At 58.3% G+C, this 57,671-nt stretch carries 41 protein-coding genes and 3 pseudogenes (2 of these 44 only partly in view); 18 read left to right on the forward strand and 26 right to left on the reverse strand.

The window, feature by feature from the left end; genetic code table 11:
• The 5 genes and pseudogenes from IMW75_RS06660 to IMW75_RS06680 form a co-directional block, all read right to left on the reverse strand.
• On the reverse strand, positions 1-1,970 hold the 5' portion of the coding sequence (locus IMW75_RS06660; protein WP_205892143.1) for an HD domain-containing phosphohydrolase. The gene continues 976 nt to the left of window position 1, outside the view; the window shows 1,970 of its 2,946 coding nt (coding positions 1-1,970); its start codon is at positions 1,968-1,970; the stop codon falls past the left edge of the window.
• 49 nt (positions 1,971-2,019) lie between these two features.
• Entirely contained in the window at positions 2,020-5,664 is a 3,645-nt protein-coding gene (locus IMW75_RS06665; RefSeq protein WP_205892144.1) for a transporter substrate-binding domain-containing protein, read from the reverse strand.
• Between the two features lie 8 nt (positions 5,665-5,672).
• Complete coding sequence (locus tag IMW75_RS06670) at positions 5,673-6,299, reverse strand: response regulator transcription factor (RefSeq protein ID WP_205892145.1); 627 nt, start codon at positions 6,297-6,299, stop codon at positions 5,673-5,675.
• 251 nt (positions 6,300-6,550) lie between these two features.
• Positions 6,551-6,940 (reverse strand): response regulator, encoded by a 390-nt coding sequence (locus IMW75_RS06675; RefSeq protein ID WP_045058092.1) that lies wholly within the window; start codon positions 6,938-6,940, stop codon positions 6,551-6,553.
• A 180-nt stretch (positions 6,941-7,120) separates the two neighbouring features.
• Positions 7,121-7,834: pseudogene (locus IMW75_RS06680) on the reverse strand (deoxyguanosinetriphosphate triphosphohydrolase); the annotation flags it as partial.
• Positions 7,835-8,133: 299 nt separating this feature from the next.
• Between IMW75_RS06680 and IMW75_RS06685 the strand changes: the two are divergent.
• The 5 genes from IMW75_RS06685 to IMW75_RS06705 all read left to right on the forward strand — a co-directional run bounded on the left by IMW75_RS06685 (position 8,134) and on the right by IMW75_RS06705 (position 15,709).
• Complete coding sequence (locus IMW75_RS06685; RefSeq protein ID WP_205892146.1) at positions 8,134-8,457, forward strand: type II toxin-antitoxin system HigB family toxin; 324 nt, start codon at positions 8,134-8,136, stop codon at positions 8,455-8,457.
• Complete coding sequence (locus IMW75_RS06690) at positions 8,454-9,665, forward strand: ImmA/IrrE family metallo-endopeptidase (protein ID WP_205892147.1); 1,212 nt, start codon at positions 8,454-8,456, stop codon at positions 9,663-9,665. The genes IMW75_RS06685 and IMW75_RS06690 overlap by 4 nt, the downstream gene beginning before the upstream one ends.
• A 12-nt stretch (positions 9,666-9,677) precedes the next feature.
• Positions 9,678-10,811 (forward strand): beta family protein, encoded by a 1,134-nt coding sequence (locus IMW75_RS06695; protein WP_205892148.1) that lies wholly within the window; start codon positions 9,678-9,680, stop codon positions 10,809-10,811.
• 394 nt (positions 10,812-11,205) lie between these two features.
• Positions 11,206-14,151, forward strand: coding sequence for a P-loop domain-containing protein (locus IMW75_RS27230; protein WP_205892149.1), 2,946 nt, complete (start codon positions 11,206-11,208; stop codon positions 14,149-14,151).
• 202 nt (positions 14,152-14,353) lie between these two features.
• Complete coding sequence (locus IMW75_RS06705) at positions 14,354-15,709, forward strand: deoxyguanosinetriphosphate triphosphohydrolase (RefSeq protein WP_205892150.1); 1,356 nt, start codon at positions 14,354-14,356, stop codon at positions 15,707-15,709.
• A gap of 156 nt (positions 15,710-15,865) precedes the next feature.
• On the opposite strand, the pseudogene dgt reads toward IMW75_RS06705, so the two are convergent.
• From dgt to IMW75_RS06730, 5 genes and pseudogenes are all read right to left on the reverse strand, one after another.
• Positions 15,866-16,495 (reverse strand): annotated as a pseudogene (dgt, locus tag IMW75_RS06710) (dGTP triphosphohydrolase); the annotation flags it as partial.
• Positions 16,496-16,564: 69 nt separating this feature from the next.
• The gene (locus IMW75_RS06715; RefSeq protein WP_205892151.1) at positions 16,565-17,728 is read right to left on the reverse strand and encodes an EAL domain-containing protein; all 1,164 of its coding nucleotides are present in this window, start codon (positions 17,726-17,728) and stop codon (positions 16,565-16,567) included.
• 135 nt (positions 17,729-17,863) lie between these two features.
• A complete protein-coding gene (locus IMW75_RS06720; RefSeq protein ID WP_045058095.1) occupies positions 17,864-18,205 on the reverse strand; it encodes a hypothetical protein in 342 nt (113 codons plus the stop codon).
• Positions 18,202-18,591 (reverse strand): phage holin family protein, encoded by a 390-nt coding sequence (locus IMW75_RS06725; protein WP_205892152.1) that lies wholly within the window; start codon positions 18,589-18,591, stop codon positions 18,202-18,204. The genes IMW75_RS06720 and IMW75_RS06725 overlap by 4 nt, the downstream gene beginning before the upstream one ends.
• Position 18,592: 1 nt before the next feature.
• Entirely contained in the window at positions 18,593-18,907 is a 315-nt protein-coding gene (locus IMW75_RS06730; RefSeq protein ID WP_045058097.1) for an ElaB/YgaM/YqjD family protein, read from the reverse strand.
• A gap of 305 nt (positions 18,908-19,212) precedes the next feature.
• Here IMW75_RS06730 and IMW75_RS06735 point away from each other — a divergent pair, with 305 nt between their 5' ends.
• On the forward strand, positions 19,213-20,421 hold the full coding sequence (locus IMW75_RS06735; RefSeq protein WP_205892153.1) for an ammonium transporter: 1,209 nt from the start codon (positions 19,213-19,215) through the stop codon (positions 20,419-20,421).
• 1 nt (position 20,422) lies between these two features.
• On the opposite strand, the gene IMW75_RS06740 is transcribed toward IMW75_RS06735, so the two are convergent.
• Positions 20,423-22,135, reverse strand: a complete 1,713-nt coding sequence (locus tag IMW75_RS06740) for a monovalent cation:proton antiporter-2 (CPA2) family protein (protein ID WP_205892154.1) — start codon at positions 22,133-22,135, stop codon at positions 20,423-20,425.
• Between the two features lie 205 nt (positions 22,136-22,340).
• Between IMW75_RS06740 and IMW75_RS06745 the strand changes: the two genes are divergently transcribed.
• The 3 genes from IMW75_RS06745 to IMW75_RS06755 all read left to right on the forward strand — a co-directional run bounded on the left by IMW75_RS06745 (position 22,341) and on the right by IMW75_RS06755 (position 23,986).
• A complete protein-coding gene (locus IMW75_RS06745) occupies positions 22,341-22,577 on the forward strand; it encodes a glutaredoxin family protein (RefSeq protein WP_045058100.1) in 237 nt (78 codons plus the stop codon).
• A 129-nt stretch (positions 22,578-22,706) separates the two neighbouring features.
• Positions 22,707-23,024 carry a transcriptional regulator gene (locus IMW75_RS06750; RefSeq protein ID WP_122841352.1) on the forward strand — a complete coding sequence of 106 codons (318 nt, stop codon included), beginning with the start codon at positions 22,707-22,709 and terminating at the stop codon, positions 23,022-23,024.
• A gap of 71 nt (positions 23,025-23,095) precedes the next feature.
• Positions 23,096-23,986 carry a pseudouridine synthase gene (locus IMW75_RS06755; protein WP_045058102.1) on the forward strand — a complete coding sequence of 297 codons (891 nt, stop codon included), beginning with the start codon at positions 23,096-23,098 and terminating at the stop codon, positions 23,984-23,986.
• A 68-nt stretch (positions 23,987-24,054) separates the two neighbouring features.
• On the opposite strand, the gene IMW75_RS06760 is transcribed toward IMW75_RS06755, so the two are convergent.
• Both IMW75_RS06760 and mobA read right to left on the reverse strand, forming a co-directional pair.
• Positions 24,055-24,276: a YgdI/YgdR family lipoprotein gene (locus IMW75_RS06760; RefSeq protein WP_045058103.1), complete on the reverse strand. Its 222-nt coding sequence runs from the start codon at positions 24,274-24,276 to the stop codon at positions 24,055-24,057.
• A 77-nt stretch (positions 24,277-24,353) separates the two neighbouring features.
• On the reverse strand, positions 24,354-24,956 hold the full coding sequence (gene mobA, locus IMW75_RS06765; protein ID WP_045058104.1) for a molybdenum cofactor guanylyltransferase MobA: 603 nt from the start codon (positions 24,954-24,956) through the stop codon (positions 24,354-24,356).
• 80 nt (positions 24,957-25,036) lie between these two features.
• On the opposite strand from mobA, the gene moaB reads away from it, so the two are divergent.
• From moaB to yegS, 3 genes are all read left to right on the forward strand, one after another.
• Entirely contained in the window at positions 25,037-25,576 is a 540-nt protein-coding gene (gene moaB, locus IMW75_RS06770) for a molybdenum cofactor biosynthesis protein B (protein WP_045058105.1), read from the forward strand.
• A gap of 22 nt (positions 25,577-25,598) precedes the next feature.
• Positions 25,599-26,786: a molybdopterin molybdotransferase MoeA gene (locus IMW75_RS06775; protein ID WP_177328529.1), complete on the forward strand. Its 1,188-nt coding sequence runs from the start codon at positions 25,599-25,601 to the stop codon at positions 26,784-26,786.
• 175 nt (positions 26,787-26,961) lie between these two features.
• Entirely contained in the window at positions 26,962-27,879 is a 918-nt protein-coding gene (gene yegS / locus IMW75_RS06780) for a lipid kinase YegS (RefSeq protein WP_045058107.1), read from the forward strand.
• On the opposite strand, the pseudogene IMW75_RS06785 reads toward yegS, so the two are convergent.
• Positions 27,863-28,069, reverse strand: a pseudogene (locus IMW75_RS06785) (response regulator transcription factor); the annotation flags it as partial. The gene yegS and the pseudogene IMW75_RS06785 sit on opposite strands and share 17 nt — an antisense overlap.
• Before the next feature lie 260 nt (positions 28,070-28,329).
• Here IMW75_RS06785 and IMW75_RS06790 point away from each other — a divergent pair.
• Together IMW75_RS06790 and IMW75_RS06795 are read left to right on the forward strand one after the other, a co-directional pair.
• Positions 28,330-29,265, forward strand: a complete 936-nt coding sequence (locus IMW75_RS06790; protein WP_205892155.1) for a chemotaxis protein CheV — start codon at positions 28,330-28,332, stop codon at positions 29,263-29,265.
• Between the two features lie 77 nt (positions 29,266-29,342).
• Complete coding sequence (locus IMW75_RS06795) at positions 29,343-30,149, forward strand: MOSC domain-containing protein (RefSeq protein WP_205892156.1); 807 nt, start codon at positions 29,343-29,345, stop codon at positions 30,147-30,149.
• 68 nt (positions 30,150-30,217) lie between these two features.
• Here the strand turns inward: IMW75_RS06795 and ppnP are convergent, their stop codons facing one another.
• The 8 genes from ppnP to IMW75_RS06835 form a co-directional block, all read right to left on the reverse strand.
• Entirely contained in the window at positions 30,218-30,502 is a 285-nt protein-coding gene (ppnP, locus tag IMW75_RS06800) for a pyrimidine/purine nucleoside phosphorylase (protein WP_045058110.1), read from the reverse strand.
• A gap of 69 nt (positions 30,503-30,571) precedes the next feature.
• Entirely contained in the window at positions 30,572-31,114 is a 543-nt protein-coding gene (locus tag IMW75_RS06805) for a 3'-5' exonuclease (protein ID WP_045058111.1), read from the reverse strand.
• A 71-nt stretch (positions 31,115-31,185) separates the two neighbouring features.
• The gene (locus IMW75_RS06810; protein WP_205892157.1) at positions 31,186-33,147 is read right to left on the reverse strand and encodes an acetyl/propionyl/methylcrotonyl-CoA carboxylase subunit alpha; all 1,962 of its coding nucleotides are present in this window, start codon (positions 33,145-33,147) and stop codon (positions 31,186-31,188) included.
• 117 nt (positions 33,148-33,264) lie between these two features.
• The gene (locus IMW75_RS06815; protein WP_045058113.1) at positions 33,265-34,062 is read right to left on the reverse strand and encodes an enoyl-CoA hydratase/isomerase family protein; all 798 of its coding nucleotides are present in this window, start codon (positions 34,060-34,062) and stop codon (positions 33,265-33,267) included.
• Complete coding sequence (atuD, locus tag IMW75_RS06820; protein WP_122841338.1) at positions 34,059-35,216, reverse strand: citronellyl-CoA dehydrogenase; 1,158 nt, start codon at positions 35,214-35,216, stop codon at positions 34,059-34,061. Before atuD ends, IMW75_RS06815 begins: the two co-directional genes overlap by 4 nt.
• 24 nt (positions 35,217-35,240) lie before the next feature.
• A complete protein-coding gene (gene atuC, locus IMW75_RS06825; protein WP_045058115.1) occupies positions 35,241-36,857 on the reverse strand; it encodes a geranyl-CoA carboxylase subunit beta in 1,617 nt (538 codons plus the stop codon).
• Between the two features lie 3 nt (positions 36,858-36,860).
• A complete protein-coding gene (locus tag IMW75_RS06830) occupies positions 36,861-37,730 on the reverse strand; it encodes an SDR family oxidoreductase (RefSeq protein ID WP_205892158.1) in 870 nt (289 codons plus the stop codon).
• A gap of 12 nt (positions 37,731-37,742) precedes the next feature.
• Positions 37,743-39,533 carry an acyclic terpene utilization AtuA family protein gene (locus tag IMW75_RS06835; RefSeq protein WP_205892175.1) on the reverse strand — a complete coding sequence of 597 codons (1,791 nt, stop codon included), beginning with the start codon at positions 39,531-39,533 and terminating at the stop codon, positions 37,743-37,745.
• Between the two features lie 257 nt (positions 39,534-39,790).
• On the opposite strand from IMW75_RS06835, the gene IMW75_RS06840 reads away from it, so the two are divergent.
• From IMW75_RS06840 to IMW75_RS06850, 3 genes are all read left to right on the forward strand, one after another.
• Positions 39,791-40,417 carry a TetR/AcrR family transcriptional regulator gene (locus IMW75_RS06840; RefSeq protein ID WP_045058118.1) on the forward strand — a complete coding sequence of 209 codons (627 nt, stop codon included), beginning with the start codon at positions 39,791-39,793 and terminating at the stop codon, positions 40,415-40,417.
• Positions 40,418-40,505: 88 nt separating this feature from the next.
• On the forward strand, positions 40,506-41,300 hold the full coding sequence (locus tag IMW75_RS06845; protein ID WP_177328526.1) for a substrate-binding periplasmic protein: 795 nt from the start codon (positions 40,506-40,508) through the stop codon (positions 41,298-41,300).
• Between the two features lie 99 nt (positions 41,301-41,399).
• Positions 41,400-42,413, forward strand: a complete 1,014-nt coding sequence (locus IMW75_RS06850; RefSeq protein WP_045058119.1) for a GNAT family N-acetyltransferase — start codon at positions 41,400-41,402, stop codon at positions 42,411-42,413.
• A 152-nt stretch (positions 42,414-42,565) separates the two neighbouring features.
• On the opposite strand, the gene IMW75_RS06855 is transcribed toward IMW75_RS06850, so the two are convergent.
• Positions 42,566-43,114, reverse strand: a complete 549-nt coding sequence (locus IMW75_RS06855; protein WP_122841331.1) for an RNA polymerase factor sigma-70 — start codon at positions 43,112-43,114, stop codon at positions 42,566-42,568.
• A 271-nt stretch (positions 43,115-43,385) separates the two neighbouring features.
• Here IMW75_RS06855 and IMW75_RS06860 point away from each other — a divergent pair, with 271 nt between their 5' ends.
• Positions 43,386-56,369: a non-ribosomal peptide synthetase gene (locus tag IMW75_RS06860; protein WP_205892159.1), complete on the forward strand. Its 12,984-nt coding sequence runs from the start codon at positions 43,386-43,388 to the stop codon at positions 56,367-56,369.
• A gap of 164 nt (positions 56,370-56,533) precedes the next feature.
• Here the strand turns inward: IMW75_RS06860 and rimJ are convergent, their stop codons facing one another.
• The 3 genes from rimJ to dsbG form a co-directional block, all read right to left on the reverse strand.
• Positions 56,534-57,100 (reverse strand): ribosomal protein S5-alanine N-acetyltransferase, encoded by a 567-nt coding sequence (gene rimJ / locus IMW75_RS06865; protein WP_045058122.1) that lies wholly within the window; start codon positions 57,098-57,100, stop codon positions 56,534-56,536.
• Positions 57,101-57,177: 77 nt separating this feature from the next.
• The gene (locus IMW75_RS27160) at positions 57,178-57,303 is read right to left on the reverse strand and encodes a hypothetical protein (protein ID WP_272873823.1); all 126 of its coding nucleotides are present in this window, start codon (positions 57,301-57,303) and stop codon (positions 57,178-57,180) included.
• Between the two features lie 147 nt (positions 57,304-57,450).
• A protein-coding gene (dsbG, locus tag IMW75_RS06870) for a thiol:disulfide interchange protein DsbG (protein ID WP_045058123.1) crosses the window boundary here: on the reverse strand, positions 57,451-57,671 show its end. 550 nt of this gene lie beyond the right edge of the window; 221 of the gene's 771 nt are visible here — the last part of the coding sequence; its start codon lies beyond the right edge, outside the window; it ends in the stop codon at positions 57,451-57,453.

Below are 57,671 nucleotides of genomic sequence, written 5' to 3' on the forward strand. Positions count from 1 at the left end.
TCGTGCAGCCAGGCAGCGATGTGCAAGGCTTCCCACTCGTCTTCGGTCGGCTGGTAGCCTTTGAACGCCGGCGCCTGGCTGGCGGCAGCGGCTTGGGCGAGCATCAGGGTCAGCGCCGGCACCCGCTGGCAGTGGCCGCCGGTATAGGGACTTTTCGCGTCGATTGCACCGGCCAGCAGTTGAATGAACGAGTCCAGCAACTGTTTCTGTCTGGTTTGCAGGCGCTGGCTTTCGATGCTCACCGCCGCCGCTCCGGAAACCGCCTGCAGAAAGGCGATGCGATCCGGGCGCAGTTTTTCCAGGTCGCTCGGGTGGCCGCTGTCGGCCAGCAGCAGTACCAGCAGGCCCACCGTCTCGTTATGCCGGTTGCGCAGGCGAATGCCGATCAGGTGAACCCGCGGGCACTCCAACGCCAGCAGCACCTTGCGCCAATCCCCGGCCTCTTCGAACCCCAGACTGGTCACCATGGTGTCGACTTCCACCAGTTGCCCAAGCCAGGCAGGACTCTGCGCAGACTTCGGCTCGTGCGCCTGAACGTCGAATGTGGGCAAATCCTGGGACGCGCCGTCGATCACCAGGCCGAGGGGAGCGAAGCGGTCACCGTCATTTTCCCGCAAGTAGATCAGGCCGGCCTGGGCCTGGCCGATCTTTACCGTTTCAAACAGCACGCGCTCCAGCAGCGGGCCAAAGCGGGTCTCGGCGCTGAGGCTGTCGGTGATCTGGAAGAAACTGGCCAAGGTGTCTTTCATGCGCTCCATCGACACGCCCAACTGGTCCACTTCGAGTACCGGTGAACGCCTGACGGAGGGAAAATTAAAGTCGAAACTGCGAATAGCGTCAGCTTCCTGAACCAGCGCGCGCAGGGGGCGGACCAGTATTCGGGAGGTCAGCCATCCCAGCGGCAGGCACAACAGCAACGTCGCCAAGGTCACCAGCGCACCTTGCCAGCGCAGGCGATACGCATCGACGAGCAGTTCATCCTCGGGCACCAGCAAAGCCAGGTGCAATCCCTTTGGACCACCTTCCTGGATGCTGCTTTGGGCCACAATCCAGCGTCGACCACCGGCCTCCAGCCGATTGCCCGGCGCCTGGTTGTTCAGCAGGGCGCCGAGGCCCGGGCTCAAATCGGCCGCCTTGATCAAGCGGGCGCTCTGGTCGTCAACAATCAGCCTGCTGCTGTCGGGATAGGCAATGGCATTGCCCTGGGCGTCGAACAGCACGATTTCGGTTGCCGGGGTCACGACGTGTTTCGCCAGGGTGGCTGACAGTTCGGCCAATGTCAGATCGGCGCCCATGACTGCCTGTTCGCCACTGCGTCGGGCCAGCGTGGTGCCTACGTTGTGGGTGGAGAAGAACACGTAAGGCTCTGTGGTGATCTGTTCCTGCTCGCTGCGAGCGCTGGAAAACCAGGCGCGAGTCCGCGGATCGTAGTCGTCGTCGGGGTGGTCCAGACGGCCAAGGAGCCTCAGGTTGCGGTCAAAAAACAGTGATTGGGACCTGACCTGGCCGCTGCGGTCGCGCTCGATGCTCCAGACCTGGAATGCGGCGGCGTCCGGCGCCTGGGTGCGCGCTTTCAGGTCCGAGGTGCGCAAGGGCCGCACCATGAAGAAATCACCGTTGCCATAACCCAGATACAGCGATGCCAGGTCTGGATTGTCCGTAAGCGCCTGGCTCAAAGGCTTGAGCAAAGCCAGTCGCTGCTCGAGGTCTGTGGCCTGGGTGGCCGGGTAGTCCGCCAGCAGGCTCAACAGATGACGAATGGGTTGGTAGGTGGCGTGCAGGTCAAGCCGCACGTCCTGCTCGATCCGTTCGAAGAGCTTTTCACTGCTCGACAATATGATCTGGGTGGTCTGTCGATAGTTGAAGATCCCCAGCACTACGCCGGTCAGCAGCAACAGCAAGGTGAACATGACGCTGATATGGATATGCAACGGCAAACGCCGCGGATCCGGGCGCAGTGGGCTGGGCATTGCAGTGTTCTCCATGGGATTTAACTCACTGCTTAGCGCCCAAGCATAGTTAAGGCTCCCCCTTTGTGCTGCGCTCGTGCTCGCTTATTTGCTGCAAAAGAGCCAGTTCCAGTTGCACCATGTCGCGTGCCATCGCCTGGGTGCAGTCGGATACGGCCTCCGCGTCCAACGGACCCTGGCAGGCTGCCTCCAGTGATTCGCAGCTGTCGATGAGGCACGAGGCCTGGATGATCCGCGCTGCGCCCTTGATTTTGTGGGCAATATCCAAAAATGCCTGTGGCTCAGCGGTGCTGGGCACCGCCAGTAACTCCTGGCGGTCCAGACGATTGCTTTTGAGCAGTTCGTTGAGTAATCGTAGATCCAGCGCCGGGTTGCCTCCCGTCAGTTGCTGCAGCCCCTCAAGGTTGAATGCCGGGGACTGCGCCTCGGGATTGAGGTTTTCAATCCAGTGGCTCAATGCGGTCAGGGTGAGCGGCTTGAACAGGCAGTCATCCATGCCGGCTTCTTTGCAGCGGGCGATCTCTTCCGGCTGGGCATTGGCAGTGAAACCCAAAATGACCGTGGGTGCACGTTGCAGGCGTTGCTCCTCGTCGCGAATGGCGCGAACCAGTTCATACCCGCTCATGACCGGCATGTTGCAGTCGGCGATCACCAGGTCGAACGCCTCGGTCTGCCAGAGGCTGAGCGCCACTGCGCCATCCTCCGCAACCCAGGACATATGACCCAGAAATTCCAGTTGCTGGCACATGAGCAGCCGGTTGGCAGGGTGGTCATCGACCACCAGGACTTTCAGGACTGTCCTGGGCGGCTGGGGTGCCTGTTCAATGGTCAATGCCGCCTGTTGCTGCGCCAGAGCTGGCAGGTGCAGTGAGACCTGCACTTGAGTTCCAAGACCTGGGCGACTGCTCAGTTGCAGGCTGCCGCCCATCAACTTGCACAGGCTGCGACTGATCATCAGCCCCAGGCCTGCTCCGCCACGGCCCGCTTTGGCACCGTTGTCTGCCTGGGCGAAAGGGGCGAACAGCCGACTCTGATCGTCTTCGCTGATACCGATGCCGCTGTCCTCAACGCTCAGATGCATCTGCACTTCGTCCGGCCCGGTGGGGCTCAGGTCGACGACGATACGGACATGGCCCTGGGGGGTGAACTTGATGGCGTTACTGATCAGGTTGGACAGCACCTGCTTGAACCGCATAGGGTCCAGCAGCACATCAATAGCGGGGTTGTCGCAGTGAAACTCCAGCAGTAGCTCGAGTTTTTTCTGCCGCGCGAGGCCCTCGAAGATATTGACCACCGACGCGACGACAGCGTGGAGGTTGACCCGTTCCGGGTTCAATTCCAGGCGGCAGGATTCGATCCGCGCAATGTCGAGAATGTCACCAATGAGCTCCAGCAGGTCCCGCGCCGAGTTGTAGGCGACGTCGATTGCGGGCCGCTCCGGGTGATTCTGTTCGATGCGCTTGAGCGTCAACTCCAGCATGCCAATGACGGCGTTCATCGGGGTGCGGATTTCATGGCTCATGGTCGCCAGAAAATTACTTTTGGCTCGGTTGGCTTCATCGGCGCGCTCCTTGGCATGCCGCAGTTCTTCGAACAATTGGCGCCGTTCACTGATGTCGATCCAGCCGCCGATGATGCCCTGGACCATGCCGCGCGAATCACGATAGGGCAGTACCCAGTGATAAATGGTCAGCCGGCGTCCACCGATGTGCAAAGCCCGGTCAAGCACCAGCGGGGTGCCTTCGGCAACCACGCGCTCATAGTCGGCCTGATATTCCCGGGCCTCGAACGCGTTGCTCATGTTGCCCGACATCACGCTTTTGCCGATGACGTCTTCGCGTTTGGCGTTGAATGCTTCGAGATAGCTGTCGTTACAGCTTTGCAGCACCCCCTGGCGGTCGCGGACATACATGGGATGCGGCGTGCCATTGACCAGCGATCGCATGAATTCGTATTGATCACTCAGCGCACGCGCCGCGGCCTGGCGCAGTTTGATCTGCCAGCGCATGTAAGCGTTCCAGGCGGCTAAAATCAGCAGCAGTACGCCGGTAATGATGACGATCTGGAAAAAAATGCGTTGGTAGTCTTGCCAGGAGTCCTGCGCCGATGCCGAGTAGCCGCGCCAGCGACTGTTGATCACCCCCAGTTCGTCCGGTGCGATGCTCAGCAGCGCTTTGTCGAGAATCGAGTTCAGCTCCCTGGAGTCCCGCGCAGTCGCCAGAGAAAACGCGGCCTGCTGAGTGCCGATAGTGGTGCTGATCTGCAGATCGTGCTCGAAAATCCGCGCGGACATGAAGTAGTTGGCGATGACCAGTGAGTTGACCGCAGCGTCGGCGCGACCGTCGGACAGCATTTCCACGGCGCTGAAGGTGTCGGGTGTCTCGATCAGTTTTATTTGCGGGAATTCGCGACGCAGATAATCCACCATCGGATTGCCCTGGGCGATGGTCAGGCGCTTGCCCTGCATCTGTTCGAGATTGGTTGGGCTACCGGCCAGTTTTCGCGTCAGCAGGACAAACGAGTTCTGCAGGTAGGGCCGTGTGAAATTCAGGTTAGCTTCACGTTGGGTGCTGGGGAGCAGGGCGGTGATCATGTCAGCCTGCCTGTCAGCGACGCGCTTGATCATCTCGCCATCATTGCGGCTGCGCTGAATATCGAAGCGCAAGCCGGTGCGCAGCCTGATCAATTCCAGAAGATCGGCCGTGACGCCGCGAAAGTTGCCGTCGCGGTCGAAGAACGTCAGCGGTGCATAGGCTTCGTTCACCACTACACGCACCACCGGATGGGCTGCCATCCAGCGCTTTTCGCGATCGGTGAACTGCAGGCTTTGATCGCTGAGCAGAATGTCACTGCCGGCGCTCCAGCGCTTGCCGATGTTGTCTTTTTCACTGGGTGGGAGTGCGGCCAGCATCGAGTTGATGATGCCCAGCAATTGCTGATTGTCTTTATGCACCGCGAAACTGAAGCCATGCGCTTCATGCTTGCCGAAGCTCGCCATGCGGATGTTGTTCAGGTAGCCCTTGTTTATCATGTAGTGAGTTGAAATCGTGTCGCCGAGAAAAACATCGGCCTGATCGAAGGCCACTGCATTGATCGCATTCTGGTAGGAGGGGTAGGGCGTGATGACCGCGTTGGGGTATAGCCTCTTGACTTCCCTCAACGGCAGATAGTGATAGACCATACTCATTCGTAAACCCCTCAGCCCATCGGACAGGGATCGGGTTTCTTCCTCGCGCGTGACCAGCACCGGTTGATCAACGGCATAGGGTGCGGACAGCAGGATGTCCGGATGTTCGGCTTCGAAGCCGTTGGACGTGCCCAGCAAATCGACTTCGCCATTCTCCAGCGCCTCGATGGCATCGTCCCGGGTGGAGAACCGCCTGACCTTGATCGGTAAACCGGTGGTCGCGCCGAGCAGACCTGCATAGTCGGCGGTCAACCCTTCATAATCCTGGCTGCTGTCGATGGTCATGTCGAAGGGCGGATAATCGGGGGCTGAGGTGCCCAGAACCAGCTCGGACCTGTTCAGCATCCAGAGTCGTTGCGGTCGATCCAGTTGCACCTCATGTTGTGCGGCCGTGGCCCGACTGAGCAAGGAGTAGCTTTGACTTTCGATCGGCGCGGCCTGTACCGAACTGCTCGGGAAAAGAGCTACGGTCATCAGCATCAGGTATTCCTTGGCGCGACTGGGCATGCTGTTTCTCACACGAGTGCGTTGCGTTTTGCCAGTTCAATGAGTTCGACCAGCGATCTGGCCTTCAGCTTTTGCATGAGTCTTTTTTTATAAGTGCTGACGGTCTTGTTGCTCAGGAGCATGGCCTTGGCAATTTCCTTGTTACTGCGGCCCTGGGAAAAAAGTTGTAGCACCATCAGTTCTCGATCATTGACTGATTTGAACAGTTCGATCTCGGCGTGGCGAATGTGGTCGCCACGAATGGGATTGAGCGCCGCACTTGGAAAGTAGTTGTATCCTGATAATACAGCCTTGATTGCGCTCACCAGTTCACTCAAGCCTTCCTGCTTGCACACATATCCGGAGGCGCCCGACTGCATGCATCGTATGCCAAACAGTGTCGGGCATTGCGCCGTCAATACCAAAGTCTTGATGCGGGTATTCATGGCATTGAGTCGGGTGAGAATTTCCAGCCCGTCAAGTTTGGGAATGCTGATGTCGAGAATCACCAGGTCAGGCATGCATTCGCGAATCATCTGCATCGCGTCTACGCCGTTATCCGTTTCACCGACGACTTTGAATTTTTCATGCTCCAGTAACATTCTTACGGCAAGGCGGATAACTGGGTGGTCGTCGACGATAAAAACGGAGTTCATAATCAAATCCCATGCGAATGTAGATAAAGCGCGCACCTTAGCTCAGAAGGTTCCGCTATCGCATGAACAGGTCTACCTCTATCCTTAATATCAGATGATTCCTACAGCAGAGCAGGAAAAGTACCACGTTCCAACTAGTGATTTTCTTGGATAGTTAAAAGTTGCAAGGTTTCTAGCGGGCGACGATAAGTTTTAAAAAAAGCTCCAGAGCGATTTTTACTGAGTTTAAGTCTGCGAGATTTTGGCGTTAATTACTTGGCTGAAGTCAACAGTGTTATAAGTTCCAGATGTTTCAGAGGCTTTATCAGAAAACCTGATAGCGGTAATCCCAGTCTGATCGCCGACTGTGCAAGTTCGTCCAGTTCCACTGATGTCAGGCTACTGAGCAGTATCGCGCGCTTGATCATTCCCATGTGCGTTGCCGCTTCGATCAGTTGCAAGCCGCGCAAGTCGGGCAAACATTGATCACACAACAGGACGTCGTAGGGTATAGGCGTCGAGCGCATCCTTTGCAGGGCGACCTCGGCACTGCCGGCCGTGGTGATGTGTTCGAAACCGTAACTTTGGAGCAGGATTTGAGTTGCTCGAAGTTGGAAGCCGTGATCTTCAACCAACAGGATGCGCAAGTCTGCTTCTTTCATCGGGATACTCACACTGAGCCGTCGAGCTGACGGAGGGTGATTATTTCGCAACAGATGGGAGCAATCGATCAGCCGGCGCGACATGCGCTGTAGGACGATTCGTCAGGCCTTGAGTGTTTCAGGGCTACTGAGGGCTGATCGGCCACACGCAGGGCGTAATGGGCGATCAGCAGGTGTCGGTCAGTGACTGGAACGACCGGTCATTTCAAGGGCCATTTCGCTGGCGTAGCTGTCGGTCATGCCGGCGATGAAGTCGATCATGCGCAAGAATGACGTATGCAACGGGCCGCGAGGGTCGGGTGCATTGTTGCCAAGCAAATCCAGGATGCGCCGGCTCTTGAAGGACGGCGTTCGACCGTCGTGCTGTTCCAGCGCCGCACCGCAGAAGGCATTCAGCAGGATCTCCAGGGTCGTGTAGGCCCCGATCTCATGCAGGGTCTTGCGTTTGTCCTGGAAGATCTTTTTACGCGCCATGTCCTTGGCATTCAGCACGCAGCGTTTTGCCGGACCGTGCATGTGCTCCACCAGATCGCCGGGCAGCATGCCGGCCAGAAGTGCGTCCTGTTGCTCGACAAACGCCCGCGCGGCGGCGTTGGTCAGGTGTTCGATGGCTTTGCCGCGCAGGATCGCCAATTTGCGCCGCCGCGAATCCGCCGGGCCTAGCTGGCGGTAGGTTTCAGGCAGATCGTCACCCACCAGGTCCAGCAACAGCGCCTCGACTTCCGCGTACTCGAGCAGCTCCATTTCCAGGCCGTCTTCCAGATCGATCAGCGCGTAGCAGATGTCATCGGCAGCCTCCATCAGGTAGACCAGCGGATGGCGCGCCCAGCGCTGATCTTCAAGCTGCGGCAGGCCGAGTTTGTGGGCGATCTGTTCCAGTAACGGCAGCCCACTACAGGCAATTTAGCAACCAAACTGAAAAGTCGCTATCTAGTTGATTTATATGAGTAAAAATTCAATTTCTGGCGTTTTTTCCAAATGCCAAGAGATCGTGACGCCAACGGTAGCGTTAGGGAATGTCTCTAAGAAATCGCAGAAGATTGTCGTCAGGCAGCGAGCATTCTCGGTGATGGATAGGCAAGGTTAGGTACATTATTTCCATGGGGGAATTGCTGACGAGATCGATCATCTGCTGCTCAAAATCGTCAATATTTATAAGGTCTGGAGCATGTTCCCAATTTGGGAACAAATGCTTGACGCTCTATCAAATCAAGGGTAATTTGTTCCCAAATTGGGAACAAAAATACGTGATCATGAGACTGCTAGGGCGTGACAAGCTCCTTCCCTTGAAAGGGAAAAGCGAGCAAATCGACAAATGGATTTCCAGTTGGGTTAGCGAGATCGCTAATGCCAACTGGAAAAGCCCCGATGAATTGATTGAACAATATCCCAGTGCTCAAAAGGTAAAGGAAGGACACTTTTCGTTCTGTGTTTGCTCTTCCCGCTACTTTATTGAACTGACGATTGCCTTCGCTCAAGGCATTGCCATCATCACTGCTCCGATTAAAAAGCTATGAATATTTTAGAAGCGAGAATCATTCGTACTGAACAACAGTACCAAGCGTACTTTGAAAAAGTACAACAACTAGTTCACTCTATGCCTAAGCCGGGCACTAAAGAAAGTGATGAGCTTGAATTACTTTCCATACTTATTGAAGATTATGAAAAACAAAAGTATCCAGTAGAAACCCCTGATCCTATAGACGCCATTCTATTCAGAATGGAAGAGAAAGGGTTAAAGCAAGCAGATTTAGTTCCATACTTTGGCACTAGGAGTCGTGTGTCTGAAATACTTTCACGCAAACGACCTCTCACAGTTCCAATGATACGAGCACTTGCAATAGGGCTAGGAATATCAACAGATACTCTAATAGGACTTTCCGAAATACAAAGCTCCTCACAGAAAGAGAGTATAGATTGGAAAAAATTTCCGTTTTCTGAAATGGTCACAAGAGGTTGGATTCTAAAAGCAACCGAAAAAGCAAAAACAACCGCCGAAGACATAGTTAAAAGCTTTATATCTGAAATGGGGTTGCAGGCAGGCGGTGCTTCATTTAGGAGAACACTTAAAGGTGAAGCAGCAACACCGACAACCCATTACACGCTTTACGCATGGGTAGCTCGAATTATTCAAAAATCCCGTGCAACACGTAAAAATACAAATTACAAAAAGGAATTGATAGATAACAGCTTCATTAAGGAGTTGTCACATTTAAGTAGATATGAGAACGGGCCACTGCTGGCAGTTAACCTACTTGAAGAGATTGGTGTGTCTGTAATTATAGAGCCGCATCTTAAAGGAACTATGCTCGACGGTGCGGCGTTACAAGATAGTGATGGGACACCTATAATTGGCTTAACCTTAAGATATGACAGAATAGATAATTTTTGGTTTACATTAATGCATGAAGTTGCTCACATATGGAAGCATGTTGAGGATAATTCTGAAGCAATACTTGATGACTTAGAAACACCATCTGATGATAGGAGAGAAGCCGAGGCCAATAGAATTGCCCGTGAGACTTTCATCCCAAGAGCCATATGGAAAAGATCTGAGGCGTATTTGAATCCTAGTAAAGAAACTATACTACAACTCTCTCAGGAGTTGAGAATACACCCAGCAATAATCGCTGGACGACTGAGGCAAGAAAGTGGCAACTATAATCTGTTTTCTGACCTTGTCGGACAAGGTGAAGTAAGAAAACTTTTCAGATCTGAACCTTGAGGTATTTTTGTGATGAATAACCAATACTTTCCAATTCTAAAAGCAAAAAAAGGTGAGCTAGAAGCTCTGAGCAAACTTTCGCCTAGCGTTCTTGCTCGTACCACACCAATTATCGAGCTTGCGAAGTTAGGTGGTAAGCAGTTAGAAACGGCTATAAAGCGTACTAATACACCTTTCAAAGAGTATGTTGAAAAATGCTCTCTTGCTGTGTCAAAAGCCACTCCAAACAAGCAGGTTATTGTTGATATTTTTCAATGGCCGGCGAATTTTACGGTGGAAACTGGCGAGCATATTTTGAACTACAGCATCGACCAACTCGCTGCACAAGGAGTTATCCCTTGCCCGATCATAGGATATGACCGCTGGGAAATTGTAGAATACAAAGAGGCAATAAAGTCGATCAATCTTGGTGAGGGCCAATTCTTTAGCATTCGTTTAGATAGCGTGGCTCTCGAAGATATGCTCGACCCTGAATACTTCAATGAAATACTTGAAGATATTTCTGCCGAGACTGGATTAGATCCAGCCTCTACTCCTGTCATAATCGACTTGGCAGACATTTCGAATAAGTCTGTAAGTGATGCGATTGAAACAATACAGCAAGCTTACGAGCATATGCGTTCATTGGGATTTACTTACATAATAGCGATTGGTAGCTCTATTCCAGCATCGGTTAATTTAGCCGTCAAAACAAAAGATTCTTCTGGGACTATATTCAGAAAGGAAATTTTAGCTTGGAAAGGTTTTTTGCAGGCGTTCCCCAAAGCAAGCCTGTATTTTGGTGACTATGGTGTTCGTAATCCTAGGGCAGCGGAGAACATTATTGCACCTGATATGAATGGCAAAATACGTTATACCATTGAAAACAGCTATTTTATAGCCAGAGGGCATTCGCTCAGGCAGGACAATAAAACGGCTCAAAATAACGTTTTGGCAAAAGCAATTGTTGATTCACATCACTATATGGGAGCCAGCTTTAGTTGGGGCGACTCGCGTATAATGGATTGCAGTCAGGGTCAATTTGTTGGTAGCCCGACCACATGGATTTCAATTGATACTAATCACCATATAAGCTCGTTAACAACTGAGATCTATGAATTTACTAGCCAGCTTGCAGCAACACTTTCTCGAACTGAAAAGGCCTAACCAAAAATAGGCCCAGATATGCTTTTGTCGGGCCTATATCTTATCTAGTGGGTATCCTGCTCCTTATTTGTAGATGTGTTCTAAAGGTTGGAAATTACCTCGTAGGGAACAGTCAACCACTGATTAGTGGGTATTTGTAGCAACCTGATATGCGAGGATAAAAACGCCTTGGCTAACTCCATTGATTTAGGTATTGGTGGCAAGGTAATCTTCATTGTAAGTGTTATTTATTTGAATTTTATATGTTTTTAACTTTAAGGTAATGAATAAGACGGGTGCTGTTGGAACGGCTTGCAGATTTTTTTGATGTAGTGTTAATTTGACATCATTTTGAAAAGAAGAGAAAATACGAGGATAGACTTATCATCCTGATAAGCATATGGAGGTGCTAATAGTGATTACAGTTGATGAAATATATTCATGCTTGCAGCAAGAAGAATCTCCAGTTATTGAGTTTAAGCGTGATTGGTATTGGAGTGACAGCACTCCTTCTCAAGAGCTTGCCCGTCAATGGGGCGAGCTTCAAAAGGATTTGATATCGCTATGCAACGCTTATGTTGGATACTGCGGAGTAAATAGATATCTGATTATAGGATTCAGCGAGACCGAGAAAAAAATACACTCGCTTGATTTATCTGTAATCAAAAAGCTAAAGGATTTGAAGGTTTTCAAGAAAGAGTTAATTGCCAAGCTCGAGAAGCTTGTTAAAAATCCTCCATTGAACTTGGAAATAGAAACTGTTCTGATTGAGGGGCAAACGTTACTCGTTTTTAAAATCCCGTCTCCTACCTCAATCACCGAATTGAAGAATGAGCTGCAGACTAAAACAATTACAATAATGTCCGGCATCATTATTGTTCGTAAAGGTCAAGAAGCAGACTCTGTTAGGGCTGCATCACCAGAAGAAACTAGCGAGCTGATTGCTCAGTTTTCATCCTATAAAGACGCACTCGCGAAACAGAAGCCTAAACAGGATGCGAAGCGTGATCGAAGTATTAAGAACACAGTTGATCTTTATATTGACAAGAATCGGAGTCTAAGTATTGATGAGGGTTATCCAGTAATTGTTAAAGACTGGGGTGAAAATGTCCTTTTTGAAGTATTTAAACTCAAGCAGCAATTCTCTCCTCCGACCTACTTCCTCTACATTCACGAACACGCTGCTCAGAACAAAACTTACGAGTATATTCAAAAAAACAAGCTTATTGAACTTAATGCTACGCTGATTATTCTTACTGAGAGACCTTTGGATCTAAAGGATCTCGAACGTAGGAAAACCAATTTGAAGGCTCGCTTTAAAACGGATCACGTTTTCTTCATCGACGAATTTGGCTACAAAAATCTTTATTCTGAACACATGCTGGAGTATCGGCCTTATCGCGTAGAGAACTATGTTGAGGGGGTCGCAGATATTGGCGGAGACGATAAAAAGAAGGCCCTTGATCAATTGACGGATTGGTATGAGTCTGTCTCCAATCCATTGATGGTTATTAAAGGGTTTGGCGGAATAGGAAAAACAACGCTCGTAAAACAATTTCTAGATAGCGTGTATGATGCAAATGAAGATGCAGGGATTCTTTTTATTGATTCTAATGAAATTGTAGATGAGTTAATAAAAATCGCACGCTCAGATCATAGAATTGATGATATCTATGATTTTTATCTTGCCCAAATGAAAAAGCGGGATTTTGATGGGAAGGGTTTTAGTAAAGAATTATTGAAGCTATCGGTGGATAATGGGAATCTGCTTATAGTTTTAGATGGCATAGACGAGGTGATTGCAAAGCTTGGGACTGGATTTGATGTTTCTTCGTTTATATCGTCGATATCTACAAGTTATACAACTAATCTAGAAAGGACAAAGATTGTAATCACTTGCCGAGATTACTTTTGGGATACTCTTGAGTATAAAACGCAAATTGAAGAGATTACGCTCGAGCCTTTTAGCGAAGATCTGGCAAAAAACTTTTTTGAAAAATATTTCGATGGCGATCAAGCAAAAGTAACTAAGGCCTTAAAAATGGCCTCAGATTTCAGTCTCAATGGCGAAGGAAGTAAGGGTGAGCTAGTATACATTCCTTATGTTCTCGATATGATCGCTTATCTAATCAAGCAGCATTCAGAGTTTCGAGGTAATGAGAAGTCGTCAAGTCATGCAAGATTACTTGTCCACGCAATTCCGAACGATTTCTTAATCCTAAGTGTGTGTGAGCGAGAGGTTGAAAAGCTTGGAAACTTCAGCATTGATAATCAGGTCGATTTCTTTGTTAACCTCTCTACTCAAGAAAATGGTTATGTAACTGACTATGATATCAAAAGTATCTCGCCATGTGAGATAGATGATCAGACAATCGCAAAGCTTAAAGGGCATCCACTGCTTCATCATAATCAGGGAAAATTGAATTTCAGGTACGATTTTTTCAATGAATACTTTAAAGGTCTGTCTATTTACAACTATTTCTTAACGCAGGATAGCCAACTGCTGAATGAAAAGCTTATAGAGCTAATAGGGTCTTATGTCAGGCATGGCAACCAGCTTTGCAGCATCCTATGTAAGAAGCTAGAGTATAGTGAAGAAATCGTCTTCTTCATAATGGAAACCATTGAGCGTCTTCATGCTCTAGTTGAAAGTTCTGAGCCGTCAGAGAAAATCACGTATCTTTCTGCGATCTCGTCGAGTTTTATATTGAATATTGCTCTTTTAATGGAGTCTGGCGATATTAAATATGATATATCATCTGCAACCGAACTGTTGATGACGATATTTGGAGAGTCGTCAGAAGAAGTTAACGGTCTTGTTTTGATGAACGTAATTGCTGGTGAGTCTAAGAAGCTTACTTTTGACTTGAAGTCAAAAACCATAAGAAACTCTCACTTTGAGCGTTATGATTACTTCTGGGACTGCTCATTCGATGAAGTCACTCACTTTGTAAGCTCAAGCTTCTCCCAACTAGAGCCACGGAAAGGCTTGCGTCCACCAGTAGTTCCAACATTTGAAGATTGCGATACTGTTGATATTCAACATATTATCAGTAAAAGAATGGAAGAAGATGACGCACAGCAAGATAAGCTAAAGGAGAAAATTAAGAGAATTTTCGAGCTTTTCAAGGAGCGTGGAAATTTTTACCCTCAGAAGCAGCAGTATATCAATTCGAAAATATTCACAGGTAAAACATTGCAAACTCTTGTGAAGAATGGTGCGATTGAAGAATACGTAGATAAAAAGAAGCCGACGTTGCGTCAATACAAGGTGAATGACGATTATCGCGGTATTCAAAAGTTCGTAGACCAAGGTACGCCTTGTATTGAACTAGAGAGGGTACTCGATTTTTTTAAATGATCGGTTGAATGGTTCTGTCCAGTAAGTCTTGTTATGCTGATTAGTTGCTTTAAAGTCATCTTAATTGATGGCTTTTTATTATTACTATTATTTCGGGATGTTGTTTTTTTGTTTCTTACGGTTTTTTTTGTATTTATTTATATAGTGGTATATTGTTGTTGATTGTCTTCGATTTTTGTTTGTAAGGGGATTTATGGAAAGCATGAGTTGGGACAAGCTGCTGAATAACACCCGTCTCGGTGGTCGGCCTCCTAAATCTGAGCTAGGCCGTTCGCCTTTCCACTCAGACCATGACAAGGTGATTTTTTCTGGTGCTTTCAGACGCCTTGCAAGAAAGACTCAGGTCCATCCGCTCGCCACTAATGACCATGTTCATAATCGTCTCACGCATAGCTTAGAAGTTGCCTGTGTTGGACGCACACTAGGTGTGAGAGTAGGCCAAGAGCTTCTGAATGAAAGACTGATCCCTGAACAACATTCGGCTTCTGATATTGGTGATATTGTTCAAACTGCTTGTCTTGCTCATGACATTGGCAACCCTCCCTTTGGGCACACCGGTGAAGAGGCTATACGTCACTGGTTCTCCAATGATGTCGGGGCAAAGATAATTGAGCGGCTTCCATTCAATGAAGCTGCTGACTTGCGTAGGTTTGAAGGTAATGCCCAAGGGTTTAGGGTTTTAACTACCTCAGAGTATCATCCCTATGAAGGAGGGATGCGTCTAACCTATGCTTCACTTGGGGCTTTTATTAAGTATCCTTGGCTGGCAGGGGATGCTCTTAACATGCAAAGGCCTATTCAGAATAAATACGGTATTTACTGCTCTGAGTTGGGTTTGTTTAATGAAGTGGCTGATGCTACTGGTTTGTTAAAGCTGGGTGATGGTTGGCGGTGTCGCCATCCACTGGCTAATTTGATGGAGGTCTCTGATGACTTCTGCTATGCCATTCTTGATTTAGAGGATGGTGTAGAGATGGGTATCCTTGACTGGGATAAAGTTTTTGAAATTTTATGCCTTGTCCTTAGCGACTACCAGAAGGATCAGCTTGTCAAAGAAATTCAAGGCATGAAAGTTGGCCGTAGGCTCTCTATGGTTCGTGGAAAAGTTATTTCAGCTTTTGTAGATGCTGGAGCGACGGCCTTCATGAATAACCATAATGAAATTATGACAGGCAAGGTGTTAGGTATCTTAGACCTTTGTGATAAGAACGTGCGTGAATGTGTATCAGCCGCCAAGGGTCTTGCTCGTGATGAAATTTTCCAACATCCGAGGAAGGTTGAGTTAGAAATCGGGGCTTACAGCACAATTTCTACGCTTCTTAACGTTAGCTGTTCTGCAGCTTTGGAATATGTCAGAAAAGGCGGTGTGGCTGATTCGAAGACTAGAAGGGTGGTTGAGCTTCTTGGGTTAGACTTGAAGAATTTAGATGCTAGCGGGGCTGTTTCCAAGGAGTACGGTGCAATCATGCAGGTTCTGGATTACGTGAGCGGCATGACAGATAACTATGCCATGCACTTGGCTCGACAGTTTAGTGGTATGGGCGGGGAGCGAATCTAGGTGGCTTGGTTCGCTGGATCGGTGGTAAAGTGGCGTTCTAGCAAAACCTCCTTATTCTTTTTTTGAAAGCTAAGTCTTCCTGATATTGCCAAATAGTCGCACTTATAACTTTTTGGCTGTTGCTTTTCAAAAAATGTCATTTTTGGCTGCAAGGCCTAAGTACAGCTCGCTCTGGTAGCACCCGAACTTGTGCTTCTTGTAGCCCAGGGAGTCGGCATGTTTTGCCGTCCATGGGTACTTGAGGTAAGTCCCCAGAGTGGCGTAGGTCAAACGGGTGCCGCCATCGAACTGGTGGTATTCAAGTTGCGTCAGCACCCGGAAGCCTTGGGCGTTGCCTTCGAAATTGAGAAAATCATTGCGCTCGACCTCGCTCATCGCATCCAGCCAGCCGCGCCCGGCGGCCTGCTGAAACCAATGGCGGATGGCGTCTTCGCCGGAATGGCCGAACGGCGGATTGCCAATATCGTGCGCCAGGCAAGCCGATTGCACCACCATGCCCAGGTCGCTGGGTTCACACCAGTCGGGCAGGGCGTTGCGGATGGTCTCGCCAACGCGCATGCCCAGGGACCGCCCGACGCAACTGACTTCCAGCGAGTGCGTCAGGCGAGTGTGGATGTGGTCGTTGCTGGTGACCGGGTGAACCTGGGTCTTGCGCCCCAGGCGACGGAACGCTCCGGAGAAGATGATGCGGTCGTGGTCCTTGTGAAAGGGGCTGCGTCCGAGCTCTTCCGGACTGTGCAGGGGCTTTCCGAGGCGTTCGCGAGTGAGCAGGGTTTGCCAATCCAAGGCTGATTCTCTCCGTCAGGTGACTGATGGCCTAAGCTTCCGGGTTCAGGTCGGGACGTGCAAGCGGAACTAAAGCCCGGCGGCGTCGATGTCGATGAGTAACAGCCTTTCTCCATGGGCGAAAAACTGTCCGGCGGTCAGGCAATACTGGTTGGTGGTGGCATCTCGGTAAGTATTGGAGAGCGTCAGGCGGCGCTCGTCCCAGCCTTCGGCCAGCAGGTGATAGAAGTATGGGCGCCATGACCAGTTGTGGCCCAGATAGCGATTGTCGGCTTTCCAGCCATTCTGGCTCCATTCCAGGTTCGGCGTCAGTTGTGTGCCGTGTCGATCACATTGGTAAAACCGCAGCAACCAGGGGAAGGCATCGAGCCGGGGCAGAGCGCTGAGCGGTGCGCTAGCCTGGGCCCAGTCCTGCAGAATGCCCATCAGCTCGCTCAGCTGCTGGCGCATGACCATCAGGCGGCCACGCTCAAGCAGTTTTTGCTGGACGTAGCGGTGGCGCAACTGGGCGAAATGGTCGACGAACGCATCGGTGTGGAAGAAGTCTTCCTCGGCCCGGGCGAACAGAAAGCCCTGGACGTAGCGCGAACCGCACTCCAGGGCAAAATTGAGCTGGGCATCGGTTTCCACCCCTTCGGCGATGATCCAGCAACCGGTCTTTTCGGCCATTTGCGCCAGGGCCTTGACCACATCGCAGCTCGGCCCGCCCAACGCTGCAGCCTGAAACAGGCGCATGTCGAGTTTGAGAATATCCGGTTGCAGGGCCAGTACCCGATCGAGCTGGGAATACCCGGCACCAAAATCATCAATGGCAATCCTGGCGCCTGCCCGGCGATATCGCGCGACCACGTCGGCCAGGCGCTGGATGTCGCCACCGAGCTCGGTGATTTCGTAGACGATGCGTTGCGGGTCGACGTCATGCCTGGTCATCTGCTTGAGGCTTGGCAGGTCCTGATCTGGACGCAGGCGATTGACCCATCGTGGTGACATATTCAGGCTCAGGAACCAGTCTGCGGGGGCTGCATGCAGGCGGCTCAAGGCGTGGTCGCGGATCTGCCGGTCAAGGCGACGCAAGGCGGCTGCAGGGATTCTGGGATCGGCAAACAATGGGCCGACCGACGTCAGCTGGCCGTCCGCCTGACGCAGTCTTCCCAAGGCCTCGACGCCTGCGATGCGACCGGTGGCGGTATCAATGAACGGTTGGAAACAGGCGAGCGGTTGCCCGTCGATCACGAGGCCTCCTTGCTAAATTCTTGTTCTGGGATTGTCCGGGTACCTGTCAGGCACGCAGCAGTAGGCACGCGGGGTTGAACCTCTTGTCCAAGAGATCCAACCCCGCATGATGTTGCAAGAATACAGCCAGCTTGCTTAGTGTTTGCGCGATGAGCCCTGCATGACCAGTTTGATCAACGGGCCCAGGGTCGTAGTCAGGCGAATCAGCCGGGTAACGCCACCGGCGCCGCCGCTCTTGGCGCCTTTGCCCGTCAGGAAGCCCAGCAGTGTCACTGCGGCGACGCCCCAGAGCGGCGCATGCTTGATGCCAAACCCGCCTTGAATGCTTTGTGTCATCCCGCGCACTCGGTGCAAAGGCTGCAGCAATTGCGCGGATTCGTGGCGAATTTCCTGGCGATGCATTTCCATGCGCAGGCGGATCAGCGCCTTGCGCATTTCAGTGCGTGAGGTGTTGTGTGGCAGTTCGGGCAGACTCATGGCAACAGGCGCTCCCGGTCATTGGCCAGTTCTTCCAGCGTACCGTGGAATGGCGAGGATTCATCGAAAATCGCTGCCTTCAGGCGCACCGCGCAGAAGATTGCTGCCAGCGTGTAGAACACACAGAGGCCGATGATGGCTGGCAGGCGGTAGGTATCCCAGAACAGGATCATGACCAGGGTCGACAGGCCCACCAGTAACAGCAGGGCAAACACCAGCGCCAGGCCCGCAAACAACAACAGGCTTACGGTGCGGGCTTTCTGTTCCTGCAACTCGATGCCGAAGAGCTCGACATGGCTGTGCAGCAACCCGAGAAAAGCGGCACCCAAGCGCCGCGGTGAGGAGCTTGGGCCCGTCGCGGACGAGCTGGATTCGCCGATCGCCATATCAGCGCCGGGTGGCCAGAAGGCCAATCAGGAAACCCACGCCGGCGGCAATCCCGACCGATTGCCACGGGTTGGCCTGGACGTAATCTTCGGTCGCAGTGACCGCAGCCTGACCGCGCTCGCGCAGGGAGTCTTCGGTCAGTTTGAGGGTTTCCCTGGCGCGCAGGAGGCTGTCGTGAATCTGGTCGCGCAATTCATCAGCCTGATCACCAGCGATGGTTTTGGTGTGTTCCAGCAACCGTTCAGTGTCGCTGACCAATGTTTGAAAATCATTCATCAGTATTTCTTGAGCAGTCTTTGCCTTGATGCTGGCCATTGGTGATCTCCGTAAGTGGCGTCTGTTGCGTTCGAGTATGAGCGGTAAGCGAAGGTTCAGTCCAAATGACTGGTACAGCTTTTGCTTTGCCATGGTGCGCCAGCCCGCGCCGTTGCGCTGTTGCTGGGCATGGTTTGAGCAAAACCATAACTCAAATAATTGAAACCCGCGCATAGGTCATGACCTTGCGCACCAAAACGGCTCCCCAGGCTTCACTTGAAAACCCTGCCGAGGCGCAACTTGGTGCATAAATCTTCTGCGCGAACTGCTTTGGTGCTTTTTTAGCCTTAAGGTCTGCCGATCCCATGGAAAATCTGCAAAGCGCTGTGAACACTCTGGTTCACAGCTCCAATACGTTGTTCATTCTGATCGGCGCCGTCATGGTGTTGGCCATGCATGCCGGTTTCGCCTTTCTCGAGGTCGGCACGGTTCGCCAGAAAAATCAGGTCAACGCGCTGTCGAAAATCCTCAGTGACTTCGCCATTTCGACCCTTGCCTATTTCTTTATAGGCTACTGGATCTCCTATGGGGTCACCTTCATGCAACCGGCGGCGATATTGAACGCCGATCATGGTTATGGACTGGTGAAGTTTTTTTTCCTGCTGACCTTCGCTGCTGCAATCCCGGCCATCATCTCCGGGGGCATCGCCGAGCGTGCAAGGTTTGTCCCACAGCTGTGCGCGACAGCTTTGATCGTGGCGTTCATCTACCCGTTTTTCGAAGGCATGATGTGGAATGGCAACTACGGCCTGCAAGCCTGGCTGCTGGCGCGTTTTGGCGCCAGCTTCCATGACTTTGCCGGGTCGGTGGTAGTCCATGCCATGGGCAGCTGGCTGGCGCTGGCGGCCGTGTTGCTGTTGGGACCACGGCAGGGCCGATATCGCGACGGCCGTCTGGTTGCGTTCGCGCCGTCGAGCATTCCGTTCCTGGCGTTGGGGTCGTGGATTCTGATCGTTGGCTGGTTCGGGTTCAACGTCATGAGCGCGCAGACCCTGGGTAACGTCAGCGGACTGGTGGCAGTGAACTCGCTGATGGCCATGGTGGGCGGTACTGTGGCGGCACTGATCGTCGGGCGCAACGACCCCGGCTTTCTGCATAACGGGCCGTTGGCCGGTCTGGTTGCGATCTGCGCCGGTTCCGATTTGATGCACCCGGTGGGCGCTCTCGTTACCGGTGCGATTGCCGGGGCGCTGTTTGTCTGGTGTTTTACTGCCGCGCAAGTCAAATGGCGCATCGACGATGTGCTGGGAGTGTGGCCGCTGCATGGCCTGTGCGGGGTTTGGGGTGGGATCGCCTGCGGGATATTCGGCCAGGTCGCACTGGGCGGCCTGGGCGGCGTCAGCCTGATCAGCCAGTTGATCGGTACGGCGCTGGGCGTAATCGTGGCACTGCTCGGCGGCCTGGCGATCTATGGCGGCATCAAGGCGCTGCATGGCCTGCGCTTGAGCCAGGAAGATGAGTATCACGGTGCGGACCTGGCGATCCACAAGATCGGCGCGGTCAGCCAGGATTGATTCAACGTTCATCGTCGTCCGAACCTGGATAGAAGTCGTGCAACAGGCGATAGCGATCGCTGCGAACCTGGTCTACCCGGTCCTTAACCTGTTGTGCGGGCAGGCCGAGCATGATCAGCGCGTGGGAGGCGAGCATCAGGCTCGATTCCAGCAGTTCCGGGACGACCTCGCTGGCCCCTGCTGCATTCAATTCGGCGAGCTGGCTGTCATCGCGAGTGCGCACCAGGATCGGCACGCTCGAGTTGAGCACGCGCGCCTGCTTGAGGATGAGCATGGCAATGTCGGCCCGGTCCACGGCAATCACCAGCAGCCGGGCGCGGTCCAGTCCCACTGCGAGCAGCAGTTCGCCGCGGCGGGAGTCGCCGTAGTGCACGCAACGTTCGCTGACAGCGGCCTCCTGTACTCGCACCGGGTCGTTGTCCAGCGCAATGTAGGCTTGATGTTCATGGCGCAGGAAGCGGCCGATGGACTGGCCAACCCGGCCGTATCCGCAGATGACTACGTGACCGTCCAGGCCGGCATTGAGTGCGCTGATTTGTTCCAGCTGCGCTTCTTCGTTAGGTTTGCGATGCAAGCGCGCTGCTATACGCGGCGCTGCGCGCAGGAGCAAGGGCGTCACCAGCATCGAGCAAAAAGTGGCGGCAAGCAGCAGTGCGGCGAAGTCGCCCGCAAGCATTTTGCTCGTTTGCATTTGCGCCATCAGCGCAAAGCAGAACTCCCCGCCCTGGGCCAGCGCGAGGCCGCTGCGCCAGGCGGTTTCGGTGTCACTGCCACGCCATTTGACCAGCAGCGCGACAACGCTGCCCTTGATCAGCAGCAACGCCAGCGTCAACCCCAGGATCAGCAGGCCATGGCTGGCAAATAGCTGCAAGTCGATCAACATGCCGATGCTGACAAAAAACAATCCCAGGAGGATGTCGCGGAAGGGGCGGATGTCAGCCTCGATCTGATGGCGGTAGTGGCTTTCCCCCAGCAACATGCCGGCGAGAAACGCCCCCAGTGCAGGCGACAGGCCTAGCAGGTGGGTCAGCCACGCGGTGAGCAGGACAATCACCAGCGCCAGCAGCACAAACAGCTCTGCGGAGCGAGCCGCCGCCACCTCATGGAATAACCGCGGCAACAGCCAGCGGCTGGCCATCAGCAATCCGACAAACAACACCAGGGTTTTGCCCAACGTCATGGGCAGCGCCCAGTACCAGGGTTGCTCGCTACTGCCTGCAAACACGGGCACCAGTGTCAGCAACAGAACGGCGACCACGTCCTGGAACAACAGCACGGCGATGGCGTTCTGGCCGTGGCTGCTGAATATTTCACCAAGGCTGCCAAGCTCCTTGCTGACGATGGCGGTGGATGACAGGGCCAGCCCCGCACCCAGTAACAGCGCAGGTATACCCGGCATGCCGAACAGCATCAGCAGGCTTCCCAGCAATACCGCACATATCAGCACTTGCAGGCTGCCAAGGCCGAACACCACCTGTCGCAGTGCCAGCATTTTCGACAGGGAAAATTCCAGCCCCAGGGAAAATAGCAGGAACACCACGCCCAGCTCGGCGAGATCGGGCAGCCCTTCGCTTTCATTGACCCAATTGAACGCAGTGGGTCCGATCATCAGCCCTACGCACAGGTAGCCCAGGACCGGCGGCAGGCGCAGTCGCTGGAACAGCGCAATCACCACCAGTGAGGAGGCGAGGATGATCAGCAGATTGGCGAACACGGACTCTCCGAATTTGAAGTTGGCTAATGAAGCGTAGAGGCAAAAAAATACCGAGCATCACTCATATGGCATTTGCCGGGAATGATTTGAGTCAGGGGATTGCCAGGTCCCTCGAACCGCCATTGCCCAGGGGCTGCAGGCTTCGTCTCGACTGACTTGGATCGTGGGCCTAGAATGAACCCCTACTTTGCCTGGGCCCCTCGCCATGCCTCCTGAATGCCAGCTGTTCGGCACCCTTGGTTGCCATCTGTGTGAACTTGCCGAAGAAGAGTTGATGCCCCTGGTCGAACACGGTTTGCTGGTCGAGCTGATCGACATTGCCGAGAACGAGGACTGGGTCGAGGACTACGGCTTGCGAATCCCGGTGCTGCGCCGCGTGGATACTGGAGCGGAGCTGGACTGGCCATTCGATGCCGAGCAGGTAGTGGCTTTTTTGCGTTGAACAGCGCTCCACTTATCGCTCTGCCCGATTGATCCGTTGGCGAAAGCTCGCTGATTCGGTTACTGTATGTGTATACAGTTATTCGGATGGCCTGTCTTGCGGGCGATCCTGCGAGTCAGAGGATGAGTCATGGTCAATGTCGAACAGTTGAAGAACAGCGTGAACCGCATGTCGGCGGACGTGGTGCGAGAGGCCGTTCTCGAACTGCGCCTGGACGGCCTGGTGACCGAAGGGAAGACCCCCTTCAACAAACTGCATTTCAACACCTGTTTCGCCGAAATCGAAGCTTTGTTCCAGCGCGCGGGGTATCACCGGCAGCTGGATGTGGTCGGTTACCAGGGCTTGCTGTACGCATTGTATGACCCTGGCCGGTGGGAGGCGGTCGACGTGTTGCGCTGGCTCAAGGAGTTCACCGAGGCCGCAGCCCGCGACCGGATACCGGCATGAGTAATCTCTTCTAGGATCGTTCTGGCCGCTGCAGGATAATGCTGACCTGCATTAGGGGTCAGAGCGTTCTTATGTCCACTTCATCGTTTTGTGCTGCGCGCACTCAAGCCAGTACTCTGTATCTGCCCCCGGGTGCGTGGCAGACCGTGCTCGACTGCCTGTGCGAGCATTTCAGTGCCATCGGCCGCGAGCAATGGCTCGACCGCATCGCCCGCGGTCGTGTCCTGGATGGTTTTGGGCAACCTATCCCCCTCGACTTGCCGTACAAGGAAGGTCTGCGCATTCATTATTTTCGGGAAGTCGCGGATGAAAAACCGATTCCGGTGGTCGAGTCGATCCTGTACGCAGATGAGCATCTGGTGGTGGCGGACAAGCCGCACTTCCTGCCAGTAACGCCTGCCGGTGAATACGTCGAGCAAACCCTGCTACGCAGGTTGATCCATCGCCTGGATAATCCGCATCTGGTGCCCCTGCATCGCATTGATCGCCACACAGCGGGCCTCGTGCTGTTTTCAGCCCATCCTGACAGCCGCTCGGCCTACCAGTCCCTGTTCCCGACCCGGCAGATCGAAAAACGCTACGAAGCTATTGCTCCTGCGTTGCCCGGGCTGTGTTTCCCGCTGGTGCACAAAAGTCGGCTGGTGGAGGGCGAACCTTTTTTCCGCATGCAGGAAGGTCCCGGCGCGACCAATACCGAGACAGCCGTGGACGTTAGGGAAAAGAATGGCGACCTCTGGCGTTATGCGCTGTACCCGGTCACGGGCAAGAAACATCAGCTGCGCGTGCACATGGCCGCCCTGGGCGCGGGCATCTGTAATGATCCGTTCTATCCCCAGGTGCTCAAGGACGTCGTCGATGACTATGCCAATCCCTTGAAGCTGCTGGCCCAGGGCTTGCGTTTCGTGGACCCGCTCACCGGGCAGGAGCGTTGTTTTGAAAGCTCGCTGTTTCTGGACTGGTGATGACGGTATTGCAGGCATGAAAAAGCCCGCAGAAGCGGGCTTTTCTGTATCGGGCTATGCCGTAAAGATTACAGCTCTTTAACGGTACGAACCTGATCCTTGTTGATGCGGGTTTCTTTACCGTCGAGTTGCTGGAACTCGTAGAAACCGGAATCTTCATCATACTTTGGTGCGTCAACAGCCTGGATTTCGCGACCGTCATTCAAGGTGATCACGGTAGGCGAAGAGCAACCGGCAAGGGTCGCGAGGCCCAGTGCGAGCATGAAAGTGGCGAGGGTCCGTTGAGTCATGAGTGTGTCTCCGATATGAATTCTTTGGTTACTGATCTTGTAGACGTGTACAACGCGCGCAAGTTCCTTGGCTAGTGTCAGTCTGACACAGTGCCGTGGCTGCTTAACAGCTCCGGGGTATTCAGGTTGGCCAGCCGCGGGTCGTTTTCGGGGCATTGCAGGGCGATCGCACCCAGTTTGCGCATTATCCGGCCGGGACTGCGTTCCCCCTCACTCCAAGCCTCATCGAATGCCTGGCAGAGTTCCGCGGGGATGATGCATAACAGCGGTTCCCAATGCTCGCCATGGCGCAGCATCAAGGGTTTTTCGGGATGCCGGCTGGCGGTTTCGCGCATGGCCTGCAGCAGCGCGGCATCAATGCGCGGCACATCACACGGCAAGACCATCATGAAGCGGTGCCGTGCGGCCTGCAGGCCTGCGCGAATCCCGGCCAGGGGCCCCGGGAAATCCCCTTCATCGTCATGCACCAGGCGGTCGGCATAGGGTGCGTATTTGTCCAGATTGCGATTGCAGGAAATAATCAGGTCATCGCTCAGTGGCCGGGTCTTGCGGTGCAGATGCGCAATCAGCGGCTCGCCGTGCCAGTCCAGCAACCCTTTGTCCTGCCCCCCCATGCGTTGGCCGCGACCGCCGGCCAGGAGCAGAATGGAGCAGGGCGGCAGTTGGGTCTCGAGGGTCATGGCGAGCCTTCATGGGGCGGCGAAAAAAGTGAGGGCTGTGATATAACACCGGCCTGTTTTTCCTACAACTGGACGAGCCTATGAAAGCCAAGGCTGATGTACCTTTCGCGCCGCTGAACATTGCGGTGCTCACGGTCAGCGACACCCGTACCCTGGAAACCGACACTTCTGGCCAGGTCTTCGTCGACCGCCTGAGCGCTGCCGGGCATCGCCTGGCCGAGCGGGTACTGCTCAAAGATGATCTGTACAAAATTCGAGCGCAAGTCGCCCACTGGATTGCCGAAGATGTCGTGCAGGTCGTACTGATCACTGGCGGCACCGGGTTCACCGGCCGCGACAGCACGCCGGAAGCGGTGAGCTGCCTGCTGGACAAGCAGGTTGACGGATTTGGCGAGCTGTTTCGGCAAATTTCCGTAGCCGACATCGGCACTTCCACTGTGCAATCCCGTGCGCTGGCCGGCCTGGCCAATGGCACGCTGGTCTGCTGCCTGCCGGGTTCGACCAATGCAGTACGTACCGGGTGGGATGGCATCCTCGCCGAACAGTTGGACTCGCGGCACCGCCCGTGCAACTTCGTGACTCACCTGAAACAGGCGGCTCCCTGTGAATCCCGCGGGTAAGTCCGGCAAGACCGGCACTTTGATGCCGGTCGAAGCCGCACTGGCACGCCTGCTGGAAATGGCTGGCGCCACGCCTATTCTGCAGCGTGAACGCTTGCCCCTGGCCCAGGTGCAGGGCCGCGTTCTGGCCGATGACTTGATCTCAACCCTGGATTTGCCGCCCTGGCCGAACAGCGCCATGGACGGCTATGCGTTGCGCTTGGGCGACTGGACCGGCGAAGCGCTGGTGGTTAGCCAGAAGATTTTCGCCGGTAACGCGCCGCAGCCCCTGCAGTCCGGTACGTGTGCGCGAATTTTCACCGGTGCACCAGTGCCGGCGGGTGCCGACTGCGTCGAGATGCAGGAAAACGCCGAGGTCCAGCCGGACGGGCGAGTAGCGTTCACCCAAAGTCTGAAAGTGGGGCAAAACATCCGTCCCCAGGGCCAGGAAACCACTGCCGGAGAACAGGTGCTGGTGGCCGGGACTCGCTTGGGCCCGATCGAACAGGGCCTGGCGGCATCACTGGGCTGCGCGGAGCTGGAAGTCATTCGCAAGGTTCGCGTTGCGGTGCTTTCCACCGGTGATGAACTGATCGAGCCCGGTCAGCCCCTCGGCCCGGGGCAAATCTACAACAGCAACCGGGTGCTGCTGTGCAGCTGGTTGCAGCGCCTGGGTTGCGAGGTGATCGACGCCGGTATTCTCCCCGACGACCTGCCCACTACCCGCGCTCGCCTCGGCGAGCTCAACGACGTTGACCTGATCCTTTCCACCGGAGGCGTCTCGGTGGGTGAGGCTGACTTTCTTGGAATTGCCTTGCGCGAGGAGGGTGAGCTGACGCTATGGAAACTCGCCATCAAGCCTGGAAAACCGCTGACCTTCGGGCACTTTCGCGGGGTGCCGGTGATCGGTCTGCCAGGTAATCCGGCCTCGACCCTGGTGACCTTTGCGTTGTTGACCCGGCCTTATCTCTTGCGCCGTCAAGGCGTGCAGGACGTAGAACCCCTGAAGTTCCAGGTGCCGGCGGGTTTCGACTGGCCGATGGCAGGCAATCGTCGAGAGTACCTGCGAGGGCGTCTGGAGAACGGCCGGGCGATCATCTACAAGAACCAGAGCTCCGGTGTGTTACGCAGTGCAGCGTGGGCCGAGGGACTGGTTGAGGTGCGGGAGGATCGCACGCTGGTCGAAGGCGAGCTTGTCGGGTTCATTCCACTGAGTGAAGTCCTGGGCTGACACCTGTGGCTGGCAACTAAGGGGTGCGTGTTGCACCCGGTCACCGGGCCAGCATGGTCACCGCTGTAGGACTCGCCTCTGGCCTCGCTTAAATATTTGGTTTTTTTTACGGCTTTTTTGGCCGTGGGCGCGGTCAACATCTGCCATACGGAATCCAATCCTGGGAGTGACTGCCATGAGCGAACGCAAAGCGCTGTTAATTCTGCACGGCAAGCAAGCGCTCAACGAAGCGGTGCGTAACGCAGTTGAAGAGAAACGGCAGCAGGGCTGGGACCTGGCTGTACGGGTGACCTGGGAGGCTGGCGATGCCCAGCGGCTGGTCGATGAGGCACTGGATGCCGGTTATGTGCAGATTATCGCCGGGGGCGGAGATGGCACCCTGCGCGATATCGCCGAAGCAATCGCCAATCACTCGGCAGATGCCAGCCTGGTGCTGATGCCCTTGGGCACCGCGAATGATTTTGCACGCGCCGCCGGGGTACCGCTGGAACCTGGGCCCGCATTGGAGCTACTGGATGCTCCGGCCAGTGCCATTGACCTGGGCGAAGCCGGCTCGCAAGTTTTCTTGAACATGGCCACGGGTGGTTTCGGTAGCCAGGTCACCGCCAACACGTCGGAAGACCTGAAAAAAGTGCTCGGTGGAGCTGCCTATCTGTTTACCGGATTGTCGCGTTTCAGCGAGTTGCACGCCGCCTACGGCGAGTTGCAGGGGCCTGATTTCCACTGGAGCGGCGAGCTCCTGGCACTGGGCATTGGCAATGGTCGACAGGCCGGTGGCGGGCACGTCCTGTGCCCCGAAGCACTGGCTGACGATGGTTTGCTTGATATCAGCATTCTGCCTGCACCCCAGGAAGTGGTCGGCACCCTGAAGAACCTGCTGGCCGATGGCTTCGGTCTGGACAACATGTTCGTGCGCGCCCGCTTGCCCTGGGTCGAAATCAAGGTTTCGGAAGGGCTCTACATCAACCTTGATGGCGAGCCACTGGAAGGCGACAACCTGCGCTTCGCGGCGCGTCCGGCAGCCCTTCGAGTGCATCTGCCGGCGAACTCACCCTTGTTGACCGGTTCGACGATCGTTAATCATCCAGACTGATGATCCGCTCACGCACGGCAAACAGGACCAGCCCGGCCACGTCGTAGATCTGCAAGCGCTTCATGATCTGCGAGCGATGGGTTTCCACGGTCTTGATGCTCAGCCCCAGGCCGCTGGCGATTTCCCGGGTGGATTTGCCGCGAACGATCAGGCGCAGGATTTCCAGCTGGCGCGCCGTCAGGTTGTGGGTCACTGATTTGGGCCTGTTGCCGGGTCGGTGTGCATCGACAAGATCAATCGATCGCATCGTTGTCGTTGCTGATCAGGTTGCAAGTGACTCAGGCATTCCTCCGTTTTGGCCAAGAGCGGCTGCGTTCCTGCTGTTGCGGATGGCGTCCGCGTATTCGGTCGGGCACAGGAGCGGGGCATCTTAATCAAGGGGTCAAGGTCTGCCGTTGGCAGCCGATAAACCGTTTTAATGAACTCACCCGTACAAGCCCAGGAGTCATAATGGCCGGCATTCTCGACACGGTAGATAAACGCACGCAACTGGTGGGTGAGAATCGCCTTGAAATCCTCATGTTCCGCCTGGCAGGCCGGCAACTGTTTGCGATCAACGTGTTCAAGGTCCAGGAAGTGTTGCAGTTGCCAAAGCTGACCCTGATGCCCCAGCGCCACCCATTCGTCTGCGGCGTGGTCAATTTGCGGGGTCAGACCCTGCCAGTGATCGACTTGTCCCAGGCTATCGGCATGCGGCCATTGGTTCCGGGGCCGACCAGCACGATCATCGTCACCGAATACAACCGCTCGGTGCAGGCATTCCTGGTCAGTGGCGTAGATCGGATCGTGAACATGAACTGGGAAGCCATCCTGCCTCCACCGACCAGCGCCGGCCGCCAGCACTACCTGACTGCGATCAGCAAGGTGGATGACCAGTTGGTGGAAATCATCGATGTCGAGAAAGTCTTGGCGGAAATCGTCCCGTACAATGCCAAAGTGTCTCGCGAGAAACTCGAGGACCCGGTGCTTGAGCGCGCAAGGGGCCGTGAAGTGTTGCTGGTGGATGACTCAAACGTGGCCTTGGCGCAATTGCGCGACACCCTGGGCCAGTTGGGCGTAAAGATGCATATCGCCAGCGATGGTCTCAAGGCCTTGAGGATGCTCAAGGCCTGGGCCGATACAGGGGAGAACATGACCGACAAGTTGCTGATGGTATTCACTGACGCCGAGATGCCGGAAATGGACGGCTACCGCCTGACCACCGAAATTCGCAACGATCCGCGCTTGCGCGGGCTTTACGTGGTGCTGCATACGTCGTTGTCCGGCAGTTTCAACGAGTCGATGGTGAAGAAGGTGGGTTGTGACAATTTCCTGTCCAAGTTCCAGCCGGACAAGCTGGTTGATGTGGTGCGCCAGCGATTGATGCTGGATGAAGTACCGGTTTGATCAACGCCAGACACCCGTTCTTTGATTCAGGCCCCAAGCTCGTATAGGGTGACGTTTTTCCCCTCAGGAACCTGGCCATGCTGCATCTGAGCGCACTCTATCGTTACCCCCTGAAATCCGGCAAAGGCGAGGCCCTGCAACAGGTCAGCCTGGACAGACTGGGCGTGGACGGTGATCGACGCTGGATGCTGGTGGACGAAGCCACCGGCCGCTTCCTCACCCAGCGTGCGGTGGCAACGATGAGCCAGTTGTCCGCCTTGTGGAATGCCCAGGGCGGCCTGACGCTTAGCGCTCCGGGGCATTCGACCATTGATATATCCCTGCCTGGCGGCGATGCCGAACTGCGCGGAGTGACCATCTTTAGCGACAGCCTGCGCGTACCCGATGCCGGAGACGAGGCGGGTGCCTGGGTCAGCGAGTTCATAGGCAAACCTACTCGACTGGTACAAATCCCCCTCGATCGTGCCCGTACGACCCAGTCCGGCTATGGCAAGGACGATGATCAAGTGGCTTTCGCCGACGGCTTTCCGCTGTTGCTGATCGGCCAGGCGTCCCTGCAAGACCTGTCGCAACGGGTCGGGCGCCCGCTGGAAATGCAGCGCTTTCGACCCAACCTGGTCATCGAAGGCAGTGACGCATTTGCCGAGGACGGCTGGAAGCGCATTCGCATCGGTGATGTCGAGTTCCGGGTGGTCAAGCCCTGTTCGCGCTGCATCCTGACCACGATCGATCCACAGACCGGTCAACGCAGCGAAGACCGTGAACCCTTGGCCACCTTGCAGAAATACCGGGCCCAGGCTGACGGCGCGATGTTCGGCCAGAACCTGGTGAACGACGGCAATGGCCGGCTGGAAGTCGGCATGCCAGTGACGGTGCTCGAATAACGGCGCTGGAAATAAAAATGCCCGGGTCAGATGCCCGGGCATTTTTTTCGCTATGAAAACCCGCGGTTTTAGCCGCGGTATTCGCACAGGTAAGCGGTATCGACAGCCACTTTCAGCTGGAACTTGCTGTTAGCTGGCACATTGAACTGGCTGCCTGCAGCGAAGGTTTCCCAGTCGGTGCTGTCTGGCAGCTTGACGGTCAGTGCGCCGCTCACGACATGCATGATTTCACGCTGGCTGGTGCCGAATTCATACTCGCCCGGTGCCATGACGCCGATAGTCGCGGGACCTTCTGCAGTGCCGAAGGCGATGGACTTGACGGTGCCGTCGAAGTACTCGTTGACTTTAAACATGGGCGATTCCTCGAAAAGGGCTAAAAAGGGCCGGCCAGTATGCACAAGCCCCTGGGCGCCGTCACCACTCTAGGCGGGGAGAATCAGCGGCAACAGGCGCGCTGTATTGCGTGCGTCCTCGAGTGCCCGATGTTGTTGCCCGGTGAACTGCATGCCCGCCAGTTGCAGGGCGCCGTTGAGGCCCAGCGGGCGTTCCAGCCTGCGCACCTTGGCGAAGCGCTGCTTGAGGTTCATGTGCGGCACCCGACCGAGCAGGCTGTCGAGTTGCAGGCGTTGCCACTCCTGTACCAGCTGCTGGCGATCGTAGTCGCCCCAGCTGGCCCAGCCCTCCAGGCGTGATTCATGCTGGCCGAGCCAGCGCTCGAAGGCAGCCCAGACTTCGTCCAGGGGCTGCGCGGCGTCGATGTTGGCCTGGGTGATGTGCGTCAGTTCGCGGCAGAACGGCGTCAGCAAGGGACGGCGTAGCGGCCGGACAAAACGCTGGAAATGATCGAGCTCGCGACCTTGGCGATCCACCAGGGTGGCACCGATTTCGATGATTTCCATTTCAGTTACTGGCCAACCACCCTCATCGGTGGTGGCTTCAAGATCAATGACCAGCCAATGGGGCATCGCAGGTTTCCTGGTATCCGCGTCCTGATAGGCTTTGAGCGTAGCCAAACCCTGCGGTTCCGCCTAGCGGCTTATTCGACCTCGAGCAAAATCTGCCGATTTTTCACCTGGTCGCCGACACTGACCTGCAGGCGCTTGAGCACGCCGTCGATGCCGGACTTCAGCGGATGCTCCATTTTCATGGCCTCCAGCACCACCAGCAGTTGGCCTTTGTGCACGGTGCTGCCCTCGCTGACCAGTACGTCGACGATGGCGCCATCCATCGGTGCCTTGAGGGTGCCGGAGCTGATACTGGCCTGCGCGCTGACCGGCGCTTGCGTGCGGTCTTCCAGGCACAGGCTGCCGGGACGGGTGAACAGCCACAGGCGGTCGGCTTCGAGACGGTAGGCATGGCGCTGGCGAATGCCGTCGATGTCCAGGATGGCCCAACAGCCGTCGCATTCGATCACGTTCAGGGTCAGGGCCTGGCCGGCGATGTGTACCCGGTAGGGTTGTCCTGCAAGCCCATTCAACTCCACGGCCCAGTCCTGCTCCGCCAGGCCCAGGCGATAGAGCAGGGGTACGCTGGCATTGCTGCGCCAGCCGGCCAGCGGCCCGGCATGCACCCGGGCCGAATGGTGATGGAACAGTGCGGCTGCGATCGCCAGTTCTGCAGCGCTCGGCACCCGCGGGCGCAAACAGTCGTGATCGGCGAAATGGGTCGCGATGAACCCGGTGTTGAATTCACCGCTGACGAACTGTGGATGTTCCAACAGGCGCGCCAGTAGCGCCTGATTGGTCTGCACGCCCAGCAGCACGCTGTCCTGCACGGCGCGCACCAGCTTGCGCCGGGCTTCCTCGCGGGTGGCGCCGTGGGCGATGATTTTGCCGAGCATCGGGTCGTAGAACGGGCTGATATTCTGGCCCGCAATCAAGCCGTGGTCGATCCGCACAGTGCTTTGCAAGACGGGCTCCCATACCCCGACACGTCCGGTTTGCGGTAAAAAGCCCTGGGTTGGGTCTTCGGCGTACAAGCGCACTTCCATGGCATGACCGGTGAGCTGCACTTGGTCCTGGCGCAACGGCAGCGGCAGTCCTTGCGCGACCAGCAACTGCCACGCCACCAAATCGAGGCCGGTGATCATTTCGGTCACCGGGTGCTCGACTTGCAGACGGGTGTTCATTTCCAGGAAGTAAAACCGCCCTTGCCGGTCCAGCAGGAACTCCACGGTCCCGGCGCCGACGTAATTCACCGCGCGGCCGGCCTTGAGCGCCGCTTCTCCCATGGCCTGGCGCAAGGCTTCGGTCATCACCGGGCAGGGCGCTTCCTCGATGACTTTCTGATGGCGGCGTTGAATCGAACAGTCGCGCTCCCCGAGGTAAATCAGGTTGCCGTGCTCGTCGCCAAACAGTTGCACCTCGACATGCCGAGGATCGATCAGCGCCTGTTCCAGGATCAACTCATCGCTGCCAAAACCGTTCAACGCTTCGGAACGTGCGGTGTGAATCTGCGCCAGCAGGTCACTTGCATCCTGTACCAGGCGCATGCCGCGACCGCCGCCTCCGGCACTGGCCTTGATCATCAGTGGATAACCCAGGCGCGCGGCTTCACGACCGAGGCTCGCGTCGTCCTGTTCAGCGCCCTGATAGCCATCGATACAGGGCACTCCTGCGGCAAGCATGGCGATTTTCGACAGCCGTTTACTGCCCATCAGTTCTATGGCTTCGGGGCTCGGGCCAACAAAGGTCAGGCCGGCCTCCCGGCAGGCGAGGGCAAATTTGGCGTTTTCCGAGAGGAAACCATAGCCCGGGTGAATGGCGTCGGCACCCGTGCGGCGCGCGGCGTCGATGATCGCCGCAATGCTCAGGTAAGACTGTTGCACCGGGGCCGGGCCGATGTTCACGGCCTCATCGGCCATGCGCACGTGCAATGCGTCGGCGTCGGCGTCACTGAAGACGGCGACGGTGCGATAGCCGAGGGCTTGGGCGGTGCGCTGGATGCGACAGGCGATTTCACCGCGGTTGGCGACCAGGATTTTGTTGAAGGAGGGCATGGAGTCTTCGCTCTGGTTACACGGTGGATTTTCGGGCCTTTACGCGAGCAAGCCCGCTCCCACAGGGGATCTGTGGCGTTGACGAACCCTGTGGGAGCTGGCTTGCCTGCGATGCTGTCACAGAGCCCATCCTGGTTTACGTTTTTGCACGAAAGCCATAGTCCCCTCGACTCCTTCAGGCCCGGTCACTGCGTCGCTGAACCATTGCGCCGCTTCATCCAGCAAGGCATCAGTCGGCTGTCCGGCACTGGCCAGCAACAGACGCTTGGTCAGTGCATTCGCTCCCGGCGCGCAACGCAGCACATGGGCCAGCACTTCATCGAGCCGCTCGGCCAGGGCCTGGGCGTCATGCTCGACGAAGTGCACCAGGCCGATCTGTCGCGCCTGGGTGCCATCAAATCGCGCGGCCGTCAGCGCCAGGCGCCGTGCTTGCGTCAAGCCAATGCGCTGGACCACGAACGGGGCGATCTGCGCCGGCAGGACTCCGAGGCTGGTTTCCGGCAAACCGAACTGCGCCTGGTGATCCGCCAGCGCGACATCGCTCACGCACGCCAGCCCCAGGCCACCGCCCAGTACTGCGCCCTGCAGCACCGTGATCACCACTTGCGGCGCGTGCTGCACTTCCTGCAGCAGCGCACCAAACGCCCGATTCAGCTCACGAAACCCCTCCGGGCCTTGAGTTCGGGCGTTGGCCATATCCTTGATGTCGCCGCCGGCGCAAAAATGCCCCCCGGCGCCGCCGATCACCAATGCCCGAATGGCTTGGTCCTCGCGCACGCTCGCCAACAAGCCCCGCAGTTCGGCAACCATTTGCAAGCTCATGGCGTTGCGACTTTCCGGGCGATTGAGCGTGACGTGCAGCACGCCGTTATGCAATTCGAGCAGCAACGTCTGGCATACCGGCAAGCGGTTCATTTCTTCTTCCCTGGCAGGATGCCCATGAGTTTGCAGATGATCCCCAACATGATTTCGTCGGCGCCCCCGCCGATCGACACCAGGCGCACATCCCGATAGGCCCGTGCCACGGGGTTGTCCCACATGAAGCCCATGCCGCCCCAGTATTGCAGGCAGCTGTCGCTGACTTCACGCCCCAGGCGCCCGGCCTTGAGCTTGGCCATCGACGCCAGGCGGGTGACGTCCTGGCCCTTGATGTATTGCTCGGTGGCCTGATAGACCAGCGCCCGCAGGCACTCGATTTCGGTTTGCAGTTCGGCCAGGCGAAAGTGAATCACCTGATTGTCGATCAGCGCATTGCCAAAAGTCTTGCGCTCCTTGCAGTACTCGATCGTGCTGTCGACGCAGTGCTCCAGGCCCTTGAGCATGTTGGCCGCACCGAACAGGCGTTCTTCCTGGAACTGCAGCATCTGCATCATGAAGCCTGCCCCTTCGTGGCCAATGCGGTTGCGCTGCGGTATACGCACATTGTCAAAAAACACCTGGGCGGTTTCCGAACTGCGCATGCCGAGCTTGTCCAGGTGCGAGCTGAGGCTGATGCCCGCAGTATTCATGGGCACCATGATCAGCGACTTGTTGATGTGCGGCTTGTCGTCCGAAGTGTTGGCCAGCAAACAGATGAAATCGGCGCTCGGTGAGTTGGTGATCCACATTTTGCTGCCGTTGATCACATAATCGTCGCCATCCTTGCGTGCGCTGGTTTTGAGCCCGGCGACGTCAGAACCGGCTCCGACCTCCGACACGCCGATGCAACCGACCTGCTCACCAGTGATCGCCGGGCGCAGAAATTCTTCCCGCAGTTCGTCGCTACCAAAACGCGCCAACGCCGGGGTGCACATGTCGGTCTGTACGCCGATGGACATCGGAATACCGCCGCAGTGAATGGTGCCGAACTCCTCGGCCGCGACGATCGAGTAGCTGTAGTCCAGCCCCATGCCGCCAAACTTCTCCGGTTTGGAAATTCCCAGCAGGCCCAGTTCGCCGGCCTTGCGAAAGAGCTGGTGAATGGGAAAACGCCCGGCTTTTTCCCATTCGTCGACGTGGGGATTGATCTCGTTGTCGACGAATTGCCGGACCGTGCGGCGCAGTGCTTCGTGTTCCTGGGTGAAGATCATTTTTATTGTTCTCCTGATCGCCCTTTAGAAGCGGGCTACACCAAAACTGTTGGCGTGCAATGGCCGCACTTCGGCCTCGTGGCAGATGTCCAGCAGGTAGCCGAGCAAGGTCCGGGTGTCGCGCGGATCGATCAGGCCGTCGTCCCACAAGTTGGCGCTGCCATACAGGGCAGTGGACTGGCCGTCGAGTTTCTGCGCAGTGACCTGCTCCAGCATGTCGAGCATTTTCGGATCGGGCACCAGGCCATCCTTGAGTTGTTTGGCCTCGGTGACAATGCGCAGTACCTTGCCCGCCTGGGCGCCACCCATGACCGCCGTGCGGCTGTTGGGCCAGGCGAAGATGAAGCGCGGATCGAGGCCGCGACCGCACATGGCATAGTTGCCGGCGCCGTAGGAACCGCCGACGACGATGGTCAATTTGGGCACGCGGGCGTTGGCGACTGCCTGGATCATCTTCGCACCATGTTTGATCACGCCTTGCTGTTCCGACTCGGTGCCGACCATGAACCCGGTGGTGTTGTGAAAGAACAGCAGGGGCGTCTGGCTCTGGTCACACAGCTGAATGAATTGCGCCGCCTTGCTCGCCCCCCTGGGCGTGATCGGGCCGTTGTTGCCGATGAAGCCGCAGGCGCGACCCTGGATCTGCAAATGCCCGCAGATTGTCTGCTGATCGTACTCGCCCTTGAACTCGAGGAAATTCGACCCGTCGGCGATCCGCGCAATGATCTCCCGCGCGTCGTAGGGTTTTTTCGCGTCGTCGGGGATCAGCCCGAGCAACTCGTCGATGGGGTATAGAGGTTCTTCGAACGATGGCCGAGGGGGCATGGCCAGGCGTGCGTTCCATGGCAGCAGGCGCAGAATCTCGCGCACCTGGCGCACGCCGTCGGCATCGTTTTCCGCCAGGTACTCCGCCGTACCTGCCACTTGTGCGTGCATCTCGGCACCGCCAAGCTCCTCATCGGTGGCGATCTCGCCCGTGGCCGCCTTGAGCAGTGGCGGCCCGGCCAGAAACAGCTTGGCCTTGCCGCGCACCACCACCACGTAATCGGAGAGGCCGGGCTGATAAGCACCGCCCGCCGTGGCCGAGCCGTGCACCACGGTAATCTGCGGCAAGCCCATGGCCGACATCCGGGCCTGATTGGCAAAGCTGCGTGCGCCTTCGACAAAAATCTCCGCCGCATAATTGAGGTTGGCACCACCGCTTTCGGCCAGGGTAATGACCGGCAGTTTGTTCTCCATGGCGATCTGCTGCAGGCGCAGGGATTTTTTCAGACCACTTGGGGAAATAGTCCCGCCTTTGATCGCGCTGTTGTTCGCCACCACCAGCACGCGCACACCCGACACGTAACCGATGCCGGCGATCAGGCCGCCACCCGCCGAATGGCCATCCTTGTCATCGTGCAGCTTGTAACCGGCCAGACTCGCCAATTCAAGAAAAGGCGCGCCGGGATCCAGCAGCAGGTTGAGACGTTCCCGGGGCAGCAATTGCCCGCGCTGGTCGAACCTGGATTTTGCCTCGGCAGCCTTGTTCAGAAGATTCTGTTCGAGCTGACGCACCTGCTCGATACCCGTCAGCATTGCGGCATGGTTCTGCGCGAAATGTTGGCTGAAGGGGTCGACCTGGGACTGTATGACCGGCATGGCTTAGTCCTTGTCCTGAAGTACTTCGGGCAGGTACGCTCGGTGAAAGCCGTTGTACGACTCGCTGTTGTGCGCCTTGTGCATGGGCCACGCCCGCCCGCCAAGACTCGCCGCGCCATCGATGCGCAGGGTGCTGCCGCTAATGAATGTCGCCGCCGGGCTGAGCAGGAAAACGATCGCCGCGCTGACTTCCGATTCGGTGCCGATGCGCTTGAGCGGAACATGCTCGCGCAGGGTCGGAATCACTGCCTTGAACGCACCCTCGTAAGTGTCCATGCCACTTGAAGCGATCCAGCCGGGCGCCACCGCGTTGACCCGCACGCCGGCGTACCCCCATTCGAATGCCGCCGTTTTTGTCAGGTTGTCCATGCCCGAGCGCGAGGCGCCGGAATGGCCCATGCCCGGCATGCCGCCCCACATGTCGGCGAGCATGTTGACGATCGAGCCGCCGTGCTTGCTCATGGATTGATTGAACACTTCCCTGGCCATCAGGAAACCGCCCACCAGGTTGGTGCGCATCACGGTCTCGAAACCCTTCTGGTTGATTGAGGCCAGCGCCGAGGGGAACTGCCCACCGGCATTGTTGACCAGGCCGTGGATGGGGCCATGCTCGCGGATCAATTCGCTGACAATATGCCGCACCGTTTCTTCCTCACGGATATCGCACACGACCCAGTCGGCCTGGCCGCCATCTGCGGTTATCTCGCCGGCGACGTTCTCCAGCTTGGCCGCGTTGCGCCCCACCAGCAGTACATGGGCACCCAATGCCGCCAGTTCATGGGCGGTGCAACGGCCGATGCCGCTGCCGCCACCGGTCACGATGATGTTTTGCCCGGTAAACAAGCCGGCTTTGAAAATCGAATCGTAGGCCACGGTGACAGTCCTCTAGTTGACCTGGTCGGCGATGCTTTGCGGCACCGGTATCTGGATTTCCAGCAGCTGCTGGGCGAACGCCTTGCCTTGCGGGTCGATGCGCAGACTGGCCACGCCACCGCCGCCGAGGGCGTTCTCCAGCAGGAAGTTCAGGCTGTGGGTGGCCGGCAGGTACCAGCGCTCGACTCGCCCGTATACCGGGTCGAGAACATGGCTCATCCAGTCGACCAGCACCTCCGGGGTCAAGGCTTCGGCGATCCACGGCAGGTACTCTGCTTCGCGGGCCATGACCCCGATATTGCTGTGGTTGCCCTTGTCCCCGGAGCGCGCAACCGCCAGCTTGACCAGCTCGACGCTGGCGTCGGCCAGGCCGACCGGTTTGGGCGGGTCGAGCGGCACCGGCAAGTCCTGGGTGTCGAGCGTCGCGATGGCGGGCAGGGCACAGGGATGGCGCTGACCGTCGAAGTGAATACCCAGGGTGCACGCGGATTTATCGATCAGGAATGAGAACAGGCGGATCAGCGGGTACACCGTCGGTCGCCCACCGACGATCCCGGTCAACCCTGGCGCCATGCCGGTCGCGGCCTGGGCTATTTCCCGGGAGAACAGGATCAACGCCTGTTTGTCCGGATGCCTCACCGCCAGCTTGATCACCACCTCGCGGGTGTCCTGGCGCTGACCGTGAGAACCGTAGGTGGCTTCGCTGCCGAGCAGTTCGACATTGACCTCGCTGTAGGGCAACCAGCCGCGCTGGCTGAAGATGTCCGAGGTTTTGTTGATAATCGCGGCGCTGACGCGTCGGGCCTTGTCGACCGCATCGATCCCGGCGATCAGACAACTGGCAGTGCAGCGAAAACCGTCGAGGAAGGTGGCGCTGACCTTGTACTGGTCAGTGGGTGGCAGGCCCTTGGCGCCGTGCACCTGAACCCGGTTTTTACCCTGTTGCACGAGCCTGACCCGGGTGAAATCACACACCACATCAGGCAGCAGGTAGGCTTGCGGGTCGCCGATTTCATAGAGCATCTGTTCGCCCACGGTCAGCGGCGTCACCAGGCCGCCGGAGCCTTCGGGTTTGCTGACGATAAACTGGCTGTCGCGGCTGACTTCGACGATGGGGAAACCGATGTGTTCGTAGTCTGGCACCTCACGCCAGTCGGTGAAGTTGCCCCCGGTGCATTGGGCTCCGCATTCGATGATGTGGCCGGCGAGGGCGGCCTGGGCGAGTTTGTCGTAGTCCTGCCACGACCAGCCGAACTCATGCACCAGGGCGGCGCTGACCACGGCACTGTCGACCACCCGCCCGGTGATGATGATATCCGCCCCCAGGCGCAAGGCTTCGACGATGCCAGGTGCACCGAGGTAAGCGTTCGTCGAGACGCACATCGCCGGCAACGGCGCGCCACTGAACATCTCCTGGATGCCGAGGGTCCTGAGCTGCTTGAGCTGCGGTTGCAGGTCGTCGCCCAGCAACACGGCAATTTTCAACCCCACCCCGGCCTTGTCGCAAGCAGCTTGCAGGGTCGCAGCGCAGGCTTGTGGATTGATCCCGCCGGCGTTGCTGATCACCCGAATGCCTTGCTCGGCGAGTTGCGTGAGCAGCGGAGTGAGAACTTCGACGAAATCGCTGGCATAACCGGCCTGGGGATCTTTCATCCGCGCTCCGGCCATGATCGACAGGGTGATTTCTGCCAGGTAGTCGAACACCAGATAGTCCAGGCTTCCCCCTTCCACCAGCTGCGCCGCGGCCGTCGAAGTGTCGCCCCAGAACGCGCTGGCGCACCCGATGCGAATGGTTTCCGGCACAGTTGGCTTCATGCTCACCTCCGTCGACAGTATTGGGAGACTACCGCTGCGAGACTGCTGATTCGCGATTCGAGACTACCAAGCAAGCGCTTGGTTTGTAAATGCCTTGAAATATCTTCTTCCCGAGCGCTTGCTTGGTTGCCGGCGCCAGCTTAAATTGCCCGCGCAAGCCCGCGCAAGCCCGCGCAAGCCCGCGCAAGCCCGCGGTTTCAGCGGCCAGCGGCGCATCTGGATTGATCGACTGTAGGAGAGAATGGGTGGACGAGCAAAAAGCCCTGGGCGTCATGCGCGAACTGGTCGACAGCGGCCAGTTGACCGACCCGGACAGCGCCCGCGGCAAACTGCTGCAAGTGGCCGCCCACCTGTTTCGCAATAAAGGCTACGAGCGCACCACCGTGCGCGACCTGGCCGGCGCCGTGGGCATACAGTCGGGCAGTATTTTTCATCACTTCAAAAGCAAGGACGACATCCTGCGCGCAGTGATGGAGGAAACCATCCGCTACAACACGGCGCTCATGCGTGCCGCCCTCGGTGACGCCGCAAGCGTGCGTGAGCGGGTGCTGGCGCTGATTCGTTGCGAACTGCAATCGATCATGGGGGGCAGCGGCGAGGCCATGGCCGTGCTGGTCTACGAATGGCGGTCGTTATCCGAGGAGGGCCAGGCGCAGGTGCTGGCCCTGCGCGATATCTACGAAGAGCTATGGTTGCAGGTGCTGGGAGAGGCCAAGGACGCCGGTTTGATTGGCGGCGATGTGTTTATCACGCGTCGTTTCCTGACGGGGGCGCTGTCCTGGACCACCACCTGGTTTCGTGCCGGCGGCAGCATGAGCCTGGATCAACTGGCGGACGAAGCCCTTATCATGGTATTGAAAGAGCCACGATAGTGGTGATTTGCCAGTAGCCTCTGGCTAATCGGGCGAAACCGCCTGGCTTGAATGCATAGCGCGTAATTTTCGGGAGTAGGTTGTTTTGATGTCCTCGCCAACACGGACGGCCTTCCGGTTTTTACTGGCGGCGCTTCCCGCATTATGGTTACTGCCTTCCCAGGCGGCACAGCTGGTTCGAGTCGGAGCGGCGCATTTCCCTCCCTATACTGTGCGTCCGGAAATGGGGGCCGACACTGGCTTGCTGCCACAGCTGGTCGAAGCATTGAATGTTGCCCAGCATGACTACCAGTTTGTCCTGGTGCCAACTTCGATTCCCCGCCGCTTTGGTGATTTCAAGCAAGGCCGGGTGGACATGGCGATCTTCGAGAATCCTGATTGGGGCTGGAAGGATATTCCACATGTTACGGTCGACATGGGCCTGGAAGATGCCGAGATTTTCGTCGCGCAACAACTGCCGGACCGCCAGCAAGACTATTTTGCCGAACTTGCCGGCAAACGTTTGGCACTTTTCAGCGGGTATCACTACGAGTTCGCCAACTTCGATGCCGACCCCAAAATACTTGCGCAACGCTACAACGCCTCTCTGACCTATTCCCATGACAGCAATTTGCTCATGGTGCTGCGCGGCCGTGCGGACATCGCGTTGGTCACGCGGTCGTACCTGAGCGATTACCTTCTGCGCAACGCAAAAGTCGCCGCTCAGTTGCTGGTGTCCCAGCGGGTGGACCAGGTCTATCACCATTACGCAATGCTTCGTCCTGCGGCACCCATCAGCGGTGAAGCCTTTGGCAAATTGCTGCAAGGGTTGCGGGAGAGCGGCCAGATGATGAAAATTTTTGCGCCGTACCAAATCGCCGTGGTCCCTGTTCCTGGGGACTGATGGGGATCGCACGTCGGGTATTTTCTGTCTTCGGTTAAATTTCCCTGATCGGCTCACGTCACCTCGTTTAACAGTGGACGACTAACGTGAGCCTGACCCATGCCTGATCTGAACGCTCTGACTGCCCTGGCTCTGCCCGATGGCCGGTGCCTTATGGCGGATGAAACCACCGACCGCTTGAGCCTCGGCTGCGACGGGCAGCCGTTGCTCAGCTTGCGAGTGAACCGCGTGCCTGCGCTGCACGTGGCCATCGAGCAACGTTGCGAACACCCGGACAGCGAAGTCTTGTACCTGGCCTGTTATTGGTTGTTCGCCCGCGATTCAGCCTGTCAGCACTTGACCTGGCACCTTGATGAACTGCCCACCGAGGCACTGCTCAGCGGCTTGCTGGTCACCGGTGAAGTCAGTGGCCAATACCGTTGCGAGCGCGCGCTGTTCTGGCAGTTGCCCCGCCCCTGGTTGAGCCAGGCCAGTGTAAACAGCTACCCACAGCATCCAGTGATCAGCGGCGGCAAACGCCACCCCTTGCGGCCGCTCAAACCTCGGGGCGAGGTGTACCGACGGTTCGATGCGCGGTTGGGGGCATGGATATCCCTGCGCACGGTCGATATCGAACATGACCTGGCGCGCTTCAATCGCTGGCAGAACAGCGCGCGGGTTGCGAGTTTCTGGCAGGAGGAGGGCAGCCTCGATCAGCATCGGGAGTATCTGGCCAAGTTGCTGGCCGACCCGCACACGCTGACGCTGATCGGCTGTTTCGATGACCAGCCGTTTGCCTACTTCGAGGCCTACTGGGCCAAGGAGGACCGCCTCGCGCCGTTCTACCAGGCGGGCGATTACGACCGTGGAATCCATATGCTGGTAGGTGAAGAGCAGCACCGCGGCCCGCACAAAGTGGCGAGTTGGTTATCGGCGCTGACGCACTACCTGTTTCTCGATGACCCGCGCACCCAGCGAGTAGTCGCCGAGCCGCGCGCGGACAACGCGAAGATGATCGGGTACATGCAGGGGCAGCGGTTTCACTGCGAGAAGGAGTTCGACTTTCCGCACAAGCGGGCGGCGTTGATGGTGTTGGGGAGGGAGCGGTTTTTCGAACGGTGTGTGCTGGCTTGAGTTTCAGGGATCAAGGTCCTCATTGATCTTGAGTCAGCCTTAGCGAGCAAGCGGGCTCTCACAGGGGATATGCGCTTGGCATGGGTCCAGGGTGGAAAATCCCGTGTGGGAGTGAGCCTGCTCGTGATTGAGCGCACCGCAATTGCCAGATCTCAACGCCGTGCAAACGTATCCGCGCGACTTCCCGACACCTTGCGGCAATGCACCAGTGCATCGCGGATCATGAAGTTCACCAGGGTGGGCGACACGCCCAGTTCCTTGGCGATGTCTTTCTGCGGTACGCCATGCAGGCGGTACATCTCGAACGCATAACGGGTGCGGCTGGGCAGTTGCGTCAGGGCGTCAGCGATGTTTTCCAGGGTCGAGAAATTGATGTGCGAGGTTTCCGGCGACGCGCCCTGGATCACCACATTCAGGCCTTCCTCTTCCGGGCCGGAATACTTCTGTTCCAATGCCTGCTTGCGATAGTGATCGATCGCCAGGTTGCGCACGATCTGGAACAGGTAGCTGAGTTGTGCCTTGAAGGAGGAGGTGATCTGCGGCGCCGACTGCAGGCGGAAGAACGCATCCTGTACCACGTCTTCAGCGCGTGACCGGCACCCGGTAATGCGTGCTGCAATCTTGACCAGTATCAGTCGATTGTCGACGAATGCCTGAAGTAGCGGTGAATCGCACCTGCTTGTGGATACTTGTTCCGTCATGGAAAACACCCTGCTGCAAATAGGTTAGTGGAGCGGCCTGAGACCCGGGCTGCCCTACACATCGAGCGACAAATTATGTTGAATGATAATGATTGTCAATTGAGAAAGAGAATTAATGCTTCCTGGCGGTGCGTTTTGTGAACTGCGACACGCTGACGCACGCCAGCCCCGTTGGCGATCGCTGCCGACGACTAATTCTTGCCTTACCCCATCCGTTCTCCTTGGTGAATGGCACCGCACACATACAGCCCCAATTTTCGCAGGAACCCCCATGACCGACGCGTTCGAACTTCCAAGCAATCTGGTCCAAGCCCTCCAGCGCCGCGCGGCCCTGACGCCGGATCGGGTGGCCTTGAGGTTTCTTGCCGAATCCCGGGATGAAGCGCTGGTGCTCAGCTATCGCGAGCTTGATGAGCGGGCGCGGACCATCGCTGGGGCATTGCAGCAGGAAACGCAATGGGGTGATCGCGCGGTGCTGCTGTTTCCCAGCGGCCCGGATTATGTGGCGGCTTTTTTTGGCTGCCTGTATGCGGGCGTGATCGCGGTGCCGGCCTATCCGCCGGAATCAAGCCGGCGTCATCATCAGGAACGCCTGCTGTCGATCATCAGCGATGCCGAGCCACGCCTGCTGCTGACCAGCGCCGGCCTGCGCGACGCCCTGGGGCAAATCGAAGGAGCGCCGCCGCTGCTGTGCGTCGACACCCTCGACCGCATGCTCGCCGGGCAATGGATTGAGCCCTCGGTGCAGGACGAGCATATCGCTTTCCTGCAGTACACCTCCGGCTCCACGGCGATGCCTAAAGGTGTGCAGGTCAGCCACGGCAATCTGGTGGCAAACGAGGCGCTGATCCGCCAAGGCTTTGGCATCGATCTGAACCCAGATGACGTGATCGTCAGCTGGCTGCCGCTGTACCACGACATGGGACTGATCGGTGGCCTGCTGCAGCCGATCTTCAGTGGCGTGCCCTGTGTATTGATGTCGCCGGCGTACTTCCTTGCGCGCCCGTTGCGTTGGCTCGAAGCGATCAGCGAGTACGGCGGTACCATCAGCGGCGGGCCGGATTTTGCTTACCGGCTGTGCAGCGAGCGGGTCAGCGAGTCGGCCCTGGCGCAGCTCGACCTCAGTGGCTGGCGGGTGGCGTATTCCGGCTCCGAACCGATTCGCCTCGACACCCTGGAACGCTTCGCCGGGAAATTCGCCACGTGCGGTTTTATACCGGATGCCTTCATGGCGTCCTACGGACTGGCGGAGGCCACATTGTTCGTTGCCGGCAGTCCGCGAGGCCAAGGCATTGGCAGCCTGCGAGTCGACGACCTGGCATTGGCCGCCAATCGTGCCGAGGCGGGTGCAGGCAGCGCGATCATGAGTTGCGGCATCAGCCAGCCGGGCCATGGGCTGCGAGTGGTCGATCCGTTGGCACGGACCGAACTGGGCGACAATTGCGTGGGGGAAGTCTGGGCCACGGGGCCGAGCATCGCCCACGGCTATTGGCGCAATCCCCAGGCCAGTGCCGAGACGTTCGTCCAGCACCACGGCCGCACCTGGCTGCGAACCGGCGACCTGGGATTCCTGCGTGGCGGTGAACTGTTCATCACCGGTCGCCTGAAAGACCTGCTGATCGTGCGCGGCCACAACCTGTACCCGCAAGATATCGAGCAAACCATCGAGCGCGAAGTCGAGGTGGTGCGCAAGGGGCGCGTCGCAGCATTTTCCGTATCAGTGGACGGTGTCGAAGGCATCGGCATCGCCGCCGAAATCAGCCGCAGCGTGCAGAAAATCCTTGCGCCCGAGGCGCTGATCAAGGCCATCCGTCAAGCAGTAGCCGAAGCGTATCAGGAGGCCCCGGGTGTTGTGGTGTTGCTCAATCCGGGTGCGCTGCCGAAGACCTCCAGCGGCAAACTGCAACGCTCGGCCTGTCGCATTTGCCTGGCCGAGGGCAGCCTGGACAGCTATGCACAGTTCCCGTCAGCGACCCCGGCCAACGAGGCGACGGGCGAAGCAGAGTCTGAACTGCAAGGCCTGATCGGGAAAATCTGGGCCGAACAATTGCAGGTCGAGCAGCTCGGCGCCGACGATCACTTCTTCCTGCTGGGCGGCAACTCCATCGCCGTCACCCAAGTGATCGCCCAACTGCGCGAGGCGCTCGGCCTGGAGTTGAACCTGCGCCTGCTGTTCGAGGCGCCAACCCTGGGCGCTTTCACCGCAGCAGTCCTGCAGCAACAGCAGGAGGGTGGCCTGGCCCAAGGCACAATAGCTGCCCTGCCACGCCGCGAAGCGCTGCCACAGTCCCTGGCGCAGAACCGGTTGTGGATCACCTGGCAGCTTGACCCGCATAGCAGCGCTTACAACATTCCCGGTGCCCTGCGCCTGCGTGGCGAGCTGGATGAGAACGCATTGCGCATCAGTTTCCAGCAATTGATCGAGCGTCATGAGGCCTTGCGTACGCGCTTTTTCGAGCATGACGGGGTGGCGTTGCAGCAGGTGGATGCCGCCGCCGAATTCAATCTGCAAGTGATCGATATCAGTCACCTGCCGGTGACCGAGCGTGAAGCCCGTGCCTGGCAGATTCGTGAGGACGAAGCGCGGACCCAGTTCGATCTGGAGAAGGGCCCGTTGTGGTGGGTGACCCTGGTACGCCTCGATGAGCAAGACCATCAACTGCTGGTGACGATGCACCACATCATCGCTGACGGCTGGTCGCTGAACGTACTGATCGACGAGTTTTCGCGGATTTACGCCGCCGCGTCCCAGGGGCAGACCGCCGCGCTGGGTGCCCTGGAGACCCATTACGCCGACTACGCCAGCTGGCAGCGCCAATGGCTGGGGCAAGGGGAGGGTGAGCGGCAGCTGGCCTACTGGAAAGCGCACTTGGGCGATGAACATCCGACGTTGAACCTGGCGACCGACCATCCGCGCTCGGCGCAGCACCTGCGCCGCGCGGCACGCCATGGCGTGAAGCTCGATAGGGCCCTGAGCAATGCCATTCGCCAGACCGCCCTGGCGCATCAATCGACTTCGTACATGCTGCTGCTCGCGGCCTTCCAGAGCTTGTTGCATCGCTACAGCGGCCAGCGCGAGATCCGTATCGGGGTGCCCAACGCCAACCGTCCGCGCCTGGAAACCCAGGGCCTGATCGGCTTCTTCATCAACACCCAGGTCATGCGTGCCGAGGTGGATTCGCGGCAGCCTTTCGTCGAGCTGCTGGCGCAGACCCGCGACGCCGCGCTGGGTGCGCAAGCCCATCAGGACCTGCCGTTCGAGCAGCTGCTGCAAGCCTGTCCCCAGGCGCGCGAACAAGGGCTGTTCCAGGTCATGTTCAACCACCAGCAGCGCGACCTGAGTGCACTGCGGCGGCTGCCGGGTCTGTTGGCCGAAGAGCTGCCGTGGCACAGCCGCGAAGCCAAGTTCGACCTGCAATTGCACAGTGAAGAGGACCAGAAGGGGCGCCTGAGCCTGTCCTTCGACTACGCCAGCGAGCTGTTTGACGCCAGCACCCTCGAGCGCCTGGCCGAGCATTATTGCAACCTGCTTCGCGCGGTTTGCGAGCAGCCTGCTACCGCCATCGGCGACCTGCCCCTGCTGACCTCAAGCGAGCAGGCACAACTGGCGCAGTGGAGCGGTGCCCCCCGCGCGCCGGCCACTCAATGGCTGCCTGACCAGCTCAACGACCAGGCGCGCCTGACCCCCGAACGTACGGCGCTGATCTGGGAAAGCGGCAGCCTCGATTTTGCCCAGCTGCACACCCAGGCCAACCGCCTGGCCCATTATCTGCGCGATAAAGGCGTCGGTCCTGACGTGCGCGTAGCGATTGCCGCCGAGCGTTCGCCGCAGTTGCTGATCGGCCTGTTGGCGATCATCAAGGCCGGTGGTGCCTACGTGCCGCTGGACCCCGATTACCCTGCCGAGCGCCTGGCCTACATGCTCGCCGACAGCGCGGTCGGGTTGCTGCTGACCCAGACCGGAATGCTCGACCGCTTGCCGGCCACCGAAGGCGTCAGCGTCATCGCGATGGACACCCTGCACCTGGAAAGCTGGCCGAGCCACGCACCGGGCCTGCACCTGCAAGGCGACAACCTGGCGTATGTGATCTACACCTCGGGCTCCACCGGCCAGCCCAAGGGCGTGGGCAATACTCATGCGGCCCTGGCCGAACGGCTGCAGTGGATGCAGGACACTTACCGCCTCGACCAGACTGACGTGCTGATGCAAAAGGCCCCGATCAGTTTCGACGTATCGGTGTGGGAATGCTTCTGGCCGCTGGTGACCGGTGCGCGCTTGCTGATTGCCGGGCCTGGCGAGCACCGCGATCCCCACCGTATCGCGAGGCTGGTGCAACAGTTCGGCGTCACCACCTTGCACTTTGTGCCGCCGTTGCTTTCGTTGTTCATTGACGAGCCGCTGAGCGCCGAGTGCACCAGCCTGCGTCAAGTGTTCAGCGGCGGTGAAGCCCTGGCCCCCGAGCTGCGCGACCGCGTCCTGGCGCAGTTGCCCGCCGTGCAGTTACACAATCGGTATGGTCCGACCGAAACCGCGATCAACGTCACCCACTGGCATTGCACCCGCGCCGACGGCGAGCGCTCGCCAATCGGCCGCCCGCTGGGGAACGTGCTGTGCCGGATACTGGACAGCGAATTGAATGCGCTCCCGGCCGGCGTGCCGGGCGAGCTGTGCATCAGCGGTCTCGGCCTGGCGCGGGGTTACCTGGGACGTGCGGCGCTGACCGCCGAACGATTTGTCGTCGACCCTCTGGGCGAGCCAGGGGCGCGCCTGTACCGAACCGGAGACCGCGCGCGGTGGACCGCAGACGGGGTGATTGAATACCTCGGGCGGCTCGATCAGCAGGTCAAATTACGTGGGTTCCGCGTAGAACCGCAGGAGATCGAGGCGCGCCTGCTGGCTCAGGACGGCGTCGCCCAGGCTGCGGTGCTGGTGCGCGACACTGTCGCTGGTGCACAGCTGATCGGTTACTACACCGCTACGCCTGACGCTGAGCCACATGACGGGCATAACACCCGGCTGCTCGCTGCCCTGGTGGCCGAGCTGCCCGAGTACATGGTGCCGGCGCAACTGATGCGCCTGGAGGCGATGCCCCTGAGTCCCAGCGGCAAGCTCGACCGCCGGGCCTTGCCGGAGCCGCTGTGGCAGGTGTGCGAGCATGTCGAGCCGGTGACGGCGCTGCAACAGCAGCTCGCCGGCATCTGGCGCCAGGTATTGGGCCATGGGCAGATCGGCCTGCGCGATGACTTCTTCGCCCTTGGCGGCCACTCTTTGCTGGCCACGCAAATCATCTCCAGGACCCGCCAGGCGTGTGACGTCGAACTGCCGCTGCGGGCCCTGTTCGAGAACAGTGAACTCGGTGCGTTCGCCGAACAGGTACGTTTGCTCCAAATCAGCGGCAACATCAATCGGCAGCCGCCCATCGAGCAGGTTGACCGCAGCCAGCCGGTGCCGCTGTCATATTCCCAGCAGCGCATGTGGTTTCTCTGGCAGATGGAGCCCGACAGCCCTGCCTACAACGTCGGTGGCATGGCGCGACTGCGCGGCGAGCTGGATGTCGAGCGCTTCGACGCTGCGCTGCAAGCGCTGATCCTGCGCCACGAAACCCTGCGCACCACCTTCCCGAGTGTCGACGGTGTGGCTCGACAGCAGGTTCACCCGCACAGCAGCGTGCTCCTGGAATTGCAGGATTTCAGCGCGCTGGCAGACGCTGACCGCGAGCGCCAGGTCCAGCTTCTGGCTGACGCCGAGGCCCATAAACCCTTCGATCTGGAAACAGGTCCACTGCTGCGCGCCTGCCTGGTCAGGACCGCCTTGCAGGAGTACTACCTGGTGCTGACCTTGCACCACATCGTCACCGAAGGCTGGGCCATGGACATCTTTGCCCGGGAGCTCAGCGCACTGTACGAAGCGCTGGTTGATGGCCGCGAATCTCCCCTGGTGCCGCTGCCGGTGCAATACCTCGACTACAGCGGTTGGCAGCGCCAGTGGCTGGAGTCCGGCGAGCGCCAGCGTCAACTCGATTACTGGACCGCGCAGCTGGGCCGCGAACATCCGTTGCTGGAGCTGCCCGCCGACCGAGCGCGGCCACCGGTGCAAAGCCACCGGGGCGAGCTGTACCGTTTTGACCTGCCCGACGAGTTGGCCGCGCGGGTGCGAACCTTCAATGCGCAACATGGCCTGACCCTGTTCATGACCATGACCGCTGCACTGGCCGTATTGCTCTATCGCTACAGCGGCGAGACCGACCTGCGCATCGGCGCGCCGGTGGCCAACCGCATCCGTCCGGAAAGCGAGGGGCTGATCGGGGCGTTCCTTAATACCCAGGTACTTCGCTGCCAGCTCAATGGGCAGATGTCCGTCGGCGAGTTGTTCGAGCAGGTGCGCCACACCGTCATCGAAGGCCAGTCCCATCAGGATCTGCCGTTCGATCATCTGGTGGAAGCCTTGCAGCCGCCGCGCAGCGCCGCCTATAACCCGCTGTTCCAGGTGATGTGCAATGTGCAGCGCTGGGAATTCCAGCAAAAACGCACCCTGGCGGGGATGACCGTCGAGTACCTGGCCAACGATGCTCGTGCAACCAAGTTCGACCTCAACCTGGAAGTCACCGACCTTGACCATCGCCTAGGTTGCTGCCTGACCTACAGCACCGATCTGTTCGATGAGCCGCGCATTGCGCGCATGGCCGGACATTGGCGCAACCTGCTGGAGGCGTTGCTGGCCGATCCGCAACAGCGACTGAGCGAGTTGCCGCTGTTGGCCGCCGACGAGCAGAAAAACCTGCTCGACAGCCTCGGCGTGGAGCCGGGCGAGCATCGTCTGGACCAGTGCGTGCATCACCTGTTCAGTGAACAGGCGCTGCTGCGCAACGATGCACCGGCGTTGACCTTCGCCGGGCAAACCCTGAGCTATGCCGAACTCGACGCCCGGGCCAATCGCCTGGCCTGGATGCTGCGTGAGCGTGGAGTCGGGCCGCAGGTGCGGGTTGGCCTGGCGCTGGAGCGCTCGCTGGAGATGGTGGTCGGCCTGCTGGCGATACTCAAAGCCGGCGGCGCGTATGTGCCGCTGGACCCGGAATACCCGCTGGACCGATTGCACTACATGATCAAGGACAGTGGCATCGGCTTGCTCCTCAGCAACTCGGCCATGTTCACGGCCCTGGGCGAGTTGCCGACTGGCGTTTCGCGCTGGTGCCTTGAAGATGACAGCGCCGCCCTGGCCGATTACCCGGCGGCAGAGTTGCCTCGCAGCAGTTTGCCCCAGCATCAGGCCTACCTGATCTACACCTCGGGTTCCACCGGAAAACCCAAGGGCGTGGTAGTGTCCCACGGCGAAATCGCCATGCATTGCCGCGCGGTGATCGAGCGCTTCGGCATGCGCGCCGATGATTGCGAACTGCACTTCTATTCGATCAATTTCGACGCCGCCACCGAGCGATTGCTGGTGCCTTTGTTGAGCGGCGCCCAGGTCGTCTTGCGGGCGCAAGGTCAGTGGGATGCGCAGGAGATCTGCGAGCTGATCCGTCGCCACCACATCAATATCCTTGGCTTCACGCCAAGCTATGGCAGCCAGTTGGCGCAGTGGCTGGCCACCCGCAATGAAACCCTGCCAGTGCGTATGTGCATCACCGGCGGCGAAGCCTTGACCGGCGAACATCTGCAACGAATTCGCGCGGCGTTCAAGCCGAGCCTGTTCTTCAATGCTTACGGCCCGACTGAAACCGTGGTCATGCCACTGGCCAGCCTGGCCCCGGAACAGCTGGAAGAGGGCATGGGCAGCGTACCGATCGGCAGCGTGATCGGCGCCCGGGTTGGGTACATCCTCGACGCCGACCTGGCGTTGGTGCCCCAGGGCGCGACGGGCGAGTTGTTCATCGGCGGTGCCGGCCTGGCCCAGGGTTACCACCAGCGTCCGGGCATGACCGCCGAACGCTTTGTGGCCGACCCCTTTGCCGCCGATGGCACACGCCTGTACCGCACTGGAGATCGGGTGCGCCAGCGCGGCGATGGGCTGGTGGAGTACCTCGGCCGCATCGATCATCAGGTGAAGATTCGCGGTTTCCGTATCGAGCTTGGCGAGATCGAAAATCGCCTGCTGGAGCATGAGTCGGTGCGTGAAGCGGTGGTGCTGGCGCTTGATGCGTCAAGTGGCAAGCAGCTGGTGGGCTACCTGCTGACGGCGGTCGCCGAGCAGGATGACGCGCAACAGAGCAGCCTGCGCGAATCCCTCAAGGCTCACCTCAATGCCCAGCTTCCGGACTATATGGTGCCCATGCACCTGATCCTGTTGGCACACTGGCCGCTGACGGCCAACGGCAAGCTCGATCGTCGTGCGCTTCCGGCGCCGGACCCGGCGCTCAATCGTCAGCATTACGTGGCACCCGGCAGCGAGCTTGAACTGACCCTGGCCAGCCTCTGGTGCGAGGTGTTGAACGTCACGCAAGTGGGTCTCAACGACAACTTTTTCGAACTGGGTGGCGACTCGATCCTGTCTATCCAGGTGGTCAGCCGCGCCCGTCAGCAGGGCATTCATTTCAGCCCACGGGACCTGTTCCAGCACCAGAGCGTGCAGGCGCTCGCCGCCATCGCCACGCGTACGGAACAGGTGGTGGCCGAACAAGGCCTGCTCACCGGTGAATCGCCAATGACGCCGATCCAGCACTGGTTTTTCGACTGTCAAATTCCTGAGCCTCAACACTGGAACCAGGCCTTGTTGCTGGAGCCGACCATGCTGCTCGAACCCCATTGCCTGGAGCAGGCACTGCTGGCGGTGATCGAGCAACACGATGCATTACGGCTGCGCTTCACCGCAGTGGCTGGCGCCTGGCGCGCCGAACATCGGATCGATAGCGACACCCCCGTGCTGTGGCAGGTGCGGGTCAAATCCATGGAACAGTGCACCGCGCTGTTCGCCGACGCCCAGAGAAGTCTGGACCTCAAGCAGGGGCCGTTGTTGCGGGCGCTGCTGGTGGATGGTCCGCAGGGTCAGCAACGCCTGTTCATCGCCATTCACCACCTGGTGGTGGATGGCGTGTCCTGGCGAGTACTGTTGGACGATGTGCAGACGGTTTATCGTCGATTGCTCGCGGGAAAATCCGTCGAGTTACCGGCGAAAAGCAGCGCCTTGCGCGACTGGGCGGCTCGCCTGCAGGCCTACGCAGGCAGTGATTCGCTGCGTGAGGAATTGGGTTGGTGGCAGGCACAATTGGCCGGGCCGGATGTTGCGCTGCCGTGCGCCCGCCCTGAGGGTGGACGCCAGCATCGCCACGCCGAGACCATCAGCGTACGCCTCGACGGCGAGCGCACCCGCCAGTTGCTGCAACAGGCGCCGAGTGCCTATCGCACGCAGGTTAACGACCTGCTGCTGAGTGCCTTGTCCCGGGTTCTGTGCCGCTGGAGCGGGCACGAGTCGGCGCTGATTCAACTTGAAGGCCACGGCCGCGAGAACCTGTTTGACGACATCGACCTGACCCGCACGGTTGGCTGGTTCACCAGCGCATTCGTACTGCGCCTGACGCCAGGACTTGAGCATGAGCACACGATCAAGGCAATCAAGGAGCAACTGCGCGCCGTCCCGCACAAGGGCCTTGGGTATGGGGTACTGCGTTACCTGGCCGACGACGTCTGCCGCCACGCCATGTCGGCCTTGCCGGCGGCGCAGATCACCTTTAATTATCTGGGCCAGTTCGACCAGAGTTTTGCTGACGACGCCTTGTTCCGTCCGCTGGACGAACCGGTCGGCGCGGCACACGATCCGGAGGCGCCGCTGCCCAACGAGCTGAGCGTCGACAGCCAGGTCTATGGCGGTGAGCTGGTGATGCGCTGGACCTTCAGTACAGAGCGTCACGACCCGCAGGCCATCGCCGAGCTGGCGCACGCCTACCTCGAAGAATTGCAGAGTCTGATCGAGCATTGCCTGGGCGATGGCGCGGGAGGCCTGACGCCGTCGGACTTCCCGCTGGCGAAACTCACCCAGCCCCAGCTCGATGCGCTGCCAGTACCTGCCGCGCTCATTGAAGATGTCTTTGCGCTGACGCCGATGCAGGAAGGCATGCTGCTGCACACCTTGTTGGAACCGGGCACCGGCCTGTACTACATGCAAGACCGTTACCGCATCAACAGTGAACTGGACCCGCAGCGTTTTGCCGATGCCTGGCATGCGGTGATCGCCCGGCACGAGGCCCTGCGGGCATCGTTCTGCTGGAACGTTGGCGAGGACATGCTGCAGGTTATCCACAAGCCGGGCAGCACGCCGATCGAGTACCTCGATTGGTCGGCTGTTGCCCAGGCCGAGCAGGAACCCAGGTTGCAGGCGCTGCTCAAAAGCGAACGTGAAACCGGCTTCGACCTGCTCAACCAGGCCCCGTTTCACCTGCGCCTGATCCGTGTCGGCGCGGCGCGCTACTGGTTCATGATGAGCAACCACCACATTCTTATCGATGCCTGGTGCCGTTCGCTATTGATGAACGATTTCTTTGAGATCTACACCGCCTTGGGCGAGGGGCGCGAAGCGCAATTAACGCTACCGCCGCGTTATCGTGATTACATCGCCTGGCTGCAACGGCAGAACCTTGCCGAAGCCCGGCAGTGGTGGAAAGACAATCTGCAGGGTTTTGAACGGACAACGCCGATTCCAAGCGATCGGCCCTTGCTGCGCGAGCATGCCGGCGACAGTGGCGGCATGGTCGTCGGCGACTGTTACACCCGTCTGGCTGTCCGGGACGGCGTGCAACTGCGCGAACTGGCCCAGGCCCATCAGTTGACCGTCAATACCTTCGCCCAGGCGGCCTGGGCCTTGGTCCTGCGGCGCCTCAGCGGTGATCGCGACGTGTTGTTTGGTGTCACGGTGGCCGGCCGTCCGGTGCAGATGCCGGCAATGCAACGCACGGTGGGGCTGTTCATCAACAGCATCGCGCTGCGGGTGAAGATGCCCGGGGACGATCAGCGTTGCAGCGTTCGCCAATGGCTTGGCGAGTTGCTCGACAGCAATATGCAGCTGCGTGAATACGAGTACCTGCCGCTGGTGAACATCCAGGAACACAGTGAGCTGCCCAAGGGCCAGCCGCTGTTCGACAGCCTGTTCGTGTTCGAGAACGCGCCGGTCGAAGTCTCGGTTCTGGACCGCGCGCAGAGCCTCAATGCCACGTCGGACTCAGGCCGTACGCACACCAACTTCCCCCTGACGGCGGTGTGTTATCCGGGGGACGACCTGGGCTTGCATCTGTCGTACGACCAGCGATTCTTCGATGAAACCACGGTCGAGCGCATGCTCGCCGAGTTCAAGCGCCTGCTGCTGGCACTGGTACAGGGTTTCCATGGTGACATGGCGGATCTACCGCTGCTGGGCACCGAGGAACGGGATTTCCTGCTCTACGGTTGCAACCAGAGCGCCCATGAGTATCCGCTGGAGCAGAGCTACGTGGCGCTGTTCGAAGCGCAGGTGGCCCGGCATCCGCAGCGAGTGGCGGCCAGCTGTCTCGATCAGCGGCACACGTATGCCGAACTGAACGTGTGCAGCAACCGGCTCGGTCATGCACTGCTGGCGGCCGGGGTGGGGCTGGATCAACCGGTGGCCCTGCTGGCCGAACGCGACTTTGCGTTGCTGGGCATGATCATCGGCAGCTTCAAGGCGGGTGCGGGGTATCTGCCGCTGGATCCGGGCCTGCCGAGCCAACGCTTGAGCCGTATCCTCGATCGCAGCCGCACGCCGTTGCTGGTGTGCACCCAGGCTTGCCGGGAGCAGGCCGTTTCGCTGCTGGATTCATTCAGCTGTGCGCATCGGCCCAAGCTGCTGGTCTGGGAAGAGGTGCAGGCGAGCGCTGCATCGGTCGCCAATCCCGGGATCTCCAGTGGACCGGATAACCTCGCTTACGTGATTTACACCTCCGGTTCCACAGGTCTGCCCAAGGGCGTGATGGTCGAACAGCGCGGCATGCTCAACAATCAGTTGAGCAAGGTGCCGTACCTGAACCTGGGCGAGGCCGATGTGATCGCGCAGACCGCTTCGCAAAGCTTCGATATATCCGTCTGGCAGTTCCTCGCGGCACCGCTGTTCGGTGCACGTGTGGACATCGTGCCGAACGCCATCGCCCATGATCCGCAGGGATTGCTGGCACACGTGGTCGCCCAAGGCGTCACCGTGCTGGAAAGCGTGCCGTCGCTGATCCAGGGCATGCTCGTTCAAGCACACATGAGCCTCGATGGCCTGCGCTGGATGCTGCCGACCGGTGAAGCCATGCCACCTGAACTGGCCCACCAATGGCTGCTGCGTTACCCGCAAGTCGGCCTGGTGAACGCGTATGGCCCGGCGGAATGTTCGGATGACGTGGCGTTTTATCGAGTCGACCTGGCCTCGACCCGCAGCAGTTATCTGCCGATCGGCATGCCAACCGACAACAATCGCCTGTACCTGCTCGATGGCGCGCTGGAACTGGTGCCCTTGGGTGCCGTAGGTGAATTGTGTGTCGCCGGCACAGGGGTTGGCCGCGGGTATGTGAGCGATCCGTTGCGCACTGCCCAGGCATTTGTGCCCAACCCGTTTGGCGCGCCGGGGGATCGTCTGTACCGCACCGGCGACCTGGCCCGCCGCCGCAGCGATGGGGTGCTGGAGTACGTCGGGCGAATCGATCATCAGGTGAAAATTCGCGGCTATCGCATTGAGTTGGGTGAGATCGAGGCGCGCCTGCACGAACAACCAGAAGTGCGGGACGCTGCGGTGGGCGTGCAGGAGGGCGCCAATGGCAAGCACCTGGTGGGTTATCTGGTAGCGGCGGATTCGGCGCTCAATCCCGGCGAACGCCTGGAGCGCATCAAGCAGCGTCTGCGCACCGAACTACCGGAGTACATGGTGCCGCTGCACTGGCTGTGGCTGGAGCACATGCCGCTTAATGCCAACGGCAAACTGGATCGCAAGGCGCTGCCGGCACTGGAAATCGGTCAGTCGCAGAGCCAGGACTACCAGGCGCCGCGCACTGAGCTTGAGCTGAAGCTGGCGGATATCTGGGCGCAGGTGTTGAAAGTCGACAGGGTGGGTATGCGCGATAATTTCTTCGAGTTGGGCGGGCATTCGCTGCTGGCCACGCAGATTGCTTCGCGGGTGCAGACAGCCCTGCAGCGCGAGGTGCCGCTGCGGGCGATGTTCGAGTGCAGCACGGTTGAGGACCTGGCCGAATACATCGATGGGCTGGCGGCGAGCGATATCACCGAGGAGAAGGTGGATCGGTTGACCGATCTGATGGCGGAGCTTGAGGGGATGTGACGGCTTGGAATACTTGGGATTGCGGGAGCAAAGCTACCTGTTACGGCGACGGAGCCAACCTGGAAACCGGTTATCACTGGGCGAGGGACTGTCAGTGGATGGCCAAAAGTTGCCTGAGGCCAGATGCAGCGCAGACGATCGTTGCGCAATCATCCCATGAGTGCTTAGCGGAACACTGCGCTGGGCGCCGGGTTGATCAACGCCGTCAACACATGATCCTGCCAGCGTCCAGCGATACTCAGGTAGGCCTTGGCGTAGCCCTCGCGTTCAAATCCCAGACGTTCCAGCAGCCGCGCACTGCGTTCATTGCCAGGGATGTAATTAGCCATGATCCGGTGCAGTTGCTGTTCTTCGAACATGTAGCGGATGCCCGCTTCCAGTGCTTCCTGCATCAAACCCTGGCCTTGGTGGGCTTCGTCGATGTGGTAGCCGAGATAACACGCCTGGAACGCGCCGCGAGTGATGCCGCTGAAGTTGCACGCGCCGATCATCTGGCCGTCGTCCGTATCCAGCAGTGCAAAATGCACCGCCAGGCCGGCGGCGAAAGCGCTGGCTTGCACCTCAAGGCGTGGTCGGATGCGTTCGGCGCTGTAGTAGTCAGTGGGGCGAATCGGTGACCAGCGGGCCAGATGCCTCTGGTTGCGCCGGTAGAAGTCGCTTTCCAGCGCCGCCTGTTCAGGATCGAGTACCGCCAGCGTCAGGCGTTTACAGGGCAGGGACAACAGCGGCATAAAGCGCTCCGGTTGGCATGGATCGTCACGTAAGCATTACGTGACCAGCGGAAAAACTCAAACTGCCAGCGGCAATGTCACGATAAAGGGCTGCCCTGGCCATCGCGGTTGAAGCCGTTGGCATGCACGTCTTGTGCAAACGGCTCGAAGATAAACGGCAGGGCCTGGGCGCAGATGCCGATGCTGTCATCGTAAGTACTCATCTCCAGCACATCGGCCGTGGCCCCGATCGATGGAGTGACATGACACCCCCGGCAGTGTGTATTTGGCCGCATTACCCAGTAGGAGATGTGACCCCGTGACGGAAGTAGTAAATGGGCGAACTCATTGAGTCCGCGGCCAACGGACTCTTACTTCGGCCCCAAAATCTTCACCAGCTTATCCGGCGACGGCGCGCCCTGCTGCTGTTGCAACTCACCCTTGTCGTCCATATAGAAAATCGCCGGGGTGGCCGACAATTCCAGCTCTTCCATCAACTGCATGTTCGCCGCGAGCTTGGCCTGGATCGCCGGTGGAACATCCTTCAAGGCCTTGAGCGAGCTGGCCTTGCCGGCTTTTTCGTGGTCTGCCA

Source organism: Pseudomonas gregormendelii (genome assembly GCF_017114825.1).
GTDB lineage: Bacteria > Pseudomonadota > Gammaproteobacteria > Pseudomonadales > Pseudomonadaceae > Aquipseudomonas > Aquipseudomonas gregormendelii.

Coding starts and splice junctions, on each gene's coding strand:
- yegS (WP_045058107.1), top strand. CDS start 26,962: ATGAGCGAACGCAAAGCGCTGTTAATTCTGCACGGCAAGCAAGCGCTC.
- IMW75_RS06810 (WP_205892157.1), bottom strand. CDS start 33,147: ATGCCCTCCTTCAACAAAATCCTGGTCGCCAACCGCGGTGAAATCGCC.
- IMW75_RS06795 (WP_205892156.1), top strand. CDS start 29,343: ATGCTGCATCTGAGCGCACTCTATCGTTACCCCCTGAAATCCGGCAAA.
- atuD (WP_122841338.1), bottom strand. CDS start 35,216: ATGATCTTCACCCAGGAACACGAAGCACTGCGCCGCACGGTCCGGCAA.
- IMW75_RS06850 (WP_045058119.1), top strand. CDS start 41,400: ATGCCTGATCTGAACGCTCTGACTGCCCTGGCTCTGCCCGATGGCCGG.
- IMW75_RS06855 (WP_122841331.1), bottom strand. CDS start 43,114: ATGACGGAACAAGTATCCACAAGCAGGTGCGATTCACCGCTACTTCAG.
- IMW75_RS06705 (WP_205892150.1), top strand. CDS start 14,354: ATGAGTTGGGACAAGCTGCTGAATAACACCCGTCTCGGTGGTCGGCCT.
- IMW75_RS06790 (WP_205892155.1), top strand. CDS start 28,330: ATGGCCGGCATTCTCGACACGGTAGATAAACGCACGCAACTGGTGGGT.
- IMW75_RS06745 (WP_045058100.1), top strand. CDS start 22,341: ATGCCTCCTGAATGCCAGCTGTTCGGCACCCTTGGTTGCCATCTGTGT.
- moaB (WP_045058105.1), top strand. CDS start 25,037: ATGAAAGCCAAGGCTGATGTACCTTTCGCGCCGCTGAACATTGCGGTG.
- IMW75_RS06750 (WP_122841352.1), top strand. CDS start 22,707: ATGGTCAATGTCGAACAGTTGAAGAACAGCGTGAACCGCATGTCGGCG.
- IMW75_RS06775 (WP_177328529.1), top strand. CDS start 25,599: ATGCCGGTCGAAGCCGCACTGGCACGCCTGCTGGAAATGGCTGGCGCC.
- IMW75_RS06730 (WP_045058097.1), bottom strand. CDS start 18,907: ATGGCCAGCATCAAGGCAAAGACTGCTCAAGAAATACTGATGAATGAT.
- mobA (WP_045058104.1), bottom strand. CDS start 24,956: ATGACCCTCGAGACCCAACTGCCGCCCTGCTCCATTCTGCTCCTGGCC.
- IMW75_RS06725 (WP_205892152.1), bottom strand. CDS start 18,591: ATGGCGATCGGCGAATCCAGCTCGTCCGCGACGGGCCCAAGCTCCTCA.
- IMW75_RS06760 (WP_045058103.1), bottom strand. CDS start 24,276: ATGACTCAACGGACCCTCGCCACTTTCATGCTCGCACTGGGCCTCGCG.
- IMW75_RS06690 (WP_205892147.1), top strand. CDS start 8,454: ATGAATATTTTAGAAGCGAGAATCATTCGTACTGAACAACAGTACCAA.
- IMW75_RS06805 (WP_045058111.1), bottom strand. CDS start 31,114: ATGCCCCATTGGCTGGTCATTGATCTTGAAGCCACCACCGATGAGGGT.
- IMW75_RS06675 (WP_045058092.1), bottom strand. CDS start 6,940: ATGAAAGAAGCAGACTTGCGCATCCTGTTGGTTGAAGATCACGGCTTC.
- IMW75_RS06860 (WP_205892159.1), top strand. CDS start 43,386: ATGACCGACGCGTTCGAACTTCCAAGCAATCTGGTCCAAGCCCTCCAG.
- IMW75_RS27160 (WP_272873823.1), bottom strand. CDS start 57,303: ATGAGTACTTACGATGACAGCATCGGCATCTGCGCCCAGGCCCTGCCG.
- rimJ (WP_045058122.1), bottom strand. CDS start 57,100: ATGCCGCTGTTGTCCCTGCCCTGTAAACGCCTGACGCTGGCGGTACTC.
- IMW75_RS06695 (WP_205892148.1), top strand. CDS start 9,678: ATGAATAACCAATACTTTCCAATTCTAAAAGCAAAAAAAGGTGAGCTA.
- atuC (WP_045058115.1), bottom strand. CDS start 36,857: ATGCCGGTCATACAGTCCCAGGTCGACCCCTTCAGCCAACATTTCGCG.
- IMW75_RS06735 (WP_205892153.1), top strand. CDS start 19,213: ATGGAAAATCTGCAAAGCGCTGTGAACACTCTGGTTCACAGCTCCAAT.
- IMW75_RS06720 (WP_045058095.1), bottom strand. CDS start 18,205: ATGAGTCTGCCCGAACTGCCACACAACACCTCACGCACTGAAATGCGC.
- IMW75_RS06670 (WP_205892145.1), bottom strand. CDS start 6,299: ATGAACTCCGTTTTTATCGTCGACGACCACCCAGTTATCCGCCTTGCC.
- ppnP (WP_045058110.1), bottom strand. CDS start 30,502: ATGTTTAAAGTCAACGAGTACTTCGACGGCACCGTCAAGTCCATCGCC.
- IMW75_RS06845 (WP_177328526.1), top strand. CDS start 40,506: ATGTCCTCGCCAACACGGACGGCCTTCCGGTTTTTACTGGCGGCGCTT.
- IMW75_RS06665 (WP_205892144.1), bottom strand. CDS start 5,664: ATGCCCAGTCGCGCCAAGGAATACCTGATGCTGATGACCGTAGCTCTT.
- IMW75_RS06815 (WP_045058113.1), bottom strand. CDS start 34,062: ATGAACCGCTTGCCGGTATGCCAGACGTTGCTGCTCGAATTGCATAAC.
- IMW75_RS06755 (WP_045058102.1), top strand. CDS start 23,096: ATGTCCACTTCATCGTTTTGTGCTGCGCGCACTCAAGCCAGTACTCTG.